Consider the following 57,671-nt stretch of genomic DNA (forward strand, 5'->3'; position numbering starts at 1 on the left):
CTGCCCCAATGTCGAGAACCACAGCGGTTGTCCCGGCGCCACCAGCTCGACGTCGGCCTCGGCGATCTCGGCGCGCACGGTCATCGTATCCATCTGCGCCAGCATCACGATGGTCGGGGTGGTCTGCATCGAGTTCAACGTCTGCCCGGCCTTGGTGACGATGGCCACGATGTAACCGTCGCTGGGCGAAACAATGCGGGTATAGCCCAGGTTGATCCGTGCGGTTTCGACCTGGGTCACGGCCTGGTCGATCTGCGCCTGCAGCGCGGCCACCTCTGAGCGTGCCGCATCGCGCGCCACGCGTGCGGCTTCGAAACCTTCCTGTGACACCAGGCGCGACGCCACCAGCTGCGACTGCCGCTGGTAAGCACGGCTGGCCTGCGCATAGCGGGCCTGGCTGGCGGCATGCTGGGCGCGCAGCGTGTTGGTGGCCGCCTCGGCACTGCGCAGCGCGATACGCTGCGGCTGCGAATCGACCTCGGCGATCAGGTCACCGGCCTGTACGCGCTGGCCCAGCACCACATGCAGGCGCTTGACCTGGCCGGACACCTGCGCACCCACCGCCACCAGCTCCTTGGGATGGACCCGGCCGACCGCCTGTACGGTCTTCTCCAGATCCGCCACCCTTGCCGGTGCGGTGATCAGCGCGGCATCATCGCCGCCGGCAAACGCCCACCATCCAGCGCCGGCGGCCAATGTGGCCACCGTAGCGGCAATGATCCAGGTCCTGCGGTTGCTCATCGAAACGCCCGGCTGCGTGCAGTCGCCCAGTGCGACCGCCGAAACCGCAGTCTGGAAGCCGCCGATGGACGTTTCTTGGAGCCACTGTGGAGATTGCATGGAGGCGCGGCAGCCGTTCAGGCACCAGCCCCGCGCCTGAATGCTGCGGCCTGCGTCCACGCAATCTCGACACAATCTCGACCGAGTCTCCATCAACGGTCGCTAGCCTCGTCGGCCTCGCCGACTGCCCGCCTGCCGTGTCCCTTTCCCATCCAGACCTGCCACCCATCGATGTGCGCCGTGCCTACCTGGCGTGGTGTGCGCCTTCGCCGTGGTTGATCGCCGTCGTGTTGGCATCGACCACCAGCTGGATGCTGGCCGCGCCGGATCCGTTACCCCCGCTGCTGGCGGGCTTCGGGGCGGCCGCCCTGGTGGGGTTCCGCAGCGATGGGCCCGGTGGCACTGGCCGTTCCGGCGCACTCGCGTCGCTGGCGCTGATTGGTCTGGCGGTCTGGGCGGCAACGCACCCGGTCGCCGACGCCACCCTGCATCTGCTGCTCGCCCTAGCCACTCTCGTGGTCGTCGCCCTGCTGGCACTGCGCCTGCGCGCCATCCTGGGCATGGCCTTGCGGCTGCAGGTCCGGGTAGATGCCACTCCCATGGCATCGCGCTGGAGCAAGCTGCCGGCGGCGGTGTCCACCCTGATGCTGCAGCAGCTGCGCGGCGCAGGTGCAGTGGAACCGAGTCTGCGGCGCACGCTGGTGCTGGCCACCCTGGCCTGGGCTGCCAACGAAGAGGCGCAGGACATGCAGTGCCGACGATGACCCTGCCCCAGATCCCGCCCTTGCCCACCCTTGCCCACCCTTGCCCCGAACCCGCATCACGCAATGAACGATCTCCGTACCCGACAGGCACCCTTGGTGCTGATTGCCGAAGATGAGGGCGAAATCGCCGACATCCTCAGTGCCTACCTGGCCCGTTCCGGCCTGCGCAGCGCCCGCGCCGCAGACGGTGAGGCGGCACTCGCCAGCCACCGCCAACTGCGTCCGGACCTGGTGCTGCTGGATGTGCAGATGCCAAAACTGGATGGCTGGCAGGTGCTGAGCGAACTGCGACGGATCGGCAACACCCCGGTCATCATGCTCACTGCGCTCGACCAGGACGTGGACAAGCTGACCGGCCTGCGCGTGGGCGCCGACGACTACGTGGCCAAGCCGTTCAATCCGGCCGAGATCGTCGCCCGCATCCAGGCCGTGCTGCGCCGGAGTTCCCGGCCCCTGGTCGAAGCGCCCAACGGGTTGATCCGCCAAGGGCCCTTCGAGATCGACCTGCGCAGCCACGAGGTGACCGTGCGCCATGGCGAGCAGGTGCACGAGCTGAACTTCACCCTCACCGAGTTCCGGCTGCTGGTGCATATGGCACGCGCGCCACGGCAGGTGCATGCGCGGGCCGATCTCCTGCATGCCTGCCTGCCCGAGGGCGACGCGCAGGAACGCACCGTCGACAGCCATGTCAGCAAACTGCGGCGCAAGCTGGAGGATGTCGGCGTGATCGGCATTCCCGCCACCATCCGCGGCGTCGGCTACCGCTTCCTGGACTGAATGATGAACCCCAAAGGCAAGAGCATCGGACGCCAGATCACGCTGTCCATCACGGTGGCCTCGCTGTGTTCGACGGTGCTGTCGATCAGCGGCTTCTACCTGTTCTATTACCTCATGGAGGTGTTCTATCCGCGCTGGTACGACGAGCCGGAAACGATCATGCCGTCCGGGCTGGAATGGCTGTGGATCGGATTGACCGCCACCGTGGTCGTCATCTTCGCCACGCTGGTCGCCTCGCGCCTGACCCGGCGCATCATCACGCCGTTGAACTCGGTGGCCGAAAGCCTGCGCCGGGTCGCCAGTGGCGATCTGGAAGCGCGTGCACGCGGTGGTGATACCACGATGGCCGAAGCGGCCACGCTGGTCAGCGATTTCAACTCCATGGCAGAACGGCTGAGCCGGATGTCCGAGAACCGGGTGTTCTGGAACGCGGCGATCGCGCATGAACTGCGCACGCCGATGACCATCCTGCGCGGCCGCCTGCAGGGCATCGCCGAAGGCGTGTTCGAGCCGGGGCCTGAGCAGTTCAACAGCATGCTCACCCAGCTGGAAGGCCTGACCCGCATCATCGAGGACCTGCGCGTGGTCAGTCTGGCCGAGAGTGGCCACCTGGATCTGCGCCTGCAGCGCAGCGATGTCAGTGTGCAGGTGGCCGCGGTGGTTGAAGCGATGTCCGAGGCACTGACCGAGAGTGGTTTCTCGGTGACATTGGACGCACGACCTTCGCTGGCCGACTGCGATCCTGCACGCATCCGCCAGGCAGTACTGGCACTGTTGGAGAATGCACGACGCCATGCCATTCCCTGCCCGCTGCGGGTGTACGTGACGCTGGCAGAAGGCCATTGCACCGTCACGGTGGAAGATGGCGGCCCCGGTGTGCCGGACGACCTTCGCGACAGCATCTTCGAAGCCTTCCAGCGCACGGATGTCTCGCGTTCGCGGCAGAGTGGTGGCTCCGGGCTTGGCCTGGCCGTGGTGCGTGCGATTGCCGTGGCCCATCACGGAACAGCGCTATGCCGGGCCACCGAACGTGGTGGCAGTGCCTTCGAAATCCGCTGGCCGGTGCATGCCTGCCGTTGAGGCGGTAGACACTGCCCTGGTAGCGGCCCACCTTGGTGGACATTCGCATCGCTGAACGGCGCCGGTTTCTCCACGCAATCTCCATCGTCCCTCCATACCCACTCCAAAGGGCCGCCGATACTGGGCGTGACCAGGGAGGCGACAGGTATCCGGCCCCCTGCCCTGCCTCCACCTCGCCCAGGCACCCCCATGCCCCCCCCACATGATCCGGCGGCCGCCGCCGGCAGCATCGGCCAGCAGAACGCGGCCGCCACTCTCAAGGCCATCCTGCGAACCTATCCGTGGCAGCTCACCGGCACCTTTTCGCTGGTGGCGCTGGAAAATGCGCTGCTGCTGGCCTATCCGCTGCTTGCCGGCTTCGCGGTGGACGCGATCATCCGAGGCAACATCGGCCATGCCATTTCCTACGCCGGCGTGGTGCTGCTGTTCTGGCTGGTCGGTGCTGCCCGCCGTGCGGTCGATACCCGTACCTTCACCCGCATCTATGCCGACCTGGCGGTGAACGTGGTGCAGGCGCAGCGCAGGCTGGGCCACGCCACCTCCACCTCGGCCGCACGCGTTGTGCTGGCCCGTGAGTTCGTCGACTTCTTCGAAAAGCACGTACCGATCATCGCCACCGCGCTGGTATCAATGTTTGGTGCGGCAGCGATGCTGCTGGCGATCGAACCGCTGGTGGGCGCTGCAAGCCTGGTCGCACTGCTGGGTGCATTGTTGCTGCTGCCGTCGTTCGCACGCCGCAACGAGCAGCTGCATGGGCGACTGAACAACCGGCTGGAGCATGAGATCCGCCTGGTCGACCGGGTCAGTCCCTCGGTGCTGCGTCGCCACTACACCACGCTGTCGCGGCTGCGCATCCTGCTCTCGGACCGAGAAGCTGGGGCCTTCGTGGTGGTGGGTGCGGCGGCGGCGGTGTTGTTCGCGCTGACCATCGGACGACTCGCCACCACCGACGGTGTGACGCCGGGTCATGTGTACGCGGTGATGACCTATCTGTGGACGTTCGTCGGCAGCCTGGACGATGCACCGTCGATGGTGGATCAGCTGGCGCGGTTGAAGGACATCGGCCGGCGAGTCAGCCCGGGCATGGAAGATGCGGAGCGCAAGGATGCCGCTTGACCGGTAGATGCCCACCTTGGTGGGCACCGACACATCGCGGCGCCAACCAAGGTTGGCGACTACGTTGCCGTGCGCCCGCACATCGTCAATGCTCCGATGATCAACGCTTCCATGCTGCGGTCGAACTCGGCCTCCTGCGCCTTCCGATCCAGCGGGCATCGCGTGGTATCCACCACCGCATGGCGTGAGTACACGGTGTCGGCCAACGCCACGGCGTGATAGGCCACGGTCGACAGCAGCCACGCCGCCTGCTCGAGCGGCAGATCATGCACGCGGCTGAATTCGGCATGGTGGCGCTGGATGCGCGCCAGCATCTCCGGTGTCTTCGCGCCGTGGCTGACCAGGAACGGCGCCAGCCCCGGATTCCCGTCCACCAGCGTCCGCAGTGAACGTTGGAACGCACGCAGATCCTCCTCGATGCTGCGCCGGCCAGCGGCATCCAGTGCCGGTGCCTGCCAACGCTCGAAGATCGCCTCGGCCACCAGCTCGCGCAGTGCCGCCAGATTCGCCACATGCTTGTACAGCGCGATGTGGCTGACCCCCAGCGCCGCCGCCACGCCCACGAAGCTCAGCCCCGGCAGCGTCATGGCAATGCCGGCGTCGGCGATGCGCTCGCGGGTGATGGTGGGCGGTCGCCCACGGGCAGCGGTCTTTTTCGGTGCAGCCATGCGGTAACGGTTCCTGCGCGGTGCGCGGGCAAGGGCTGTCATGGTGGTCCGCAGCGACGCCGCGGTCAACGCGTCGCAGCGGTCCGTGGACAGGCCCCGGTTGCGGCACGATCAATTTAGTTTACTATGATGTAACTAATTAGCATTTGCAGTGTCCAGGATCGTTGTCGATGTCCGCGTCCCCCACTTCAATCACCCCGGCCGGGCCGCTGCGCGGCGCCGACCATGATCGCGGCCAGCAGGCGCTGCAGGTCCAGGTGGTCGCGGTTGCACAGCCGTGCGCCAGCCTGCTGCGCCTCGTGGTCCAGCTGCCGGAACATCCAGAACTCGCGCCCTGGCAGCGTGCCAACACCGCCGTGCGCATCCAGCTCGGCGCCACGTTCGGCGATGTGTCACGGATCTACACCGTGCGCAGCCTCGATCCCAACACCCGCCAGTTCACCCTGGACGTAGTGCTGCACGAGGCGCCGGGGCCGATGCTGGCCTGGGTACGTGCGCTGCGCCCCGGTGATGCCTTCGATCTGACCGGACCGCGCCCCAATCTGCAGGTACCGCAGCGCGAGGGCACCTGCGCCCTGCTGTTCGCCGACCCAAGCGCCATCCCTGCCCTGTTTGCATTGCTGCAGCAGTGGCCGGCCGACCTGCGCGCAGAGGCCTGGATCGCCTCGGATGATGCATTCCCGGTAGACGAACTGCCCGCCATTGAAGGTGTCCGCGTGCTCCGCCTCGCCACCGGTGACGTGCCGTTGCTGCAGCAGGCGCGCCAACTGCGGCCGGAACCCGGCAGCACGGTCTGGGCGGCCGGCGAGCGCGAGGAAATGCGTGCCCTGCGCCGCCACTTCATCGAAACGGTCGGCCTGCCACGCAGCGACGTTGCCGTGGCCGGCTACTGGAAACGTGGCGAGACCACCACCGAGACCGACCAGCGTCGCCGCCGCAACTACGAGCGCGTGCTGGCACGCGGCGGTGGCCTGCAGGACCTCGACGACCTCGCCGACGATATCTGATCCACCCCGCAGTATCCGCGCCCCGCGCTTCGTTCCACCCAGCCACAGATCGCCCACGCACCTCGCGTGCAGCACTGCCACAGCGGCAGTGCCGTGCCCTCTGCCAGCCATTCCACAGCCCGCGTCGTCCTGCCCCCGCAGGTCACAGACGGCGCCGTGCTGGCCGATCGCACGACCCACCACACGAGAACCGCCATGTCCCTCCCCCTGCGAACCCTGCCCCTCCCACGCCGCTCGGCGCTGTCTCTGGCCGCCCGTGCGGCGTTGCTGCCCACCCTGCTGATCGCCACCGCCGCACACGCCAACGATGCACCCGATGGCGCCCGCCAGTTGCCCACCGTGAACGTGCGCGCCGACAAGACCGCACCCACCGATACCTACGCCGGCGGCCAGGTCACGCGCGGCAGCGGCGTCGGCCTGCTCGGCGAGCTCGACTTCATGGACACGCCGTTCAACACCACCCGCTACACCGCCGAATTCATCGACAACATCCAGGCGCCGGACCTGGTGCGGGTCATCGCACTGACCGACCCCAGCGTCTACAACAGTGGCTCCAGTGGTGGCATCACCGACTACTTCAACATCCGCGGTTTCGGTGTCGCCTCGTCGGATATCGGCTTTGGTGGCCTGTACGGGCTGATCCCCTACTACCGCGTCACTCCCGAACTGGCCGAGAGCATCGAAGTGCTGAAGGGCCCGTCCGCGCTGCTCAACGGCATGCCGCCCGGTGGCTCGGTGGGCGGTGCGGTTAACGTGGTACCCAAGCGTGCAGGCGACACGCCGCTGACCCGCTTCACCGCCAGCTACGGCAGCGACGCGCAGTGGGGCGGTCACCTGGATGTCGGCCGCCGCTTCGGCGCGGACAAGCAGTTCGGCGTACGCCTCAATGCCGTGCATCGCGACGGCGACACCGCCACCGACCACCAGCAGCACAAGACGCAGCTCGCATCGCTCGGCCTGGACTGGCGTGGTGAGCGCTCGCAGGTGTCGCTGGACCTGTTCAGCAGCCGCGACCATGTGGATGGCCTCAACCGTGGCGTCTCGCTGGCGCCCGGCCTGGCCGTGCCCCGCCCGCCGAAAGCCAGCACCCTGTTTGCACCGGACTGGACCTTCAGCACCGTCAAGGACCAGGCCGCCGCACTGCGCTGGTCGTTCGACATCAATGACTACCTGCAGGCGCATGCCAGCTACGGCCACGGCCATACCGATTTCGACTCCATCGCCAGTGCCACCACGCTGATCACCAACACCGCCGGCGACTTCCGCAACAACTTCGCCCACCAACGCTTCATCTACAGCAAGGACACCGCCGAAGCCGGATTGTCGGCGCGTTTCCGCACCGGCGCGGTCGATCACACGCTGGCCATCAGTGCAGCCTGGTACCAGCACGACCAGAAGTTCGGCTTCAAGCGCAACCTGCTGGCCCGCGATTGGGTAACCAATATCTACAACCCGCAGTGGGGCCCTGCCATCGACCGCAGCTTCAGTGATGCGTCGCTGCCGAAGACCGCGGAAGTGCGCACCACCAGCTTCGGCATCGCCGATACGCTGTCCTTCATCGATGATCGTGTGCAGCTGACCCTGGGCATCCGTCACCAGACCGTGCTCAGCGATACCTTCGATGGCGGCACAGGCAAGCGCACCGCACGCTACGACGCCAGCGCCAACACCCCGGCCGGTGCACTGCTGTTCAAGGCCAGCGACCGCCTGTCACTGTATGCCAATTACATCGAAGGCCTGAGCCAGGGCAGCACCGCCCCGGCAACCGCCGCCAACGCGGGCGACGTGTTCCCGCCGTTCAAGACCCGTCAGCGCGAGGTCGGTGCCAAGCTCGACTTCGGCCGCTTGGCCAGCGCATTGAGCGTGTACGAGATCGAAAAGCCCAGCTCCTACACCGACCCGGCGACCAACGTGTTCTCGTTCGGCGGCCAGCAGCGCAACCGGGGCGTGGAATGGACTGTGTTCGGCCAGGCCACCGAACAGCTGCGCGTGCTCGGTGGCATCGGCTGGCTGCAGCCGAAGCTGACCCGTACCCAGGGCGGTATCAACGAAGGCCGGTTGGCGACGGCCACACCGCAATGGCAGGGCAAGCTGGGCGTCGAATGGGACGTGCCGACCGTTGCCGGCCTCACCCTCACCGGCAACGCGGTCAGCCTGTCCAAGGGCTACATCACTGCTGACAACAGCCAGGGGGTGGCGGGCCGCACCGTGTTCGATCTCGGTGCCCGCTATGCGACGCAAGCGGCCGGCCATCCGCTGGTACTGCGTGCCACCGTGCAGAACGTGACCAACAAGGCGTACTGGGCGGGCAGCCTCGGCTCGGGGCTGGGTACGCCACGCACCGCCCTGCTGTCGGCCACCATCGATTTCTGATCCTCGTTTCAAGGGCGCCACGCCATTGCGCGTGGTGCCCTGGAGAAGTGCTTTGACCGTTTCCCGTACCGCCTCCGTGCTGACCTGGCTGCCCCTGGTCTCACGCATCATCGCCGCGTTGTTCGGCGGCTATGTGCTGGCCGCACTGTGCAGCATCGCGGCACTGGCGCTGCCCATTGATGGTCGCCAGGCCGTGTTCACCGGCATGCTGGCCAGCTTCCTGCTGTACGCCGGCGCCGTGGTCTGGGTGTTCGCGGTGCGCTCGGCGTGGCGTGCGTGGCTGGGCCTGATCGTCGCCGCGTTGCCCTTGTGGTTGATCGCACAGACGGTCGGCAACGGAGGCGCTGCATGAGCAAGGTCGATCGCACTCCGAAGCCACGCGGCATCCGCCAGACCATGTCCGACCTGCATATCTGGGTGGGGCTGCTGGCCGGCTGGATCCTGTACGCGATGTTCCTCACCGGCACCGCCAGCTACTTCCGCGACGAGCTCTCGCGCTACACCCGCCCGGAAATCGCCACACCGTCCGTGTTGCCGGACGCCGCTGTGGTCGCGCAGCGTACCGTCACGGCGATCATGGCCGACACGCCTGCGGCCAGCCAGATCAACCTGAGCCTGCCGAGCACGCGCATGCCGTGGGTGTCGGCGATGTGGGCCAGCCCGGGCGGGCGTGGCCGGCATGGCTTCGACTCGGGCCTGTTCGACGCCAGCACCGGTGCACCGCTGCAGGCACGTGACACCGGCGGCGGCGACTTCTTCTATGCCTTCCACTTCAACCTGCACTACATGCCGGCGATGTGGGGCCGCTGGATCGTCGGCCTGTGCGCGATGTTCATGCTGGTCGCCATCGTCAGCGGCGTGATCACCCACAAGAAGATCTTCGCCGACTTCTTCACTTTCCGCTGGGGCAAGGGCCAGCGCTCTTGGCTGGATGGACACGCGGCGCTGTCGGTACTCGGCCTGCCGTTCCACTTCATGATCACCTGGAGCGGCCTGGTGATGCTGGCGGTACTGTACATGCCGTGGGGCCTGGCCAAGCTGCCGGACAAGCGCCAGCAGGCCGAGGTCGTCAGCGAGATGCGCCTGTTCCTGCCACCGCAGAAGGCCGCCGGCCACCCTGCTCCGCTCACCAACGTCGGTGCACTGGTGCAGCAGGCCGAGCAGCGCTGGGGAGCCGGCGCGGTGGGCAGCGTGCAGGTGCAGAATCCCGGCGACGAGAACGCACGCGTGGCCGTGGTGCGTGCGCAGTCCAGCCGTGTTTCGACCACCCCGAACTATCTGCTGTTCGACGGCAGCGGTGGGCAGCTGCTGCAGATCAAGGAACACTCGGGCGTTGCGGCCGATACCCAGGGCGTGCTGTATGGCCTGCACCTGGGCCGCTTCGCCGATGCCGCCCTGCGCTGGCTGTACTTCATCGTCAGCCTGGCCGGCACGGCCATGGTCGGCACCGGGCTGGTGCTATGGACGGTCAAGCGCCGCGCGCAGCTGCCCAATCCGCAGCGCCCCTACTTCGGCTTCCGCCTGGTCGAGCGTCTCAACATCGCCACCGTCGCCGGCCTGTCGGTGGCGATGACCGCCTACCTGTGGGCGAATCGCCTGCTGCCCGTTGCCATGGACGCGCGCGCGGCGTGGGAGGTGCATGTGTTCTTCCTGGCCTGGGCGGCCATGTTCGTGCACGCCACGATGCGCACACCCAAGCGTGCATGGATCGAACAGTTCCTGCTGGCGGCGTTGCTGCTGGCGCTGCTGCCGGTGCTGACTGCGGTGACCACGCTGCATCCGCTGTGGCGCACGCTGGCCGCGGGCGACTGGGCATTCGCTGGCACCGACCTGACCCTGCTGGCATTGGCCGCCCTGCACACGCTGCTGGCCTGGCGCACCTGGCGGCATGCGCCGAAGGTGAAGCGTGCACGGCCGTCTGCCGCGTCACGCACTGCGGCACCGGAGGCCAGCGCATGATCCACGTCATTCTGTTCGTGTTGTCGCTGGCCGCGTTCGCCTGCCTGGCACTGGCGATGGAACGCCATCAGCGGGACGTGATGCATCGTGTGCTGAGCGCGCAGGCAACCCAGCAGCTGCGCGCGATGGGCTGGGCACTGCTGGTGTTCAGTACCGTGTTTGCCATGCGCGGGTTGGGCGTGGGTTCTGGTCTGGCCGCGCTGTCCGGTCACACCAGCGTTGCCGCGGGCGTGGTGGTGTTGGCGATGGTGGTGCATGGGCGGTGGAATCGGTAGATGCCCGCCTTGGTGGGCACCCATACACCACGGCGCCAACCAAGGTTGGCGACTACCGGGCCTGAGCGGCGTTGCTTTGGTAGCTGCCCACCTTGGTGGGCACCGGGAGCGATAGGCACCCATGCGCCGCTCGGCGCTACAGGAACTCCGCCATGCGCTGCAGTTCGTCTTCAAGCGCGCCACGAAACACCTTGTCGCGAGCCAGTGACTTGCCGGCATAGCCCACGCTGGACGCCAGTTCACCGTCGCGCACGCTGAGATTGGCCCAGCCCACCACCTGGTCGTGCCACAACACCGGCAACGCGTAGTAGCCGTATTGGCGCTTCGGTGCAGGCGTGTAGGCCTCGAACTTGTAGACCCAGCCCCACAGCAGCTCGAAGCGGCGGCGGTCCCACACCACCGGGTCGAACGGCGCCAGCAGGCGCACCTGTTCGTCCGGCGCATGCCGGCGCGAGCGCGGGTTCTCGTCGATCGGCCAGTACCAGGTGGTGCCCTCCAGCGTGCAGCTGGCCAACTGCTGCTTGGCCAACACCAACGCCTGCCGGGTCTGTTCGGCCAGATGCGGTGCGCCGTAGCCCAGTAGGCGCACCAGATAAGTCAGGCTGCCCGACGGCAGCGGCGCGTACTTGCGCACCACCAGATCGATCAGGGCGGCGGCGCGTTCAATCTGTGCCTGCTCGCTGGCATCAGCTTCCGCGTGGTCGGCTACGGCATAGATGCGGGTGCCGCTGTCGCGCCGCTGCACGCGCAGCAGGCCACGGTAGTGCATGCCATCCAGCAGGTGCGTGCTGGCATTGCTGGTACCGCCCCAGTAGTTGGTCACCCGACCATGCGCGAACGCCTGGTCGACCTCGCGCGGATGCACGCTGCCACGTTCGCGCACGAAGGCCAGCACGTCCGCCGCGCGGCGCTGCGTTTCGGCATCCCATGCGCGCCTGGAAACGCGCGGATGCATCAGCGCCAGATGCTCGCGCGGCAGGAAGCCGTAGTTCACCAGGCAATCTTCTTCCACCGGCAGGCGCGCATAACGCCGCTCAAGATCGCCTGCACGGTAGTCCTTCACGCGGTGGCGCAGGGTCAGGTCCTGCGCGCGTGCCGGTGCGCGGATCGGGTCGGCCTGCACGAAGCCCAGGCGCCGGATCGCGGTCAGCAGCGTAGTCGGTTTGAACAGCGTACGCGCCACCGCATGGCGGCGCAGATCATCGAGGGTGGGTGTGGCAGGCATGGCCGCATTGTAGATCCACGCCATGCGTGGATGGGGCCGTGGCAAAACGTGTAACGGCATCCACGCATGGCGTGGTTCTACCGAAGTTCCAACACCTCCAGCGAACCGATCACCAGCGCACGCATGCCCTGCTTGAACTCGGTGATCACCTGGCCCTCTTCGTCGTCGGCAATCCCGTAGACCGTGTCCGCACCGGCAATGCAGTAGAACGCGATCGTGGCCAGCAGCCAGCGTGCCTTGTCCAGCGGCAGGCCGAACACCTCGGCCACATGCGCCTGGTGCGAGGCGATCTTGTCCAGCATCGGTGCAGTCGCCACCGAACGGCGCAGCAGGTACGGCGGCAGCCCGGGGTGCGCTCTCACCACCTCGCACAGCGAATCCACGAACCCCAGCAGGTAAGCCTGCAGCCCACCCGGCGCATCGGCCGAGGCGCGTGGAATCTGCCAGCGCTGGAACACCGTGTCGGCCACCAGCCGCTTCAAGGCCTCCAGGTTGGCCACGCGCTTGTAGAGCGCGGCCTGGGTCACCGCCAGTTCGGCGGCCACGTTGGCCATGGTCAGGTTCGGCAGGCCCAGTTTGATACCGATGTCGGCCAGGCGATCGGGGGTGATGGTGGGCGGACGGCCACGGGCCGACGCCGGGGTTTCAGGGTGCATGTTCATACCGTAGCGAGGGTGCCAGCAAAGGGACCCTCTTGTCCGCTTCATATGGTTTAGTTTAATTTACTCAACTAATTCGGAATGCGTGTGGTTCGCAACCCCGCCGCCGTCCGCGATCGAGCCCATGGCTCACTTCCCGCCAGGTCCCCACCCAGCCGACAACCCTGCGCTGCGCCCTCCCCCGTGCTTGCCGTCGGCAGCGCGCCAGGCGCGTTCGCACCTGCCATTTACAGGAACCTGGCATGACCGTGTACCACCTTCCCTCTCCGCTGCAGCCCGCAGCGGCCGACATGATCCGCGTGCAGATGCATCCGCCGATGGCCCGGCGCTACCGCGTGTCGGCCCTGGCACTGGGGCTGCTGGCCTCGTTTGCAGCGCTGGCCGACTCCGCGCCGTCCACCCTGCCCTCGGTGCAGGTGCAGGAACAGCGTCGGGTGACCGGCGACTATGCCGGCGGCCAGGTGGCCTCGGGTGGCCGGGTCGGCCTGCTCGGCGACAAGGACTTCATGGATACGCCGTTCAGCACGGTCAGCTACACCGAAGCCTTCATCCGAGACCGCCAGGCCAAGGACCTCACCGACGTCATCGCCGCCACCGACCCCACGGTATTCAGCAACGGCGTGACCGGCGCCTGGAGCGAGAACTACGCCATCCGCGGCTTCGCCTCCAGCACCAGCGATACCACCTTCAACGGCCTCAGCGGCATGGCGCCGTACTACCGCACTTCGCCGGAAATGTTCGAGCGCATCGAGGTGCTGAAGGGCCCGTCCGCCCTGCTCAACGGCATGCCGCCGGGCGGCTCGGTCGGTGGCAGCGTCAACCTGGTGCCCAAGCGTGCGGGCGAGCAGCCGTTGCTGCGGGTCAGCGCCAACTTCGCCTCCGACGCGCAGTTCGGCACCCATGTGGATGTGGGCCGCCGCCTGGGTGCCGACAAGCAGTTCGGCATCCGTTTCAACGGTGCCTACCGTGATGGCGACGGTGCGGTCGGCAAGCAGCGCAAGAAGGTGCAGCTGGGTTCGCTGGCACTGGACTGGCGTGGCGAGCGTGCGCGGCTGTCGGCCGATCTGTACAGCGCCGACGACCGCGTGGACGGGCCGGCCCGTGGCGTCGGCCTGGCACCGGGCGTGGCGATTCCGCGGCCACCGCGTGGCGACACGCTGATCAACCCGGACTGGGCCTACGTGGACAGCCAGGACAAGGGCGCGATGCTGCGCGGCGAGCTGGACATCAACGAACACCTGTTGGCCTACCTGGCCTATGGCACCAGCAAGACCGACTACCGTTACAACGGCTCGATCAGCGCGCAGATCCTCAACCCGGCCGGTGACTTCACCACGGTGATGGGCCAGCTGGCGTTCGACATCAAAAGGCAGTCCGGTGATGCTGGACTGCGCGGCAGCTTTCGTACCGGCAGCGTGAGCCATCAGTGGGCCGCCAACGTGACCCACTACCAGCACACGCAGAACGACTACGGCCGCCGCAGCGTGCCGGGCTGGGACTGGACCACCAACCTCTACAACCCGGTGTGGGGCCCTGCGGCACCGTTCGTGGCACCGCACATCTCGCATACCGAGCTGAAGCTGGACAGCCTCGGCTTCGCCGACACCCTGTCCTTCGCCGATGACCGCGTGCAGTTGACGCTGGGCGTGCGCCGCCAGCAGGTAGTCAGCGAGACCTTCAACGTGGCCAGCGGTGCGCGCACCTCGCGCTATGACGAGAGCGCCACCACCCCGGCGGCCGCCCTGCTGGTGAAGGCCACCGATCAGCTTTCGGTCTACACCAACTACATCGAAGGCCTAAGCCAGGGCGCCACCGCACCGATGACCGCCGCCAATGCCGGCGATGTGTTTGCACCGTTCCGCACCAAACAGAAGGAGCTGGGCCTGAAGCTGGACCTGGGCAGCTTCGCGCATACCTTCAGCGTGTACGAGATCAAGCGCCCGAGCAGCTACACCGACCCGGTCACGAATATCTTCTCGTTCGGTGGCGAACAACGGAATCGTGGCGTGGAATGGGGCTTCTTCGGCTCGCCACTGGACGGCGTGCGCCTGCTGGGTGGCGTGGCCTACGTGCAGCCGAAGCTGACCCGCACCGCCGGTGGCGTGAATGAAGGCCGCATTGCTACCGCCGTTGCGCAGCGCCAGGCGAAGCTGGGCGTGGAATGGGATGTGCCTACTCTGGAGGGCTTGACCCTGACCGGCAATGCCACTGCGATGTCGAAGCAGTACATCAGCGCAGACAACCGCCTGTCGGTGCCGGGGCGCACCTTGTTTGATGTGGGTGCGCGTTACAGCACCACGATGGCCGGACGACCGCTTGCCCTGCGCGCCAGCGTGAACAACGTGACCAACAAGGCGTATTGGGGCATGCCGTTGTTGTCGAGCCTGGCGCTGGGCGCACCGAGGACGGTGCTGTTGTCGGCCACGATGGATTTCTGAGGCGGGCGGCACGCACGCACCACCTGTAGAGTCGAGCGTGGCTCGACCCTACAGAATGCCTGGCACCTCACTCTGTAGAGCCGAGCACGGCTCGGCTCTACAGGGACCCAGGCATCTGAAGGGTCAATCTCCGCTCAACAAGGGCTCACCACTTGTCGGAGAATCGAGCGACGGATTTGGCTCTTGAGTTCATGTTATCGAGCACAGTCTCCTGCCCTGGATTGAAGGCCCAGCGGCCATCCGGCAGCATCCGGTGCGGTGTCGGGTAGAAGGGGAGCTGATCTCCGGAGCCGATAACCGGCACAGGCTTTGAAACACTGTTGTCCGGAAGTCCCAATGCGAAGCCTGCCCGACGACTGAACGCAGACGTGGGGCACGTGAGCGCCGTGGCGATGACGAAGGACTTCTCGGTGTACGAATAGTCGGCCCAGTCGCAGACCTCGGATTTTGTCCAGCGGTTGCTTCCGCCGTAGTAAATGCCGTCAGCGCGGTGTTGCTTGAGCAGCGCCTGCAGGTTCCGATCGCGCGCAAGATCGGCAGGCACGTCCTTGAGGTCCACGCCGGGGTAGGTGAAGCCCTCGATGGGGTTGCCAACCAGCCTGTACCGGAACGTGGCACCCGAGTTCTCCAGTGCCTCGTTGGCCCGCCGGATGTTCTCGCGCATGAGCACCAGTGCATCCCACCTGTACAGAAACTCCCCGGCGCTCCTGTCAAGCACCCACAACAGGTCGATGGTGGTGGTTTCGCGCTCCCAAAGGCCGCGGTCGTTCACGCGGAATGCGATCTTCTCGTTTTGGAGTACGGGAACATTGAGGTTGTCGGCGATGATGTTCATCGTCATTACAGGATGACCCACCGCAATGACACGGAGCCCTTGCCGCGGCTTGGGAAGGATGACGTTGGGCGTGATCGGGGCGGAGACCGGAGCGTTCACTTCGATCACGTCATAGCCCTCGTCCTTCAGCCGTACTTCCTTCTGATTGGTTGTGTCAACCGGGCGAATCGACTGGCGCAACAGATGCCAGCGGTTCTGTTCGGCCACGAAGACGAACTCGTACTCATCGCCGCGGCGCAGGGGGAGATGCTTGCTGGCCGGGTCGCCTTTGTTCACCTTGATCTCTGAGTCCCAGGTTGCGCTGGAGCGCAGAATGATCCGATCCCGGTCATGCGCAACGCTCGGCGGGGTTACGGGAGAAGCCCACTCGCCATCCTGGAGTTCCATGACAGTACGGGATGCAACACGGTGGTACCGGTCTTTCACCTTTTTCTCTCTGTAAGGTGCATGCACCCACATCCATCGACGTGCGAAGGGATCGAATTCGGCCCGGACGGCCTCCCCCGATGCAACATCCATGCGCTGGCCGGGGAATGGCGTATGTGTTCCCAGCACCTTGGTCGCCGAAGTTGCATTGTTCTCGATGGTGATCGTGTCGAATGCCTTGCCAACAGAGGGCAGGATCAACTCACCAGCATGCTTGCCATTCCGCAGGTCGATGATGGAAATCAGCTGGCTATTGCGTGGAATCTGCCATCGTGATGTGTTTGGTGGGCTTTGCGACGAGCTATCCCAGGTATACACGGACTGGCCGCTCTTGCGCGAAAGAAAGGAGATGGCACGACCAGCAGCCAGCTTGAGTGGTTTGCCGGGGACGCCGCTGATTGAATCATGAATTTCCAGCGTCTTTTCACTGGAAGCTGCATTGTTGATGATGTCCAGCGGCCCGAATGCATGCGGAAGACGTATCTTGTCCATCCAGTTCCTGTCATTGACAGAGAACTCTGTGAGCATGCAACCAACGCCTGGCGGCGTGGAGGTATTGGGCAGCTGCTCCTTGAAGCCGATTGTTTCCGGCGTCCAATAGGTGGTTCTGCAGTTCGAACCCGCCGCGAGTACAGGCGTGATTGCCAGGCACAGAGCCAAGCCAAGCGTGGTGCGTGAGCGATTCATGTAAGCCTTCTGGATGGTTGAAGAAGTACGGCCTAGAGAGCCAATACAGCCTCGCTGCAGGCAGGCGCTTCTTCCATAGGACTGCTATGAAAAGCTACGTGGTTGAACTGCCACTGATGCGGCTACACTGATTGTGCCTGCCGTCCTGTAGAGCCGAACCATGCCCGGCTGCCGTTCGCGCGATGATGGAATGAGCCGAGCATGGCTCGACTCCACAAACGGCGATGCCAGAGCATCCACGCGTGGCGTGGATCTACTGAACGTCGGCCTACGCTTTCATTCCGGATGCAGGCGATAGATGGCCTGGTTGGTCAGCGCCAACGCGGCCAGCTTCAACCCTTCCATCACCCGGTCGCCCACGTAGTGCTCGGGGCCACCATTCTGCCGGGCGCGTTCGGCCGCCAGCAGGATCTCCTGCACCACGCGCAGGCCGGCCAACGCACCATCGGCATCGGCCAGCGCCAGGCAGCGGCCCGGCAGTTGATGGCGTTCGGGCCAGGGTTGCCCGTCGGCCGCCGCTCCCAGGCCAATCTGGTGCAGCAAGGCGATCAGGCTGTTGGGATCGGGCGTCTCCGCTGTGCCCTCATCGGTATTGGCCGGGGTGTACTGGGCGCGCAGAGGGGGAATATCGGTTGCGTTCATGGCAGGTCTCCGTGCAAGGCTACGGCACCGCCCTTAACAAAGGCGGCGGACGGTACGTGTGTGGAAACCGGTGACTAGTGCTATTGGCCGGCGGATGCGCTTGCGCGCACCCCACGTACCGCCCGCCATGGAACGCGAACGGATTGCCAGCCGGCGCCACACAAGGCGGCGCCGGCTGGCAAGTGTTACCAGCACATAGTCAACGGGCTTCCACACCCGGCCACCCTTTTTCGGTGGCACCCCATCATGGGCACAACTGCGCGGCAGACATCAAGCGCCGCAGCGGCACAGACGGAGACATCATGTAACGGGCGGCATTGTCGCATACTGCCGAAGCGGCGAATACGCCTTGTTTTCAGCGCTCAACCCGCCTCCGCCTCGCGGCTATGCGGGTCACCCGACCTTCGCTGTGGCGCCCCGACCGGACGCCACAGCGCGCCAGCGGCGACAGGCCTCAGAACTGGTACTGCAGGCCCAGGTTGATCGCGCTGACCTTCAGCTCACCCTTGCTCGGACCGGCGCGGTAGTCACTCTTGCCCAGATTGTCCAGATCCAGGCGCAGGGCCATGGCGTCGTTGAACCAATAGCGGGCGCCCACGCCCACACCCACGTTGATCTCGTTCGTCTTCACCCAGTACGGCTTGACGCTGCCCTCGCGCCAGTGGCTGCGCTCATTGCCAACATAGAGCTTGCCGACCAGTTCGAAGCGGTCGCCCAGCGGCACGATGCCCACCACCGCGCCGCGCATGCCGTAGCTGCTCACCTCGCCGAGCTCGAGCAGATCCGCCTTGCCCAGCGTTGAATGCGCTTCAACCTCCACGGCCAGGTGCCGGTTCCAGCGATAGCCTGCGCCGGCATGAAGGCTGGACACCGTGTCGTTCTGCTTGACGGATTTCTCTTTGGTGGACAGCTCGCCTTCGATACCGGTGGCACCGATGCCGCCAAAGGCGTAGAAGCCTTCGTGGTCTGCGGCCTGGGCGGCGATGGGAGCGGTAGCGAGTGCCAGTGCGGCGAGGAGGGGAGCAACTGTCTTCTTGTTGAACATGCGGCCTGTTTCCAGTGTTGGTGGAAGGCTCAGCCTCCTCCGCAACCAACGCCAGCGGTATAGGATAACGACGAATTTTCAGCCTGAATTCACGCACCTTTCACCTGGATTCAGGCTCAGCGTCGAACGACGTTCGACGCTACGGGCGCTTAATAACAGGATTTTCCTGGTGCAGAATGCCGTCATCATCCACCCAGCTGTAGCGCACCGCTGTCAGTGGCCCGGTGTACCCAGCCGGATAGGCCAGGGTCTTCGTCTCTCCCGGCGCGAGATAGAAGCTGTCAAGTGGACGCTCGCCTGCTGCAGATACCAGCGTCATCTCCGCAACATTGAAGTAGTGCCGGGAATCGTTGTGTAGCGTCAGTGCATCCTGCGTCTGGTTGAAGCGGACCTTGGCCGCGGGGTTCTCTGGCGCGCCCAAGCCAGCAGGCCGATAGAACACCTTCATACGGAAACGAATCGCCAGCTGCACGGTGTTCTCTCCCGTGGTGGTTTCGCGCGGGGGCACGTCCATTACATTCAGCCAATAAAGGTGCTCAAGATCTCCTTTCGGTGCTCGCTCCGGGAGGCCGCGCACGCGCAGAACCTGCGATTGCCCCGCATCCAGCCGGAACAAGGGCTTGTCGAGAACGAATGGCGCCCGGGAGGCTTCGGCCTTCTGCTCAATGCCGCCATCGGCGACCCATGCCTGGATCAGCGAGGCACGTTGTCCTTCATTTTTCAGAACAACTGCTACTTCCGGTTGCCCTGCCGGATAGATCACACGCGTCCCCTGCACGGAGACTTCCGCCTTTGCTGCCACACCAAACAGCAGCGGCAGCGCAGCAATCAGGCAGCGCAAGGTTGTACTCATGGCCATGCTCGCTCCGCGCGTTTCGCTTTGCTTCAAGGGAAAGTGAGGCTGAACACCAGGCCCGCATTGGCATCACCTGGCGTGATGGTGGGCAGGGTCTGCTGGTAACGCACGCCGAATGCCTTGGTCAGCACCTCCGTGCTGGAGGAGCCACGCCCGAACTCCTTCGTGTCGTAGAACCGCATGGGCGAGCCGTCGCCATCAAGGAACTGATAGGCCACGCCTACTACACCACCACTGGCTTCTGCCAAGCCCTGTTCGCTGTTGATCACCGCGGTGGTTGGTACGGCCTGATAGTTCACCTGCCCAACACCCGCCTCGCAATCCAGCACCAGCTCGTAGCGGCGCTCGCCCGCATGCGAACCCTCGCCTTTGAACCTCGATACAGGAATAGACCCCATCGGTACATCCTGGCCCCGCATCCTGCAGCTGGGACGATCGCGGATTGTCAGAACACCCGAGCCAATCCATAGATTTTCGTCAGTGAAAAGCCCACCGGAACGATCGTACAAACGGGATTGCATGATCATCCTTGCCAAAGTGGTCCTGCTGCCACTGGGCAGATCACCCGTGCGGATATACTTGACCATGATGCGGGTGCCGACATCCCCGGCAGGGGTGTCACCCTCGCTGAGCAAGACCTCGTCGTAGCCCAGGGCAGAAGGCCTGCCCTGTCCACCGCGCGACGATTCGACCAGGAACACAAAGCCCACGCCTTCCACACCGGTGGGGTACACCACATAGGAAGCACCGCTTTCGTGGTAACGCTCGATGTTGAAGCCACCATGGCTTTCCACCCTATGGCTGATGACATCACTGGACGAACAATGGAACTCCGCAGTGGGGGCGCCGCCATTTGCCACCAGCCACGGTGTAAGAGCGCCATTCAATGGCACATCCCTGCCGCTGAATTCGACATTCGCTGGCGCGGAGAAGCGAGGGTTGACGCCTCCGCCGCTGCAGGCTGCATGCGCCAACAACGGGCAGCATAGGAAGGCGCACGCTGCCGCCAACAGCCGACGACGGGTACGAGGCACCAAGGACACCCAGGCTGCGAGGCGCAAGGACGACCGGAAGAGTTCAGGCATGACGAGCACCTGCGCCAGCAATGCGCGAATGTTCCACACCGTACAGGACACAGGCAAGGGCTCCGCGCGGGGAAACCAATGGCGGGTCATCGCGGCGATGGCCTTGGCGGCGCCCAAGGCACGTCCCACGGTATTTGGCGTACACATACGGTACTGCCCCACAGGCAAAAGAAGAGGCTGACAGGATCGGCAACAGGCAGGTGAGCATATATAGGACATGTACCAAACGCGGACGCCCTCACAATATCTTCACCTGGAGCAGTCCCTCCCGCAGGCCATTGGCAGTGCTCCTGTGCGTCGCTTACTCTCCACCACAGGCGCCATGCGGCCCGGAGGCCCACACCATGAAAAGGACCGTCTTCATCTGGCGATACGTCGCACTGCTGTGCCTGTTGGCACCCGCGGGGGCGGTGGAGGCGGCCTGCTCGGCCGGGCCGCAAAAATGGATGGCGGCGCTGGCAGGCTATTACGATTCCTACGAGGCAGGCGATGTTGTAGTCGACTGGATGACAGCGCCGGTCGCGTACTACGTGGATTGCGATCCCATTTCAAGCGCACAGATGATGCTTCGCTCCGCAACCGGGTTTGCCGGGTTCCACCAGGGGCGCACCACGTTCCGGACGGACCATGAAGGTATTGGCATTCAGATGGAGTACCGCTATGTGCAATCCATCAACGGCGCGGGCCAGCCGGTCTACTCCGAATGGCAGGAGCCAGGAACAGCAGGCACCCCCATCACAGCGCATGCGCACTACGTGAAAGGCACCCCCACGGCACCCATCATTGTTGAAGTGGACTACCGGTTCATCGCGCTGCGTGAGTTCTCCGGGGAAACCATTGCCATGGGCGATCTGGAACCCTTGGTGGCGTCGGACCGCAGCTACGGTTTTTCGCTGGAGCAACTGTCGGTAGAGGGCCCCCAACGAAGGCTGCGCGAGATAGCCAGCTGTAGCTTCAGCGCAAGGCCGCCCACCTCGCTGCGCCTGCCAGACACCCACACCTCCCTCCTGAAGAATACGGGTGACATGGGAGAGCCGGCCGATTTTTCCTTCAGCTGGAGCTGTCGCGCCGGCAATCAGGGCCATAGCGGCAGGGGCGATTTCCGTTTCAGGTCGGCCGACGCCATCACTGACTCAGCTGGACACCTGGCTACCAGCGGCGACGCCAAAGGCGTGGACATGCTGGTGACCTTGGAGCGCTCCGACGGAACCCAGGAGCCCATCGTTTTTGAGACATGGTACGCAAACCACTTGAGCCCGGGTACGGGCGGCCTACCCAGCAGCGGCAGCCAGGCCATGCAGGTGCGCTTCATCCGCAACGCCAGCCCCCTGGTGCCGGGAACAGCCAGCAGCACCCTGACCATCGAAGCCATTCCCTTCTAGGCGCAGACCCATGTTGAATCGCACGCTGTTGACGCTGCTTCTGGCCTCGCTGTCCCTGCCGGCTAGTGCAGATCTGCAGGTCAATGCTACTCGCGTGGTTCATGAGCAAGGCAGCACCGCAGCAACCAGCATCCGGGTGCGCAACATCGGCAGCGACCCATCGCTCATTCAGGCGTGGGTGGACCAAGGCAACGGGGAGTTGCCACTGGAGGCTCTGCGAACCCCCTACTTTGTGACGCCCCCACTGTTCCGGCTGGATGCAGGCAAAACCCGTGACATTCAGATCCGCGAAGCGGAGACCCGCACCTTGCCCACTGATCGAGAATCACTGCTGTGGCTGAACATCGCCGATGTCCCTGCCCGCACAACTGGCGCCAACGCGCCGACGCTCGAATTTGCGATGCGCTGGCGGCTGAAAGTCTTTCATCGCCCTGCGGGGCTGACTGGCAGCCCCGAGGAAGCACCTGCGGCACTGCGGTGGAGCGTCAGGACCGATGCTACTGGCCAGATCGCGTTGCATGTGACGAACCCCACGCCCTATTTCGTCAGCTTGGCGGACCTCAAGCTGGGAGCCCTGGCCCTCTCCATTGAAGCAGATCGCGCCCAGGTCCCCCCGTTCGGCGAATGGTCACGAACATTGCCAGAGAAACCCAGCGTCCCTGCAAATGCGCTCGACGTGAAGATGACATGGGTCGACGACAGGGGGATCGAGCACAGCGCTCAGCGCCCGCTTGATCTGTCTCACTGATTCCGGCTCAAGCCGCTCCGTTTGCTGGCGACCGTACGCGCTCGACTACCGACCGGAAACGCTTGCCTGGCCGTTACGCGCCCTTCCAGCATCATCAACCCACCTGAAGTTCAACTGCACGCCCTCGGTATCGCCGTGCAATGGCAATGACCACTCAGAGAAGGGCGCAATCAATGCGTTGCTTGGCTCAAGCAGCAGCTGTCGTCCGTCTAGATCGAGCCGTGCCAGACTAACGTGAAAGGGCGTTGGGTTTCGAGCAATCAAGCGAGACGTCTCACCGCTACTCTCGATCTGCCAGTCCACCACGGATGCGGCCGTGTCAACCGAGCCCTTCAGGTTTTTCGGACGATGAAAGACCTTGATCCGCCAGTTTACGGCGTACTCAAGCTTCGGCGCCGTGTCCTGTCGAACCCCGGCAGGAACATCAAGGATATTGAGCCAGAACACAGACTCGCGATCTTGAGGCAAGGACTGGCCGGAGATTGCACGAATCATGATGTCGCGATTCCGGCCAGGTGACAGCTTGAACATCGGCGGGACAACCACATACGGAACTTTCAACTGCTCCGGACGCGCGGCCCCGTCTCCCACGTCGATCCATGCCTGCACCAGGGAGTCACGGACACCGTCGTTCCACACCCGCACGGAAACCGGTGAGTCGCCAGCCTGCACCACACGGCTGTGCTCCACGCCCAGATCGGCCTGTGCCAAGGGGCAAACTGCCAGAAGGCCAGCAACCATGATGTATATGAATCTGCGCATTGATTGCCCTCACCATGGCTCGATGTAGATCAGCAGCGAACCATTCGCCTCGCCGGCAACCAGAGGATCCGCATTGCGCCTATAGCGCACGTCGAGGTACTCGGTGCCTTCCTCTGCCTCGTACTTAATCCATCGGGGTCTTTCGCCAGGCGTGCTGAACACAACAGGCACCATCGTTCCACCATCACGACGCCTCACCTGCAGGTCCACTCCCGTTGCGCCTCCAGTGACACTCATCAAGCCTTGTTCTGCATTCACCAGTGTGGTGCCGGCTTCGTATTTAATCCCCATTGCTTCCTCTTCACCCTGGTTTCCGTAGTCGCATTGGAAGCTCCAGCTGAATTCGGCCGCTCGCCCAACGTCGCCTTCATCCTTCAGGGATGAAACATGCGTAAACGGAAGCTCGACCTTTCGCCCGTCAACCGCCCCTGTGAACGCACAACTGCGCTGTATGGGCGCATCCAGCCGGAACCCTGTAAAGACCCGCTGGTTGAGCGCATTTCCGTAGGTCAGGTCCGTTACATCGGCAACCTGCACCCTTCCGACCCGCTGATCCCCGCTGAAGGCCCTAAGTGCCACAAAGCGCGCGCGGTAATTCAGGCCAACATACTCAGTGATGGGGTGAGTCCCTACGAAACTTCTGGTGACATGGGTCGCGGCGGTCGTGCTCAGATCGTACCAAGCCGACCAAGACGGGCCGCCACCTTCCCCTCTTCCCCTATTGTACTGATACTGGAACTGAACACCGACGTTGGCGTTGTCGGTAGCAAAAACCGGCATTTCATCGACGGTACCGACCGGCACAGACGTTGCGACAATGGATAGCGAGACCCATACGTTCGGGGCACAACCCTCAAGATAGTTTCCCTGAGCGCCATTGGACCAATCTGTAATCACAGCGCCCACGGAAAAGCCATCCTGGTACACCAGGTTCCGGCTCTCGATAAGCTCATTGGGGTCCGCAGTGCACGCCATTGCTCCAGCGAAGGGCAGCAACCCACCAACGACAAAGGCCAGTTTCATCATCGTGGCTCGGCCCGCCCCACCAAGATGGGTAGAGATCATTGTGATCGATTGCATGCTCTTCATAGCGCTACCTGCTTCAGTTCGGGGCGCCAGGCGCCATCTCGCTTTCGGAATGTTCATTGCGCTCAGCAACGTTGGCACGCAGGCAACTGCTGATGTACAGCTGGTCACTGGCCGCAGCACCAAGGTCATAGCTGATGGTGCAGCTCTGCGCCGGATTCGCACCCGGATTCACCCGCAGTTGCCCCTTGTCATTGATACCGCGCACCCACAGGCGGCTACCCTGCCCGACCACACCGACCACCTGGCCGGCCTCGTCATAGACGTCCAGGCCGAATGGCAGCGGCTGGCCCTGGTTGTCCAGCGCCTCGATCAACGCAGTGCGGCCGCTGGCGGTCGGGATGACCGCCTTGACCACCGCACCGGCGGTGGGCACCGCCGTTACCGAGCCACTCTTCAGTTCGACATCCATCGGCAGACCGGTGGGATCGACCGCGATTTCATTCATGCGATAGGCGCTGAGGTACGGCACCACCGCATAGCCACGCTTATTGGTCTTGACGCCGCGATAGCTGCCGACACCTGCACCCGGGCCATCCGGAACGTGGACCAGGCCCACCGTGTCGCCCAGGCGCTGCGAGAATGTGACGCCGTCGCCGTGCAGCACCACGCCACCGGATGCAGACAGACCCAGCTGCTGGCTGGTGTCGCTGCGGCTCCACGACGCGTTGAGGTTCGCAACCGGTGCGGCATAGGCGACGTTCGCGCCAATGTTGGTGCTGCCGGGTGCCTGGCCGTAGGACAGGTTGTAACTGCCCTGCATGCCATCGCCGAAGCTGCCATTGACACCGGCGCGGTAGCTACCGCCGTTGCGGTCACTGCTGGCGCTGGCACTCAGGCGCGGTGCGGCTGGCGCACGGCCCAGCGGCACGCTGACGCTCAGATAGGCACCCGTGCTCTGCTTCTGGCTTCCACGGTTGAACAGCGACGATTCCAGCGTGCGGCGGGCACTGATGCTGTACGAAGCACGGCCCAGCTGGCCGTTGTAGCCCAGCGAGAAGTTGGTGGTGCGGCGGTTCTCGCTCCAGTAGTCAGTGGTGCTGCCGTTGAGGTACAGCGAGCCCTTCGGCAGGCGCTGGTTGACGGTCAGGTCGATCCGGCTGCGCTGGCGCGTCACACTGGAGCCTGAGTTACCGTTGGCCAGATCGTGGCGCAGGCGCGCCGCATCGCTGAAGGACAGATAGCCCTCCGTCGAGTAGCGGTAGGCCGCCAAGGTGAAGCTGGTGGCCGTATTGAAGCTGCGGCTGTACGCCAGGCGATAGGACTGGCCCTGCATGCGCTTGCCGAAGCCCTCCATCGGCGACGGCAGCCGCGTATCAGAGAAGGTCACGTCGCCAGAGAAGGCACCGAGACGGGTATTCAGCGCGCCGCCAAGAATGATCGCGTTGTAGCCATCGGCAACGGTCGCGCCACCAAACGCGGTGAAGCCACTGCCCACGCCACGGCGCAGGGTCGCCTCAACGAACGCGGGCGCGTCGATCGCATCATTGCGCAGCTGACCGACCGTCAAGCTGGTGCGCTGCTGGCCCTGACGCAGCAACTGCGGCACCGAGGCAAACGGCACGACAAAGGTCTCCACACGACCGTCTGCTTCGGTGACCTCAACCTCAAGATCGCCGCTGCCCGCCGTATTGCGCAGGTCGTCGATCTCAAACGGTCCCGGTGCCACCGTGGTTTCGAACACCACACGGCCTGCCTGACGGATGGTTACCCGCGCATTGGTCTGAGCCAGGCCGCGAACCATCGGCGCATAGCTGCCAAACACTTCCGGCAGCATGCGCGGATCGGTGCGTAGATTGATGCCGGTATAGCTGACCGAATCGAACAGGTCGCCCGCAGTGGATGATTCCCCTACCGTCAGCTGGGCATTCAGCGCACGGATTTCGCGCTCGGCAAAGCTACGGCTTGCGCTGTAGTTGCGATTGCCGTTGCTGTCCTGCGAAAAGTAGCCGCTGTGGCGGAAGCGCCAGGCACCCAGATTCAGCCCGGCATCGATGGTCGCGCCGGTGTGGCTACTCTGGCGGCCGCCGCTCTCGAAGCGATTGTGGTTGACGCTGTAGTTGATGAGCGCCGCATTGATGCCCGTATCCCAGCGGTCCGGAGCCACCCAGCCGCTACGGTTCGAGCGCAGATAGGCCTGCGGAATGGAGACTTGCAGCTGCTGCTCACCGCTGTCCAGGTACACGCTGGCCGACGGGATGAAGCGCGAGATCGCCTCGCATGTTGCCTGCTCCGGCAACGGCAGCAGATCGCGGCCTTCATCCTTCTGGCGGTAGGCGTCCAGCTTGGTCTCGTCCAGCGACATCAGCGCAAACAACGCCGGATCCAGGCACAGAGTTACCTCACCATCTTCACCTGCACGTGCCTCAACATCGTGACGGCCCACCAGCACGTCATTGACCACGATGTCGGCACTGTAGGTGCCGGGCAGCGGGCCATCATTCTGGAAGCGGCTCAGGTCCAGGCCAGCACCTGCTCCATGCAGGAAGTCTGCATTGAACTCCAGCGCAGGGGCCGCCATCGCACCGACCGGCAGCAGTGCAGCAAGCACGGCCGCAGCGAGGCGGTGGTGACGCAGCATCGATGTCGAAGATGGACGGTTCATGAGAAATTTCCAGTTCAAGGGCACAAGAGGGCTCGGAGCCCGCGAGGCAGGCCCATGCCGCTGAAACGCGGTGGGAATTCAGACGACGATCAGGGCTGGGAGAGCGGCAGACTGATGCTGCGCACACCGCCCATATCGTTGATATATTCGAACGTGATGCTCTGACCGAGCGATTGGCGTTGTGCATGGCTCAGCCGATAGCGGGCCGAACCCATTGGCGGAACTGCGCCCGTGCCAACATCGACCTTTCCACTTGTAACGTCGACACTGTTTACGTTGACGAAGAACGGCGAACCGTTGGTGGCCTGCAGCTCCCACTCCTGGCCGTCCTTGACAACGCTCCATTGCAGTTGAGCGGGCGCTTGGCTGGCTCCGTCAGCACGAAGGGCCTTGGGCCGGTAGAGAAGCTTCATCTTCTTGTTGAGGACGAGATGGAGCATCTGCTGGGTACCACCATCGCCACGTGCAGCTGCGGGCACCTCTCGGACGTTGAACCAGAACAGGCTTTCACGATCCTGCGGAAGCTGTACCCCCGCAGGCATGATACGAATGACCTGGCTCCTGCCCCCATCGATACGGAACAGTGGCGGCCGAATGACAAACGGCACAGTGGAGGATTTCGGCTCAGAGCCAGACGCCTCCTCGGAAATCCACGTCTGCACCAATGACGGGTTGTTTGACTCGTTCGTGACGCGGACAGTGGCTTCACGCTTGTTCTCAGCGAAGATGATGCGTGTGCTGTCGAGGTAGATACGGGCTTCCGCGGTCGACACACCGCTCGACGCGAGCAGCGCAAGCGATGCAGTAGCAGCGAATGAGATAGTGCGCAACATGGTTGGACTCCGGCAGGCGTGTGGCGGCGCTGCGCCGGGGCCAATGACGGCCCCGACGCTACAGTTGGGATCAGCGCAGGGTCAGTTCGACGCCGACGCTGCCTACGAAGTCACCAGCGACCACATCCACGGCGGGGTTCGGGCGGAGGTAGCGTGCCTGCATTACGTACTGGTACACGCCCGCGGTGGCCCGCGTTTCATCGATCGTGTCAACGCCGAGGGTCAGCACCTCATCCTTATGGATCAGCTCCACCGCAACGTTGGTGGCAGCGCCACTGGCGGCGGTGTTGCCAATCTTGCCGTCGACCGAACCCGACGGATCCACGAACTTCACCTCCATGGTGCCGGCAGGGCACGTGTTAGCCGTACTGCCAACTTCCAAAGTGAACGGAGTTGTACGGGACGACTCTGTGCCCGACTCGACGGTGGCCTTAGTGACAGTCGCCAGCCTCAGCGGACCGCTGGCCACGCCAGCGAAGCCCACCGAACAGGATGTGGCATTGATGGCGCCGCTGAAGCTGATGGTGGCGTCGGCCGCATTGGCCGACGCAACAGCGCCCAGCGACAGCGCGGCGGACAGAGCAATTGCAAGCTTGTTCATGTTGATTAATTCCTGTTTAGGGTTGGTTGTTTGCGTTCAAGCCGCGCGTTGATGGGCTTGAGCGAAGGGCATTCCCTTCGAGAGGAAATGCTACGGATGCCGCTATCCGGCAGGCATAGGACAACGACTAAAAGCGTCAGCCCTTGCCGGATCGCAGCTCCCGGTTCAGAACGCCCAGCGGGCGCCCAGGTGGAACTCGCTGGAGGCCAGGTCCAGGCGCATCTTTTCGTCCTGCAGGCCGCGTGCGTTACCAAAGGTGTTCCAGCCGCTTTCGGTACTGCCCATGTCGACGTAGCGGTAGCCCAGGTCGATATGCACACCGTTGGAAACGACGGCAGAAACACCTACCCCGGCCGACCACGCCGGGCCAGTACGCGTGGTACTGCCATAGCGACGGCCCTCGTTGCCCTGCCAGCCGGCAGATTTCAGCTGTGCAAGACCGGCACCCGCGCTGCCGTAGATCGACCACGCCTCGTTGATGGCGAGGTCGCGATAGACATTGAGCATCAGCCGCTGCGAGGTAACGTCATGGTTGTTGAAGCTGGTGGCGAATGTGCTCGATCCGCTGGTGTAGGTGTCACTGCGGCGCAGGGTGTACTCGCCCTCGGTGCGCCAGCCGTTGCCATGCGCGTATCCCAGGCCCACGGCACCGGTGACGAAGCGCTGGTGTTCGTCGCCTGCCACAAAGCGGCCAATGCCCGGGCGGGCGCTGGCATCCATGTTGCGGGCACGGTGATCGGCATCAACGATGCGAACAGTGGCGTAGTAACCTTCGTTGGTGTTGGCGTGGGCCAGCTGCGGCAGGCAGCAGGCGACCGTCGCCGCCAGGAGCAGTGCGTTTGCGTTCATTGGGTGTCTCTTGCTGTGGAGTGAAACGGATCACCGGGCGGGCCATGACCTCGGCTCGCCCGGACGCGGGATCCACGCGAATTACTTCTCGTACTGGCGCACCCAGCTGCGCTGCGTGGCGTCATAGCGCAGCGTCACCGGCGTGGCGCCCAGCGCCTTGGCGCCAGCACCTTCAACCTTGAAGAAATTCGAGTTCGACGGATCGGTCAGCTGGTAGATGTCACCGTCAATGGCATCGGCCGGCATGCGCATGGTCACCGGAGTAGTCACATCCTCAGCGGGGCTGCCGGTAACCAGGTCGGTCCAGCGCTGCGAAGGCTTCGGCAACTGGTACTCGGTCGGCTTGATGTGGTCGCGACCATGGCGGGCATGCCACTTGCCGTCGCCGCTGTTGAACACGAAGGCGCAGGCCTGGGTGGCCGGGCACGCGAAAGCCCGACCACCTGCGATCTCATTGCCGCTGATTGCAACGGCATGGGCACTGTCATTGGCCACGGCCAGCACGGCCCCCTTCGGTGCAGCGGCCGGCAACAGCATCGATACCGGGCCGAGCTGGCTGCCGACATAGACCTGGGTGACGGCATGCTCCGACTGCGGCACAGCAATGTCACCACGCGCGATCACGCGGCGGGCGCTCAGGCCGTCCCAGATATCCCAACGCTTGTAGTTCTTGCTCCAGCGCAGCTCGACATTGGCATAGGTATCGATCGGCAGGTAGACCAGATCGGCGAAGGCCGTCTTGGCTGCGTCCAGGCGACTGCTGCCGTGGGCCAGCGAGCTGAGCACGACAAAGTCGGCACCCTGCGGGTTCGCCGGCAGCTGCATCTGGTTGACCCAATCGCTGGAAGCCAGCTCGAAGTACAGCTTGCTGTAGCCCGACGGCATGACGCCGCTCCCGCCGTTCTTGCTCGGGGTCAGGTAGGCCTCGGTGGCCGATGCAGCAGCCGGGGCCAGGCACGCCAGCAGGGCGGCCAGCAGGGTATTGCGATGCGACTTCGTCATCAGATCTGCTCTCTCTTGAATGGAATTACCCGGAGCGCACCCGCACTCGCGCGCGTGCGCCCCGGCCCCATCAGGCTGATGGAGATCCGCCGTTCAAGCTGTCTGACTCGTCCTATTTTTCACCAGATCTTCACTAACAAACTCTGATTCACTGGGGATACGTGCGGCCAGGATTTCTGGCCGCACGCCAGGCAAGGCTTTTTACCTGGGCTGATGCATCCAGATGCGGCGGCCCGCATCGAAGTAGAACGTGTTCACGCCACTACTGACCGGCACCACCTCGCCCAGATCGGTGTTGTCGGCAAGGATGTAGGCAAAGTGATCCCCCGAAGGATTCTTCACCTGATAGACATCGCCATCCACGCCGGAGGCCGGCAGGCGCAACATGCCCGGGGTCTGCAGGTCGTCGGCAGGGCTGCCCACCATGACCGTGGTCCAGCGGTTTGTGGGTGCTGGCAGGTCGACCTGCGATGCGCTGATCTCAACAACGCCACTGCGCGGATGCCACTGGCCCGTGGGGAAGTCGAACACATAGGCACAGGCCTGCGCCGCAGCACAGACCATGACCGAGGAACCGCTGCGGACCAGAATGTCATTGCTCTGCCGGCTGGTGACCGCCAACTGTGCACCCTGCGGAGCAGCATCGGGCAGATTGATGGCGGTGAACTTCCAGCCGCTGTCGTGCACCTGCGTTACCGGAGCCCCGGATGGCGGAATGCTCAGCTCCGGCATGCCCCACTGCGGCTGCACGAATTGAGCCGAATGCCCACCCAGCACAAGCCAGCTGTTCACGCTCGGATCCCAGAACAGCCACAGCGAAGTTCCCCGGCCAACCGGCAGGTACACCAGATCCTTGAAGCTGGTGCCTGATGTATCCAGGCGCGCCATGCGATTCGATTCGGAGGTCAACAGAACCTCGTCGCCCGACCGCGGATTCGCTGGCAACGTGATCTCTTCGGCCCAATCGCCTTCTTTCAGATTGAAGTACAACGTGCCGTAGCCAGACGGCATGGCACCACTTCCACCATTGCTGTTCGGCGAGAGGTGAACTTCGGCGGCAGTTGCGGCCAGCGGAGACAGGCCGGCCAGCAAGGCAGCCACCAGGGAAAGGTGACGCAGGTTGTTCATCGTGACAGCTCCATTGAAGGGAATGCCGGCCGCCAGAGAGGACGAGGACTCTGTGCTGTAGCCGACCCAGCCAAGGTGACCGGATTCCTTCCCTGATGCTGTCTGACTCGTTCTAGTTTTCGCCGTCAGGCCTTGCGTCGTTCCTGCTGCCAGTGCGGCTCCAGTTCATCGCCACATGCGCAGCTCCGGCCATAGGCCGCAATCCAATCGCTGCGCATCTGCTTGCGCTGGCTGGGAGATGCATACAGGTACTCGTTGAGAAGTTCCATGTAGCGCTTCTGTCCATGCGGCGTCAGCTGGGCAAAACTCCACATCAGCGATGCAATGCGTGCGTCAAGTAGAGGGGGCATGGCGGCTCCGCGCGTGTCGGCAATCGATGCCTCCACCCTATCGCCCTGATCCTGAGTTTCCATCGGACAATGTCCGGTTGCGGCGGCGTCATCCATCGTCGCTGCCCTCGGGCTGGCCGCGCGCCACCTGCGAGGCCGAAACCAGGCCCTGATCCAGGGCATAGTCGAAGATCTCGCTGGTGCGCTTGAGCCCCAGCTTGCGCATGGCCGAGTGCTTCTGCGTGCTGACCGTCTGCCGGCTGCGCTTGAGCTGCTCAGCAATCTCTTTCTGGGTCATTCCATGCGCAATCATGCGCAGCACTTCCACTTCACGCTTGGTCAGGGAAACGTCGTACAGCTGCTCAAGCTGTTGCACGATGCTGGCAGACAGGAAACCACGCTGGTATCTCGCCGACTGGATCGCCAAGGCAAGGTCGGCCGCGGGGTCGAGCTTGCCGACAATGCAGTTCACCCCCGCCCGCCCGATGCTGGCCAGCACCTGCACCCCCGAAATACTGGTGAGCACCACCAGTGGCAATTTCGGGAAGCGCCGGCGAAGAAATCCAATCATGGCAACGCCGTCGCCATACTCGCCCCCTGGCATCGAGAAGTCGGTTACGACCACATCCACCGAATGCTTGCTCAATGCCTCGACCAATGCCGTAGAATTTCCAGCTGTGGCCACAATTTCCATCCCCGGCTCCTGGGCCAGGGACTCACGCACTCCGGCGAGGATGACGGGATGGTCATCGGCGATGACAATGCGGATATTCATGACATGATGTCCTTGCGGTTCTTTACTGTGTTGTCCCTGCCGGCTGCCGGCACTGGGTTCCTTCCCGCTTCCATCGGATACTCGCCTTGATGAACTCGTTGGCCATTCGCGTTGCCCTTGCCGACGATCACCCGGTGATCCGCCTGGGCGTGCGGAGTGCGCTTGATGAGGCGCCTGCCATCCAGTGCATCGGCGCAGCGGCCGACTCCACCGAACTGGTCGCCCTGCTTGAGCGCGAACCCTGCGATGTCCTGGTGACCGACTACGCGATGCCCGGCGGTGCGTTTGGCGATGGGCTGGAGCTGCTGGGTTATCTCGCACTGCACTACCCTTCCCTGCGCATCGTGGTGATGACCGGCCTGGACCAGCCCGGCCTGATCCACAAGCTCGATGCCAGCGGCGCCGCCGGCATTGTCAGCAAGTCGGATGATCTTTCGCAGGTGCAGGCAGCGGTGATGGCGGTCTATGCGCATCGCCGCTATCACTCGCCGGCGGTGGCGGAACTGCTGCGCCGCAAGGAGCAGCGCCGGGTGACCGCGCTTTCGCCGAAGGAAGTGGAAGTGGTCCGGTTGTTCCTGGAAGGCCTGAGCATCACCGAGATCGCCGCACGCCTGGACCGCAAGAAGCAGACCGTCAGCACGCAGAAGGTCAACGCGATGCGCAAGCTGGGCATCGAGCGCGATGCGGAGCTGTTCTCGTTCGCGGCCGATCTTGGCCTCAAGGTGCCCGATCCGCAGCGCTGATCGGGCGCGTGGTGCATTCGTCACGATTCCTGCTCCAGTTCGCGCCGGTAGTCATCCAGGCATGCCTGCAGCGCCGCGTGCAGGGCATCGAGCTGCGATGCCGGAACGTCCATCCCTTCGCGCAACACCTGCTCCACCTCGCCGCAACGCTCGCCCAACGCGTGCTCGCCCAGCATCTGCAGCACGCCCTTGAACGCGTGCACGCGATCCAGCAGCCGCTGCATGTCGTTCCCGACACGTGCTTCGGCCATCGCCTGTAGATCCTTGTCGCCGGTCTCCACGAACAGGCGGCGGATGGCGGCGGATGGCCGGCTTACGCTGGCGGTTGCGATGGCCCCAGCGGCCGGGCGCCGACTGGTTCTGTTCAATCCAGCCTCAAGGCGTTCGAGATTCAAGGGCTTCAGCAGCAGATCATCGATGCCCGCCGCGAGGCAGCGCTCACGCTCGCTGGCCAGTGCGGTGGCGGTGATCGCCAGGATCGGCAGCGACTGCCCGCGCTGGCGCAGCTCACGCGCCAGGGCGTAGCCATCCATCACCGGCATGTTGATGTCGGTCAGCACTGCCAGATAGGTGTCATTGCGCCATAACGCCAATGCGGCGGCACCGTCTTCTGCAGCCTCCACCGCGAAACCCAGTTCTTCCAGCTGCTGCTGGATCAACTCACGGTTCACCGCATTGTCTTCCACCAGCAATACGCGCCCACGTGATTGCGCGGCGGCCCGCTCGGCTTGAGCGCTGGGCGCTGGACCTTGCTGCGGCGCGCCAATGGCCGCCAGCAACGCTTCACTCGCGTAGCAGGTCACTTCGGTACGATCACCGCGCAATTCCGGCGTCAACGGGCCTTGTGCATGCGCGAATACGGTGCGCTGATGGGCAGCCGCCAACTGCCGCTCCTCGTCATGGCCCCATGGGCGGTGATCGCCTGCGATCAGCAGCACCTCGCCGCTGGCATCGGCTTGCGGTGCATCCAACAGCAGGGCTTGCGCGCCCCATTCCGCCATCAGACGCCCAACCTCATTTCGCCACTCAGGCGTGGATGACAGCACAGTGATGCGCTGGCCCGCCAAGGGCTGCGCTGCAGGCAGCGCTGCAGGCTGCAGGCGTACCGGCAGCAGCAGGGTGAAACTGCTGCCCACGCCTTCGGTACTCTCCACCGCCACCTGGCCACCCATCGCCTGCGCCAGTTGTTGGCACAAGGCCAGGCCCAGCCCACTGCCGCCGTACCGGCGCGAGACGCTGGCATCGGCCTGCTGGAACGGCTGGAACAGCTGTCCTGCCTGCTGCAGGCTCATGCCGATGCCGGAATCGATCACCTGCATGCGTAGCTGGGTGCCCATGCCATCCACATCCTGCACTTCGGCACGCAGGATGATGCGACCCGATTCGGTGAACTTGACCGCGTTGCTGACCAGGTTGTTGAGGATCTGGCGGATGCGATGTGCATCGCCAATGCAGTCCTGGCCCAGCGGCGCCTCCACGGCGAAGAACAGGCGCACGCCTTTGCGCAGCGCATCGGGAGCGTAGAGCAGTGCCACGCTTTCGATAAGAGGGCGCAGCGCAAAGGGAGCGGGCTCCACATCCAGCTGCCCGGCTTCGATCTTGGAAAAATCCAGCACATCACTGATGATCCGCATCAACGCATCGGCAGAGAATCGGATGCGATCCAGCCGCTCGCGCTGGCCGGGCTGCAGCGGCGAACGGGCCAGCAGCTCGAGGTGGCCCAGCACACCATTGAGCGGCGTGCGAATCTCATGGCTCATCGTCGCGACGAACGCGGACTTGGCACGCGTTGCAGCCTCTGCGGCCTGGCGTGCGGCCTCGGCATCCTCGCGGGCACGGCGCAGCGTGTCTTCCAGCTCCACCTGGGCGGTCACATCGCGCAGGGCACAGACCCAGACCGCTTGGTCGTGATACGTGGCCAGTGCCATGCTGATCTGCAGCTGCGTGTCGCAACCCTCGTCGTCGGGCGACCACTGCAGCTCCAGCGCTTCGTCGCCATGGCTGCTGCGCCCCAGCTCGGCCAGCCTCACGTACAGCGGTGCGATCGCATCGCTGCCTTCCTCGGCGCCCTCGCCGACCAGGGCTCGTGCGGTCTCGTTCTGCAACAGCGGCATGCCACTGTCGCGCGCCAGCAGTGCCAGCCCAATCGGTGCGGTGCCGATGATGGCCCGGCTCAGCGCTTCGCTCTCGTAGACCCGCGAGGCATCGGCCAATGCCGGCTTGAATACACGGCGGTCGATGCGCAGCAGCAGCCACCACAGCAGGCCGATGATCAGCAGCGCGCTGAGGCTGCGTGCCAGCAGGTAGGGCCCCTGCGCCGCCCAGATATCGGACCAGTCGTAGACATGGCTGAGCGTCCAGTCCACGCCCGGCAGGCTGCAACTGATGATGAAGCGACCCTGCGCGTACTGCCGCGAAGGCTTGGTGCCCATGCGAGCCGGCAAGGCCTGCAGCAGCAGGCCCTGCTCCTGGCTGCTCAGCCCGCCGCTGCTGAGCACCACCTCGTGCTTGGACGACAGCACCAGATAGCGCCCCTCTTCACGCGCTTCCAGCCGGGACTTGATGTTGTCGACCGACTCGAAGACGACGCGCCGGAAGTACGGCGTGGTGCCCTCGGCCATCGTGACCACACCCACCAGCGACGACTGCCCATTGAGCGGGTTGGTTGCAAAGCGCGACAGCAGCCTGCCCTCACGAGACGCGGCACGGATGGGGCCAGGACGCGGCGGCACTTTGCGCACCTCCGGCTCATCACGCAGCAGGCGGGCAAAGGCCTGCTGGCGGGTGGCCACGCCCAGGGTCTGCAGCAGCTGAGCCTCGTCGCGGACGTTGGACACGGCCAGCAGTCGCCCCTGTGGCTCATAGGCGAACATCGCCACCGGGCCGGGCACGTCCTGCGAGGTAATCGAATCGGCGGTATAGGCCGAGTAGATGTCGATCATGCCGAGGTAGGCCTTCAGCTCCCCGGGCGGCAAGGGATTGTCGCGGGCACCCAGCACCAGCCATGGCACGGCAGTGCGCCCTTCAGCGCGGACCACCACCTCCTCGCCCTGGGCATGGAAGCGCTCGGCCAGCGGCGCACCGACCGCCTGCAGGGCCGGCCGCTGGTCACGCCACAGCACGTCGTTGCCATTGACCGAGGTGGCATAGGCCCGGTCACGCTGGTAGAGGAAATAGTCCAGCGCGGCACGTGCTTCAAGGAAGGACTGGCGTTCGCGGGCGTGGAACTCTTCCACATCGGCAATGGAGCTGACAATGGCCGTCAGCAGCACCAGCACCGTGATCAGCGCACCGCCTCCCAGCAGCAGGCGGCGACGCAGCCGGCGCAGGTCGTCCAGGCGCGCGGCGACGGCCCTGCCGTCCGTTCCCTGCACTGCTTCGGTGCCTGCCATGACCGTGATCCTGAGGTGGGTACCCATGCAATTTATCCGATTGCGTCAATAGCTGGCATATCTGGCCCAGCCGAAGCCAGCGCCTGCAGCACTGCCTGGGACAAGGCCTCGCTGGCATAGCAGGACACCGTCCAGCCACCCTGTTCTGGCTGTGGGCGCAGCGGCCCCTCGCGGGAGACCTGGACCCACGGCTGGCCACTCTGCCGTACCCAGCGGACGTCTTCGCCAGGCGCCTCGAACAGGACCCACGCGCCCCCGCACGCGCCCTCCACCGCCGGGCCACGTACCAGCTGCACCTGTGCCCCCCACTTCTGCAGCCGCCGTTCCAGCTCCCCGTGCCACGGGCCAGGCGCAGCCAGCAGATTGATCCGCTGCCCGGCCAGTGGCAGCGGCACCGGGATGGCGATCGAGGTCAACAGCGGCACCTCGAAGACGAAACGGCTGCCAACGCCGGCGGTGCTTTCCACCCATATGCGCCCCCCCATGCGTTCGCACAGCTGCTGGCACAGCGCCAGACCCAGGCCGGAGCCGCCGAAGCGCGCAACGATGCTGGGCGCGGCCTGCACAAACGGCTGGAACAACCACTGGCACTCGACAGCGCTCAGGCCAATGCCGGAATCAGTGGCTTCAAGGCGCAGGTAGCAGCCCTCATCACCGCGCTGGCAGGACACCCGCAGCTGCACCCGGCCCGAGGCGGTGAACTTCAGCGCATTGCTGGCCAGGTTGCGCAGCACCCGCTCGATGGCCGCCATCGGCGCCACGGCTGCGGCCGGCACATCGGCATCCACCACGCAATCCAGTTGAAGGCCCTTCGCCTGTGCTACCGGGGCGTACAGCACGGCAACACGCTCCAGCAGCGCCGAAGGGGCGAACCGTTCGGGGGTGAGCGTCCACTGCCCGGACTCGATGCGCGACAGATCCAGAACATCGGTGATGATGTCCATCAATGAATCGGCAGACTGGCGCAGGCGCAGCACACGCTCGGCAGGCTCGGCCTGCAACGGGCTGCGTGCGAGCAGCTCCAGGTGGCCAATGATGCCGTGCAGCGGCGTGCGGATTTCGTGGCTCATCGCCGCCACGAAGTTGGATTTTGCGCGGCTGCAGGCTTCTGCTTCCGCAGTCCGCTTCTGCTCCGCCACGAGCTCACGCATATCGTGGCTGATGTCCTCCACCATCAGCAGCACACCGCCCGGCCAGGCATCACCACCTGAATGCATATGCGTACGATGGAACAGGCGCTGCTTTGGATCGCCTGCCAGTGCGATGTCGCCCTCCACCTTCACCGCACCATGGCGGGTATCGGCCTGCATCATCGCCTCGCGCAGCTGTGGCATCAGTCGCGCACCGGCAGCACGATCCATGCGCTGCAAGGAACCATTCCAGTCCTGTACGTGGCCGGTGCTGGCTTCCAGCAGTGCCACGCCAACGGGCACGTGATCGAGCAGCAGGCGCAGACGGCGGTCACGGGCATAGATGGCTTTCACCTGCCGGAACGCCGGCGTGTACATGCGCCGATGCAGCCACAGCAACAGGAACCAGAGCAGTGCCAGTGCCACCAGCACACAGGCAATGCCGCTGAGCAGCATCGGTGCGATGCCGCGCAGGATATCCCGCCAGCAGTAGGTCTCCACCAGCGTCCAGGGCGTACCGGCCACGGCCAGGGCCAGGGTGAATCGGCCGTTGTGGAAGCGCGCACGCGTGGCGTCGCCCAGCAGCACCCAATCGGTGTCGGCGGACGTACGCATGGCCGTGGCATCGGCGCCGTCCGAGGCCAGCACGCGCAGGCCGTCGCGGTCCAGCAATGCGATGTGGCCTTTGCTGTTATGGCGCAGCAGTGCCTGCAGGCGTGCCATCGGCTCGTAGGCCACGAAGGTGGCGATGGGCGTCGCCCCCGCACTGGCCTGGAACACCGACACCAGCGAGGGCTCGCCGGTGATCGGGTGGCGACCGAACGTCCGCCGCGGGCTGTCGCTGCGCTCCACGCTTTCCAGCAGCGGCACCTGGTCGTGGCCGGAGGCCGGTGCCAGCAGCTGCGCCGGCGCACGCAGGTGTTCGAATACATCGCTACGTGAATTCGCCGCGAGCGCGGTGATCAGGCTGCGCTCGGTCAAACCCTTGTCCAGCGACAGGTACTGCCCGCTGGGATCGAAGAAATAGGATGCACCGGCGGGCTCGGCATCGTCTGCGGTTCCGCTCAGGCGCTGGATGAGCGACACCGCCGTGGTCAGCTGCAGATAACGCTGCAGCTCCTGCGGGCGCCACTGCGCTGTCTCCAGGCCCAGCGCCATCTGCGGCCGGCTGCTTGCATCGGCGGCCACCACCAGCCGCTGGCCGCCCTGCAGGTAGGCGTTGCGCATGGCTTCGGCGCTGGCGTCACCCAGCTGGACGTCGCGATCCCAGGCGTACTCGGCCATGTTGGCCAACCGCGCGTAGGCGGCGTCCTGGCGTGCCAGCTGGAACTGCAGCGCCGTGTGCGCACGGCGGAATTCGGCAATGCGACGCGCCTCGTAGCCGTTGACCTGGACCACGATGAGGGTGATCAGCACGCTCAGCGAGAGCAGGCTCAGCACCGCCCCACACGCCAGCATCAGCCGTCGCGGATACCGCCGCAGCGCCTGCAGCTCGCCCGCACCAGCAGGCGCCGGCCCGGCAGCGGAGTGCAGGCGGCGCAGCGAATCGGCAATGGAAGGGGCGGCGGACGGCATGGCATCGGGCGGCGTCGAGCGCTCGGCGTGAAGAACATGGGAGCGCCAGCATGCGTGGCGGTCGCCGCCGTCGATGTAGGACAAAGTCCAAAAAGATGGCCATGCGTGACGCATTTGCCCGTATAGACAGTTCTGTCCACATTTCGAACTTGTCCGGTTTCCGGGCTGCTCAAGGCTGGCGAGGCTGGGCGCTCCCCGTTGACGAGGACATCACGATGACAGCATCAAGAGGCCGCGAGCGCCTGTGGGCACTCCGTCTGATGGCCCGGCAAGCCTGCCACCGTGCAAGCCTGCGGCTCGGCGCGGTCCTGCTGCCACTGCTGCCGGCACCTGCGCGGGTCTCTCTAACCGAGGGTGCGGCCTCCGCACTCGGGCCACTACTGCAGGCAGAACGCCATGGCCGCGCCTTCGACACCCTGCAGCGGTTGGGCCACGCGCCCTCGGCTGCGGCGGAACTGAGCGCCCGTTTCCTGGCCGGGCGGTGGTTGCGTCAGGCCCATTTCCAACGCCTGCAGTCCCTGCCCTTCAGCGCCCTGCAACACGTACTGCGTGGCATGGCCTGGCAGGACCCGGGTGCGCTGTGGGCGGCGGCGGCTGGGCGGCGCCGTGTTGTCTGCCTGCTGCCCACTGGCGATGTCGAGCTGGCGCTGGCCGCCGTGCTCGATCGTCCGGGCGCGCCCGCGCACTACTTCGTCAACACCCATCACCGCGACGATTCGCCCGAACTGCGCACACTACTGGCGCTGAAGCGCCAAGGGCATCGCCTGGAGATCGGCCGTGCGCAGCAGCGGGGCGAGGCCTGGCGGCAGCTGCGCCGCGGAGCGACGGTGGTGGCCCTGCTGGACCCCTGCCCGTGGCGGGAAACCGGCGTGACCAGAGAACCTGCACCGCTGCGCCTGGCCCGTTTGGCAAACGTACCGGTGCTGGTACTGGGTCACCGGCGCGATGGCAGCGAGGCCGGCACCCTGTCCGTGCTGGGTGAGTTCAGTGCCGAGTCGCTGGCCGAGGGCGCAACTGCGCTGTATGCCGCCGCCCACGCGTTCCTGGCGGCGGCACCGCATGACTGGCATGACCTGGACCGCTAGGCAGAACGCAGAGGCCGCAGCAGGCAGCCGCCGGCTGCGGCCGATGGCATCATGCGATGACCAGTGCCACGTTGATGTTGTTGCGGGTGGCATGCGAATACGGGCAGACGACATGCGCCTTGCGCACCAGCTCCTCGGCCTGCGCGGTGGGCACGCCCGGCAGCGAGATGGTCAGTGCCACATCGATGGCGAAGCCGGTGCTGACCGCACCGATACCGACGCGGCCGGTGACCGCGGCATCGTCTGCGATGGCGATGTTGTCCTGCCCGGCGACATACTTCAGGGCGCCGAGGAAGCAGGCCGAATAGCCAGCGGCAAACAGCTGCTCCGGGTTGGTGCCGGTGCCGCCGGTGCCACCGAGTTCGGCCGGGGTGGACAGGGCGATGTCCAGGGTCTTGTCGGACGAAGTGGCGCGGCCTTCACGGCCGCCGACAGCCGTAGCCTGGGCCGAGTACAGGATCGATTCGATGCTCATGGGTTGCTCCGGTCGGTTGACTGAGTGGAGTGGCGGTACGTTCCGCCACCCAACCATCCTCCCGGGCGATGAGCGCCGCTTCCATCGGACAGCGACGATAGCGCGGCCCCGCTGCGGCCATCACCCTTGACCGCGCAGCTGTACGTACAACGCCAGTAGCGCCAGGTGCCCGATGTAATAGCCATAGAACGTCCAGCGCCACCTCGGCAGCCGCCAACGCACGCGCGCCACCGCCAGCACCACGGGAATGGTCAGCAGCGCCCAACCATTGTGGTTGGCCCAGCACACTGCAGCAAACCCGATCAGCAGCAGCCACCACGCACCATGGCGGAACGCCAGCCACCCGAGCAGCACGAAGCCGACGCCCGCCCATTGGTAGTCCACCAGCATCGGCGCCATGCCCGCCGCCAGCAGCAACAGCAGCGGCCGATTGTTCGCCAGCGCATGCACCGCCGCTGCCGCCAAGGCGAAGGTGAGCAGGATGTTGAGCGGCAGCCAGGAACCGAAGGCCAGTGCATGCAACGGCTGCGCGATCACGCCCCATGCGGCCAGGCGACGGATCGACTTGCGCAGGTCCGCGCCCGGCTGGGCGAGGTTGCAGGCCATCACCAGCGCGAACAGCGGGAACGCGATGCGGCCCAGTTCGCTTACGACCGGCAGGTAGCCGCCGTAGACCACTTTTGCCACGTGGTCGCCGGTCATGGTCAGCAGCGCGATCCACTTCAGCAGCTCGCGTGCGCCACTGCTGAGGCTGGGATCGGGCGTGGACATCCCTGTCGTGGTCGATTGCATCGCGGCAGCTTATGCGCATCGGCCAGCCCATTTCCAGCACCGCGAAAGCATGTGCCACTGCAGGCATCGGGCTGCGGCGCTATGCTGGCCGCCCCTGTTTGTGAGCGCCCCCATGCGTACCCTTTACCCCGCCATCGAGCCCTACCGCGAGTTCACCCTGAAGGTGAGCGATCTGCACACGCTGCACATCGAAGAGTGCGGCACGCCCGAGGGCATCCCGGTGGTGTACCTGCATGGCGGCCCCGGCGCCGGTATCTCGCCCACCCATCGCCGCTTCTTCGACCCGGCGCGTTACCGCATCGTGTTGATCGACCAGCGCGGCAGCGGCCGCTCCACGCCGTTCGGCGAACTGCGCGACAACACCACGCAGGACCTGGTGGCCGACATCGAGAAGGTGCGCGAGCACCTGGGTATCGAGCGCTGGCTGGTCTATGGCGGCTCCTGGGGCTCAACCCTGTCGCTGGCCTACGCGCAGGCACATCCCGAACGCGCCACCGGCCTGATCGTGCGCGGCGTTTTCCTCGGTCGTGAGGTCGAGAACCGCTGGTTCGCCGAGGCCAACGGCGGTGCGCGCTGGATTTTCCCAGAGCGCTGGGACCGCTATGAGGCCTACATCCCGGAGGCCGAGCGTGGCGACATGATCGCAGCCTACTGGGCGCGCATGGACGGCCCGGATGAGGCGACCCGCATCGAAGCTGCGCAGGCCTGGCTGGGCTGGGAAGACAATGCGGCGACCCTGCAGCACGATGTGGATGCTGTTTCCACGGATGACCCGCTGGACACGCTCGCCAAGGCCCGCATCGAAGCGCACTACTTCCGCAACGGTATCTTCCTGGAGCCAGACCAGCTGCTGCGCGACATCGACCGCATCCGCCACCTGCCCGGCGTGATCGTGCAGGGCCGCTACGACATCATCTGCCCGCCGCGCAGCGCCTGGGACCTGGCCAAGGCCTGGCCGGAAGCCAGGCTGGAGATGGTGACCTCCGGCCACAGTGCGAATGAGCCGGCGACAGTGGACGCGCTGGTGCGGGCCACGGATGCGTTTGCGGAAGGGTTCTGAAACATGAGGTAGTGCCGGCCGCTGGCCGGCATACCGTCGCTAGTGGACAGGGCGGCCTCTCCGCCGCCCTGCTCCGCCATTCCTTACCAGGCCACCCTGATGCCGACCTGCCCAATGATGTTCCGATAGTTCTGGTCGGCGCGCTGCAGGCTTACTCCACCCCAGGCACCTACGCGTTCCCCCAGCTCCAGTTCGGCGCCGCCCTGCACTTCAACGCGATCGCGCGGCATGCCGACCGCAAGGGTCTGACCGTTGAAATCCAGCGCATTGGTCGCTGGGCCGCGCAACCAGTTCACGCCCAGATAGGGCTGCACGCGGTTGCCCAGTGCCATCGAGTGACCGAACACGCGCGCACCGATGCGCCCAGCCACCCCCCCCGCCTTGGCATTGCCCACCGTCGTCCCGTTTCGTTCCACATGCTGCCCTGCGTGGAACCGGCTGTAGATGAGCTGCACCTGCGGCTGTACGAACAGCGTCGCCGATGCCCCTCGCCAGACCGGAGCAATGTAGCCGCCCTCCAAGGCACCGATGATCGCCCGCGAATCATAGGACTCGCGATGCAGCCCCATACCCTGCACGCGGTTCTTGAACCGCCCATGCTGCAGGCTGCCATCTGCGTAGAAGCCCTGATCCCCTCCCGCGTCCTGCTGCCACGTGCCGTACACGCCGATCGCACTGCCACGTACCTGTCCCTTCGCGCTGTATCCGGTCCGCTCCGATACAACGGTGCTGTTGGCATTACCAACGCCGAGCATCACGCCGTAGATCGCATTGCCAGCGCGCAGCAGGTCGCTGCCGACCTGCAGCACCGACGATCCACCGTCCACCAACAACTGACCCCCCAATGCATCAAAGTCGGCCTGCTGGCTGTCAAGCCGTGCCCAGACCGTGCGGTCGTCCTCGGCCCGCATGCCGCCACGGCGCTCGGCCAGGCGGTGAACGAACATGTTCAGCGCGGCCTGCTGGTTGGCAAGATACGCGCCCGCTTCCGATCGCAGCAGCGGCCCTGGGCGGCCAATCGGGTCGCCCGGTGTCCAGGGCCCGGTCGGGTCATTGGGGTCCTGCGGGTCGCCGGGCGCGCCTGGAATCCCGGGGCCGCCAGGATTCCCCGGGGCTGTCGGTTCGCCCGGATCCATCGGATCGACCGGGCACCCCGGTACCGTGGGATCAGACTCACACGGGTCCACAGGAGGCGCAGGAATCTCCGAACGAAGGTACCAGTTGCCTTCTCCGCCCGGCACGCCGCCTTTGTGCAGGAAGTACTCATACAGGCCGGCAACCACACGCCCATTCAACGTGAAATCCGCAAGGGATGCTCCATCGATCTGGAACAACGGGATGCCGGTGATGGTCTCCGCACCCAACCCGCCGATATTGTCCACCGAGACCCTGCCATCGCCAAACGCATCACCCTGCACGTGAATGCGACCGATCCGTGAGTCGTCGCCGTCGAGCGCGCCTGAAAAATGGAAGACAGCGTTGCTGGCGTGCAGATCGCTGGTCACGCTGAGTACCGTGTTCTCCGCATGCGCAGGGGTCATGAGAGCAACAAGACCGTCCCTTACCTGCAGTTCGCCCACTGCTGACCCGCGGCCCATCACCCACCAGCTGTCCGTCAGCGACACACTTTCAAGCAGCGTGGAGGCGCCGGTCCACACCGAATTGCCGGTGAGCGATACGTGAACTTTCGCTGTCGAAACCCGCCCGGCCTCAAGGTCCTCACGGGTATGCACAATGTCGCCTTCCAGATAGGAACCTGCCAGATCAAGAGCAAATCGCCCGGACACGGCAGCATCGAGCGAGACGGCGATGTTGTTCAACCCGGCAATGCGAGAACCTCTGGCCAATGCAAGGCGGGAATCAGCGCCACCACGTACACGCACTCCCCCGCGCCCAGCCAACGAGCTTTCAATGAGGGCGCCGTCAAGCGCGAGGCTTCCCGCGTCGTCGACCACAGCCCCCCAGGCGTCCAAACCGTTGGCAATGACCTGGCTGTTCCACAGATTGACCTTCCCTACCCCTTCGATCACCAGCCCGTGCGCCTGCTCGCCAGCAGTTTCGATGCGGGTACCGTCATTGACGTTGACCAGGCTGGAGACCACCTTCATGCCAATCGCGTGATCCCCCCCGGTGGTGATCAGGACGCGTTCCACCGTACCCGATCCAACCCCCTGTTTGAGGATTCCGTGCGCGGCCTCACCCAGGGTTTTGATGGTGCTGTCCCGTATCAGCATCTGGCCATGCTCTACTTCCATCCCAGCAGAACCATCTCCCTCGGTCTGGATGTCCAGGTAGCTGGCCTCGGTAAGCGTGCCGTCATTGATATGGATGCCTGCAGCGTTGAGACCCGTGGTGCGCACGGACATGCGCTTGCCTTCCGCCCCAAGCATCGAGACGTGACTCATTCCCTCCAGGAACACGCCTGCCGCGCCATCGCCCGACGTCGATAGTTCGAGCTCCCCTGTTGCGATGATCTGACCACGATTGCGCGCATGGAAGGCGTGCTCATTGTCCAGGGTCGTTTCGTATGCCGTGGCGGTTGGCGTTTCCACGGTGCCATCGGCGATCAGCTGGCCCGCGATGGCCGGACCTGCTGCGAAGAGCGCGCTGGCCACGGAAATGGCCAACAAGGTGCGATGCGGAGATGTGGACATTCGTCTGATGGTTGATGAGGTAGCCCGCATCGTCGTCGCGACTGCGGCATGCTTCCATCAGACCGGTTCGAAACATGAAGGTGATGGCTGATGCGCGGGTGCGTGCCATGGCCGCGTTCGCCGACCAGTGGGCTGACCGGCATTGAATCGCCAGCGGATACATCCTGCGGCTGACGCATAGGAATCGCTTCAAACCTGTAGGACAAGTCCGACTTTTGCAACTTCTTGTATTTCGGGGTTGTGATGAAGCCGTGAGAATTCCCGCTTGCCATCCCCCTCCGGGCTCGCCATGCATCGTCTTCTGTCCTTGATTCTGTCGGTCATCCTGTGTGGTAGCGCGCACGCATCCACCCCGCAGATCAACGTCGGCGTACTGTTCGACTACCTGCAACCCACGCGCAGCAATCTGCTCAAGCGCATCCGCAACACCGGTGACGCCACGGCCTACGTACGGGTTGAAGTTACCCAGATGCACTTCGATGCGGAGGGCAAGGCCAGCGAAACACCAGTGGATACCGCCGCGCTGGTCCGTAATGCACCGGACACGCAAGGCGTCATCGCCAGTCCCAGCCGCCTGATCATCGCAGGCAATGGGCAGCAGGCCACACGCCTGGTGTATCGCGGTGCGCGTGACCAGGAGCGCTACTACCGGCTGCGCTTCATCCCGGTGGCGCCGACAGCCGAGGAATTCTCGCTCAGCGAAGACCAGGCCCGGGAGGCAGTGGAGCTCACCTCTGCCATCCGCGTATTCACCGGTTACGGCACGATCTTCTTCGTCGCGCCGGAGAACCCGCACTACGACACGCTCATTGAGCAACAGCAGGTGCGCAATCGCGGCAACGCCACCGTGGTGCTGGACAACCTGCGCCAGTGCGAGCGCGACCGTCCTGATACCTGCACGCCGGGAATCATCGCCCATGTGCGTCCCGGCAACAGCTATGCGCTGCAGGCCGCCGAGCACCAGTTCCTGCGTTTCGAGCTTCGCGAGGGCGACAGCCAACGCAGCATCGACTCGCGCCGCTAGGCAACGGCCCTATCCATGGATCTATCCCGAACGGGCCTGCCGGGCGCCCGCTGGGATTGCTTTGCCCTTGCCTGGCACCTTGATTTCCACCCTTGAACCTGGAGTGCATCCATGTCCCTGAAGACCACCTTACTGGCAGCGGCCACCGCCCTGCTGATCACCCCGGCCGTTGCCCTGGCCGCCACCGAGACCAAGTCGATCACCATCAATGTCACCGCCGACGTGCCGAACAGCGCCGGCCTGCAGGTGTCCACCCCGGACGGCTGGGAAGGCCTGCCGCAGAACCTGCCGTGGGATACGGCCCACCAGACCCTGAGCGAACTGACGGGCCGCGTCATCAATGTCAAGTCGCCGGCTGCGGTCAGTGCCTATCTGACGGCGCCGGCGCAGATGGCATCGGCGGCGCATGTGGTGAATCTCGACGTGAAGATCGACAACGTCGTTGTGCCGGCCACCTCGGCGGCGAAGATCGAAGTGGCCAACGCCGCACAGGCCGCAGCGGGCAAGTCGCTGGCGTTTGCCATCTCTCCGACCGTGCCGGCCGATGGTTATAAGCAGGGCAGCTACGGCGGCCAGTTCCACATGATCTTCGAAAGCGACATTCCGTAAGCCGCGTTCTGCCTGTGGCGCCACGCGCGCCGCAGGCAGGCCGGAATCGCCTCCATGCGCTCCTTACGATCTCCTACCCGCCTGCCGCTGGCGCAGTTGGCCGCCGCTATCGGTGCCGCTGTCTTTGCTGCATCCAGCCAGGCAGCCGGTCTCACCCTGGATGACCTGCCCAGCCTGCTGGAGCAGCGCGAGCGTATGCCCGCCGAGTTCCGCGCGCACCTGTTCGGCAATCCGCTCACCGTGCGCGTGGAGCTGGACGGACGCTACCTGGGTGATGCCGAGGTGCTGCTGCACGAAGACAATCGCGTGCAACTGGTCGGCTTCGGTGAAAGCCACGACAGCCCCTGGCCGCAGACCGAACGCACGCGCTGGGCCGAGGCACTGGCCGAGCCGATGGCGCTGGGAGTGTGCAGCAAGCAGTGCCGCGGCCTGGCCGCGCTGCACTACAGCCTGTCAAGCTCATTGCTCAGCCTGCTGACCCCAGGCGGAGCGCACAAGGAAGAGCGCCACGTCGCGTTGCCCGATGCGGGCAGCCATGGCCTGATCGTGCGCAACAGCCTGGCCATGCATGGCGGCCAGGATCAGCAGGCGACGGCGCGCTACAGCGCCGAACTGCGCGGCAGTGTCGGCCGTTGGAGCACGGTCGGCAGCTACCAGTACTACGCCCAGCCGGGCAGTCGCGAGCACTATCTCAGCGCGCTATATGCACAGCGCGAACTGGGCGATCACTTCGTGCGTGCCGGCTACTTCCTGCCCACCTTCGAGGGCATCATCCGCCAGCCGCGTGCACCCGGCACGCAGAACGATACCGCGCTGGGCTTCATGCTCGGCTCGTCGGACGTGCTGCTGGCTGACACCCGCAGCCCCAGTGTGTACCCGGTCTATGTCACTGCCAGCCGCGAGGGCGTGGTGGAGATCCTGCGTGACGGCAACCTGCTGTCCACGCAGGCGGTCACGCCCGGCATCCAGGAGATCGACACGCGGCGGCTGCCGGGTGGCATCTACGATGTGGAACTGCGCGTCATCGAAGACGGCCGCGAAGCCTCGCGCGAAACCGCATCAATCCACAAACCCAGCCGCTGGAGGGACCCCTCCCGGCGTTGGCGCTACAGCGTGTTTGCCGGCCAGCAGCGTGGCCTGCTCGACAGTGGCAGCCCAAGCCAGGGGGGCAAGGTCGCGGCCGGCGCGGTGGTCAATTACCTGCTGCACCCACGTGCCGTGGCCGGTGCCACGGTGCAGCAGATCGGTACGCGCCACGCGGCAGGCCTGTCGATGGACTGGCAGGCCAGTGACAGCTTCAGCACCTACACCAATATCTATACATCCAGTGATGCCGGGCGCGGCATTGACCTGCAGGGCCTGTACCGGTATCGCGCAGGTTCGGTGGTGGCCAACCACGCCCGCAGCTGGGCCGAGCAACGTCACCGCGTGCTGCCAGGCAACGGTTCGGCGCCGCGCTGGGAAACCCGCGGCGGCTGGCAGGACACCACTGCCGTCTCGATTACCCATCGTTTCAGCCACCGCGACAACGCCAGCCTGCGGTTGGCGCGCAGCACGGGCTTTACCAAGGGCACTGGCATTGATGTGTCTTACGGTCGTCGCGAGACCCTGTTCGGCAAGCATGATGTGAACTGGCGTGTTTCCGCCTACGACCGCCCCGGCAGCCGTTTCACCCACTACCGAAGGCAACGCGGCATCGACCTGACCGTCAGCGTGTCGCTGGGCAGCGAGCGCCGCAGCTACAGCGGCAGCCTGGGCAGTCGTACTGGCGAGGCCGGGCAGCGCGATACGTATGTCAGCGCGGCAGCGACGCAACGCGTGGATGGCAAGCTGCTGCAGAGTGTGAATGGCATGATCAGTGCCGAGCGAAGCGGCGTCGGCGGCGGCGTGGGTGCCTACCTGCAGGGTTCACTGTTGGAGGGTGACGTGCAGCTGTACCGCAGCACGGCTTCGAGGCACGTCAGTGGCACTGCCAATCTGGACAGTACGCTGGTGGTGGGTGGCGGCCATGCTGCGGTCATCGGCCAAGGCCGCAGCGGCAGCGTGGATACCGGCATCATCGTCGAGGTGCGCAGTGACTACCCTGGAGTAGCGCTGCGCGCAGACGACAGCCAGGGCGGCGGCGTACAGCTGAAGCCGGGACGCAACTTCGTACCCGTAACGGCCTATCGGGCAGGGCACGTGCAGTTCGATTTCCAGGGCCGGCACGCACCGGCTGTCACCCTGCAGCCGTCCGCCGTCAGCTACCACCTCAACAAAGGGGGCGTGATGCACGCCACCGTTGATGTGCTGCGCACCTTCACCGTGATGGGCCAGGTGCTCGATGCCGACGGCAATGGCGTGCGCGGTGTTCAGGTGATCAATCACGCTGGCCGCAGTGTCAGTCAGGAAGAAGGGTTCTTTACCCTGGAACTGAGCGCTCGTGCGCCAGTGGTCGAGCTGCGCTATCCGAACAGGATCAGCTGCACGCTGACGATGGAAGAGGGACGCTATGTCCGGGAAGGAGATGTAATGATGGTGGGCGGCGTGAGTTGCGCGCATCCCATCGCATCCAGGCTGAAAAATAGTGAGGAGCGCCGATGATTCGTGGTCTGTACCTGTTGCTGGCAGCTCTCTGGATATCGCCGGCGCCTGCCGCGGCCCAGGTCATTGAAACCACCGTTACCGGTGAATTTCGACCGAACGCCGCCAATCCCGGAAACACCGCATTTGTGAACACCACGCCTCGAGGCGCGTTCTGCAACTGGCGACCAACAGAGTGCGACAAGGCGGGAGCTTACATCTTCGACATCGGGGCCGGAGAGTTCTGGCAGAAGACCGGTGATGGCGATAACGAGTCCGCGCGCGACACCACCTACGTTCGATTTCCGGCCCCGCGTGCGTTCATGCTTCGAGATGAGATGACGGGGGAGACTGCACAGGCGCGCGTCAGCTTTGTTGCCATCTCGCTGCGGCTGAACTTCAAGAATGGGGCGGATCCGTGGTACTACGGTGTCACTGGTGGTTGTGCCGCAATACGTGGCGCAGGTGGTGTGGGATGGTCGTTTGGCGGATGGGGCGTGCGTGATCCCTCCAATCCCCGGGAATGCTTCAGCACGCAGCGCCGCAACGGACGAACCTACTCCTATCAGAACGTGGGGATTGGCATCCAGGTCGAACTGCCGGATGCGATTACCCTGAAGAACGGCCGCTACGTTGCACAGCAGGACTGGACTACGGGCGGCGCAGAGGCCGACATCGACCTCGGGGACAACATCACAGGGGTCAAGATGATCCGCATGAACTTTGTGTTTGAGGTTGCCCACGACCTTGAAGTGCTGTTCCCTTCTGAGGCGCCACGGGTGACCCTGGTGCCGGAAGGGGGCTGGCGTGCCTGGGTCGAACATGGCATCCGTCCGCCCAGCATGTCGCAGGAGCTGCCGTTCTACCTCACGTCGTCCATGGATTTCAGCCTCAAGCTGCGCTGTGAGCACGAACTGGACAATCAATGTGGGATCCGTAATGCGCGCAGTAACGATGTCGTTCCCGTTGCGGTGGATGTCACCATTCCGGGTATGCGCAACCGGGGCGATGGCATGCCAGTACAGGGAATGCGTCTTCCGCCGGGTGACGTGCGCGCGCCTCGCCTTACGCCTGATGCATACATGGTCCAGCGTCGCTCAACGCTTCGATTCATCGCCGAAAAAGACGCGGTGGACGAGATGCTGAAGTCACCCGGCTCGCATTGGGAAGGCAACATGACGGTGGTGTTTGACACCAATCCGTGACAACGCACCCTGCGCGGGACCTGCGCGGGCCTGGTGCCCTCCTTACCGGTGGGTTCCGGCGCCCTGCTGTCGCCTGCCTGACAATTTCGTCAGCTGGCGCAGCGGCAGGCGGCCCGTGAACGGCGCCCCACCCGCCCGCAGGATCACCTGCATTCTTCGCACCTCCCTTACAGACCGCTGCCGATGATCCGGCCATGGGCGCCACGGTGGCGAACCCAATCCTCTACAGGAGCACGCCATGACCGGTTTCCGCTACCTTCCCGCCGCCCTCGTCGTTGTCGCCGGCCTGCTGCTGGGGGCCTGCTCCAAGCCGCAGGAGGCCAGCAAGGCCACTGCCGCCGAGGACGTGACCGAAGTGAAGCTGATTCCGTCCTACGAGTCGCTGGACAAGGACAAGGACGGCATCGTCACCCTGGCCGAAGTGGATGCCGTGGCACCCGACTGGGCCGAGCGCCTGCACGCCTGCGATACCGATCGCGACAAGAAACTGAGCCCAGGCGAGTACGACGTGTGCAAGCAGACCAGCACCGCGCATTGATCCCGTGATGCGCCATCGATTGGCGCGACGCATGCCCGGCTATACCAAGGTATAGCCAGGCTAACCCACGGGCCTCTAGGCCTGCCCCATTCAGGGGCGGACAATAGCGCCATTGGCCAGGGCAACCCTGGCTGGCCCCCTCCCCTCATGGAGACGCAGATGGACCCTGACCCTGCCGGGCGCACCGCGCCCCGGATGCCCGCTTGTTGCCTGTTCCTGGCGCCTGCCCGCCGGTCCCTGCCTGCCTGAGTGACGGGGGATCGCCAGGTGCCGCCTGCCTGGAGATCGCCCCCATGTCCTACAAGATCCTCTACATCACCCTGCGCCGCCTGATCGGCGAGCGCGATGTTGCCGCGCTGCGCAGCCAGCTGCTGCAGCATGGCCCGATCACGTTTGCCCGTTCGCTGTCGCTCGGCTCGCCACGCGTAGTGGCCGACGCGCTGTCGCTGCTGCCGATCAGCGAGCGCATCAATGTGCTGCGCCACCTGCCCTACCCGCTGCGCGATGCGATGAAGCCGCTGTGCATCGGTGGCAGCCAGCGCCTGCACATGCAGCCGTGGTCGCCCGCGGTGCTGGCGATGCGCCACGCCTGACCTGTTCCATCCGTTCCGTTCGTGTTCCGGCCGCGGCCGGCTCTGACATTCGAGGAGAGTCCCGTGAGCCTGCTCAACGCCTGGTTCAACGCCTTCCTGCGCAGCCGTCGCGCAGGCAACCTGTTCCGCCGCCGTGCGATGCCCGAGGCCGGGTTCGGCCGGGGTAGCGCCGAAGCAGCGCCGTTCGCCCTCACCACCGGCTTGGTCACCCTCGCCCAGCAGGAGGAAGCCGAACTGCTGACCACACTGGAGTCGCATGCCGATGGCCTCAGCCCGCATGAGGCCGAGGAGCGGCTGGCTACGCTCGGCCCCAACGAGGTGGATCACGAAAAGCCGCTGCCGTGGTGGCGCCACCTGTGGCAGTGCTACCGCAATCCGTTCAACCTGCTGCTGACCGTACTGGCGGCGGTGTCCTGGCTGACCGAGGACATCAAGGCCACGATCGTGATCGGCGCGATGGTGCTGCTGTCCACGCTGATCCGCTTCGTGCAGGAAGGCCGCTCCAACCGTGCCGCCGAGCGGCTGAAGGCACTGGTCGGCAACACCGCACGCGTGCTGCGCCGCAATCCGGGTACCGAGGCCGCCGATGTGGCCGACCAGTACTTCGGTGCGCACCTGCACAGCCGTCGCCCGGCCCGCCTGCTGGACCTGCCGATCCGCGAGCTGGTGCCCGGTGACCACATCGTGCTGTCGGCCGGCGACATGATTCCGGCCGATTGCCGCGTGCTGACCGCCAAGGATCTGTTCGTGGCACAGGCGGCGATGACCGGCGAGTCGCTGCCGGTGGAGAAGTTCGCGCACCCGGGCGACGGCCTGGCCGGCCTGCTGGAGCAGCACAACCTGCTGTTCATGGGCACCAACGTGGTGTCCGGCACTGCGACCGCCGTAGTGCTGGCCACCGGCAACCGCACCTACTTCGGCACCCTGGCCCAGCGCAGCACTGCCACCGACCGCGCGCCCACCGCGTTCCAGGCCGGCGTCAACAGCGTCAGCTGGCTGCTGATCCGCTTCGCGCTGGTGATGGTGCCGTTCGTGCTGCTGATCAACGGCTGGACCAAGGGCGACTGGACCGAGGCGTTCCTGTTCGCGCTGTCGGTGGCGGTGGGCCTGACCCCGGAAATGCTGCCGATGATCGTCACCTCCACCCTGGCCAAGGGTGCGGTGCTGCTGTCGCGACGCAAGGTGATCGTCAAGCGCCTGGATGCGATCCAGAACTTCGGTGCGATGGAAGTGCTGTGCACCGACAAGACCGGCACCCTCACCCAGGACAAGATCGCGCTGGAACGGCACACCGACGTGTTCGGCCACGATTCGGAGGACGTGCTGAAGTTTGCCTACCTCAACAGCCATTTCCAGACTGGGCTGATCAACCTGCTCGACCGTGCGGTGCTGGAGCACGTGGAGCTGCAGAGCTCACTGCGGCTGTCGCAGGACTACCACATGGTGGATGAGATTCCGTTCGACTTCGAGCGCCGCCGTATGTCGGTGGTGGTGTCCGAACGCGAGGACCACCATGAGCTGATCTGCAAGGGTGCGGTTGAGGAGATGCTGGCGGTATGCAGCACCGTGCGCGAGAACGGCGAGGACAAGCCGTTGGATGAGCAGCGGCTGGCGCGCGTGCGGCAGACCACGGAAGAACTGAACGAACAGGGCCTGCGCGTGGTGGCAGTGGCGATGAAGGAAACCGCCGCCAGCCAGACCGTGTATTCGCAGGCTGACGAGTGCGGCCTGACCCTGGTCGGCTACGTGGCCTTCCTCGACCCGCCGAAGGAATCGGCTGCGCAGGCGCTGCAGGCGCTGGCCGCGCATGGCGTGGAAGTGAAGGTCTTCACTGGCGACAACGAGCTGGTGACCGCCCGCGTCTGTGCCCAGGTCGGGCTGGACGCGGACACCATCCTGACCGGCCCGCAGATCGAGCGCATGGATGACGGTGCGCTGTCACGGGCGCTGCACCACCACCGCGTGTTCGCCCGCCTGACCCCGCTACACAAGGAGCGCCTCGTACGCGAGCTACGCGCACAGGGCAAGGTGGTCGGTTTCCTCGGCGATGGCATCAACGATGCACCGGCGCTGCGTGCGGCGGACATCGGCATCAGCGTGGACAGCGCGGTGGACATCGCCAAGGAGGCGGCCGACATCATCCTGCTGGAAAAGAACCTGATGGTGCTGGAGGAAGGCGTCATCCAGGGCCGGCGCACGTTCAACAACATGCTGAAGTACATCCGCATGACCGCCAGCTCCAACTTCGGCAACGTTTTCTCGGTACTGGTGGCGTCGGCCTTCCTGCCGTTCCTGCCGATGCTGCCACTGCAGCTGCTGGTACAGAACCTGCTGTACGACATCTCGCAGATCGCCATTCCGTTCGACAACGTGGACGAGGAGCTGGTGCGCAGGCCGCTGAAGTGGAACCCGGCGGACATCGGCCGCTTCATGGTGTTCTTCGGGCCGATCAGCTCGATCTTCGACCTGACCTGCTTTGCCTTGATGTGGTACATGTTCGATGCACGCACGCCGGCCGACCAGGGCCTGTTCCAGTCCGGCTGGTTCGTGGTGGGCCTGCTGACCCAGACCCTGATCGTGCATATGATCCGTACACCAAAGGTGCCGTTCCTGCAGAGCATCGCCGCGCCGCCGCTGCTGGTGATGACCGGCCTGATCATGGCCATTGGCGTGGCCCTGCCGATGAGCCCGCTGGCTGGTTACTTCAAGCTGCAGGCCCTGCCGACCGGCTACTGGCCGTTCCTGGTGGCGATCCTGTTCGGCTACGCGGTGCTGACGACCTTGCTGAAGAAGATCTACATCCGTCGTTACGGCTGGCAGTAAGCGCCCGCCGTCTGGTCCAGGGAGAAACACAATGGACATCAATCCGAACCTGCCGGCGTTCAACGCCGGCGCAACCCTGAGTTCGCTGATCAGCCTGTCGGTGGCGTTCGTGCTTGGCACCGTCATCGGCCTGGAGCGGCAGCTGCGCCAACGCACCGCCGGCCTGCGCACCAATACCCTGGTGGCGGTGGGAGCGGCAGTGTTCGTGGACCTGGCCGTGCGCTTCCACGACCTGTACGGCGGCCCGCCGTCGCCACTGCACGTGGTGGCCTATGTGATCTCCGGTGTCGGCTTCCTCGGTGCCGGCGCGATCATGAAGGACGGCGCACAGGTGTCTGGCCTCAATACCGCCGCCACCCTGTGGGGCTCGGCAGCGGTTGGCGCCTGTGCAGGTATCAAGCTGCTGCCGGAGGCGGTGCTGGCGGCCGTGTTCGTGCTGGCCGCCAACACCCTGCTGCGGCCGATGGTGAACCGCATCCAGCGGCAGCCGCTGCCGGAAGCATTCAGCGAGGCGACCTATGCGATCAACGTGGTCTGCCAGCGCGAGCAGCAGGCCGAGGTGCTGGATCAGCTGTTGCTGCTGCTGGAACAGGCCCACTACCCGGTACGCGCGGTGGACCAGCGCCCGTTCGGCGAGCGCGATGTGGAGATCGAAGCGGTGCTGTATGCCACCACAGTGGATGCCGGTGAACTGGATGCGGTGCTGGCCACGCTGGCGACCACGCCCGGGGTGTTGCAGGGGTTCTGGAACGCCAGCCTGGAGGAGTAGTGCCGGCCGCTGGCCGGCAACATCGTGCACCGCTTGGTAGGTGCCGACCTTGGTCGGCACAGAACCCTCAGATGCCACGACTGCTGCCAGAGCCTGCCGACCAAGGTCGGCATCTACCAACAGCCCGCATGCACCACATTGGCAGGTGCCGACCTGGGTCGGCACAGACCTGGGTAGTGCCGGCCGCTGGCCGGCAACCTCATGATCTCCGGGGATGTCCTGCAGCTGCCGGCCAGCGGCCGGCACTACCGGTCGGCATCCACCGATGGCGGCTTTGCTATCCTTTCCGCCCACGCCAGGGAGCCGTTCCGATGCCATCGCTGTCGCCCCGCCGCCCGCTGGTGCTGCTGGCCCTGATCGTCGTAATGGCGGCGATCTTCCTGATCGATACCGTCACCGACTACGCCGTGGCGGCGGCCTGCTTCTACGCAGCGGTCATCCTCGCCGCATCGCGCGTACTCGCCGCACGCGGGCTGATCAGCCTGGCCATCGCCTGCATCGCACTCACCGCCCTGAGCTTCTTCCTCACCCGCTTCGGCACCTACCGCATCGGCCTGGTCAACTCGGTGATCGGCATGCTGGTGATCGGCATCACCACCTACCTCGCGTTGAAGATGGAAGCGGCCAAGGCCGCAGTGCAGGAAGCACAGGGCCGCCTGCTGCGAGTGGCGCGCGCATCGACCGTGGGCGAGCTGACCACCTCCATCGCACATGAAGTGAACCAGCCGCTGGCGGCGATCGCCAGCAGCGCCGAAGCCTGCCAGCGCTGGCTGGCACAGGACCCACCGAACGTGGACAAGGCCCGCCAGACCGTGGCCCGCATCCTGGCCGATGCGCATCGCGCCGGTGACGTGATCGCCCGCATCCGCGGCCTGACCCAGGGTGCAGCGCCGGAACGACGCGCGTTCGACCTGAACCAGGCGGTGGAGGAAATGCTGGCGCTGTCGCGCAGCGAGCTGGACCAACACGGCGTGGCCGTGGCCCTGCTGCTCGATGCCGACCTGCCGCTGGTGCAGGCCGATCGCGTGCAGGTGCAGCAGGTGATCGGCAACCTGATCCTCAATGCGGTGGACGCGATGGAAGCGGTGCCGGCTGCTGATCGTCGCCTGTCGCTGCTGACCCGGCGTGACGGCCAGCGGGTCAGCCTCAGCGTGCGTGACCGCGGTGTCGGCCTGCCCGCCGATCATCCCGAGCGTGTGTTCGATGCGTTCTGGACCACCAAATCACACGGGCTGGGGCTGGGATTGAGCCTGAGCAGGTCGATGATCGAGGCCAACGAAGGCAGGATCCGAGCCGAGCGCCCCAGCGGCGGAGGTGCCTGCTTTGTGTTTGACCTGCCCGTTGCCACGGAACGCCGTCATGCGTAAGCCCGCTGCACCCGCCGCCGATCCAGCGCCCATCGTCTACGTGATCGACGACGATCCGTCGGTGCGCGCCGCGCTGGAAGACCTGCTCGCCTCGATGGGCCTGCAGGTACGGGCCTTCGCTTCCACCCAGGCGTTCCTCGAACACGAACTGGAAGATACACCGGCCTGCCTGGTGCTGGACGTGCGCATGCCCGGCCAGAGCGGGCTGGAGTTCCATCGAACGATGGGCAGCCACGGCCTGCAGCTGCCGGTGGTGTTCATCACCGGCCACGGCGATATCGCGATGGGCGTCAATGCGATCAAGGACGGTGCCATCGAGTTCCTGACCAAGCCGTTCCGTGACCAGGAACTGCTGGATGCGATCCACAAGGGCATTGAGATCGACCGCCAGCGCCGCCGTGACGGCGAGGCGCTGGACGCCCTGCAGCAGCGCTGGAACACCCTCAACGCCGGCGAGCGCGAGGTGGTCGACGGCGTG

The 57,671-nt window shown here is 65.1% G+C and carries 49 protein-coding genes (2 of these 49 only partly in view); 25 read left to right on the forward strand and 24 right to left on the reverse strand.

What is annotated here, in order from left to right; translation table 11 throughout:
• Positions 1 to 741, reverse strand: the 5' portion of a protein-coding gene (locus ACSYAO_RS11065) for an efflux RND transporter periplasmic adaptor subunit (RefSeq protein ID WP_049461169.1). It extends 441 nt beyond the left edge of the window; only the first 741 of its 1,182 coding nucleotides appear in the window; it begins with the start codon at positions 739 to 741; its stop codon lies beyond the left edge, outside the window.
• 236 nt (positions 742 to 977) lie between these two features.
• Here ACSYAO_RS11065 and ACSYAO_RS11070 point away from each other — a divergent pair, with 236 nt between their 5' ends.
• From ACSYAO_RS11070 to ACSYAO_RS11085, 4 genes are all read left to right on the forward strand, one after another.
• On the forward strand, positions 978 to 1,544 hold the full coding sequence (locus ACSYAO_RS11070) for a hypothetical protein (protein WP_223224626.1): 567 nt from the start codon (positions 978 to 980) through the stop codon (positions 1,542 to 1,544).
• 63 nt (positions 1,545 to 1,607) lie between these two features.
• A complete protein-coding gene (locus tag ACSYAO_RS11075; protein ID WP_050509761.1) occupies positions 1,608 to 2,321 on the forward strand; it encodes a response regulator in 714 nt (237 codons plus the stop codon).
• A gap of 3 nt (positions 2,322 to 2,324) precedes the next feature.
• A complete protein-coding gene (locus ACSYAO_RS11080; RefSeq protein WP_049461165.1) occupies positions 2,325 to 3,401 on the forward strand; it encodes an ATP-binding protein in 1,077 nt (358 codons plus the stop codon).
• Positions 3,402 to 3,590: 189 nt separating this feature from the next.
• Positions 3,591 to 4,517 (forward strand): ABC transporter six-transmembrane domain-containing protein, encoded by a 927-nt coding sequence (locus ACSYAO_RS11085; RefSeq protein WP_134951760.1) that lies wholly within the window; start codon positions 3,591 to 3,593, stop codon positions 4,515 to 4,517.
• Positions 4,518 to 4,576: 59 nt separating this feature from the next.
• Here ACSYAO_RS11085 and ACSYAO_RS11090 read toward each other — a convergent pair whose 3' ends face one another.
• On the reverse strand, positions 4,577 to 5,185 hold the full coding sequence (locus ACSYAO_RS11090; RefSeq protein ID WP_049461028.1) for a TetR/AcrR family transcriptional regulator: 609 nt from the start codon (positions 5,183 to 5,185) through the stop codon (positions 4,577 to 4,579).
• A 170-nt stretch (positions 5,186 to 5,355) separates the two neighbouring features.
• Between ACSYAO_RS11090 and ACSYAO_RS11095 the strand changes: the two genes are divergently transcribed.
• The 5 genes from ACSYAO_RS11095 (at position 5,356) to ACSYAO_RS11115 (ending at position 10,799) form a co-directional block, all read left to right on the forward strand.
• Complete coding sequence (locus ACSYAO_RS11095; protein WP_049461026.1) at positions 5,356 to 6,192, forward strand: siderophore-interacting protein; 837 nt, start codon at positions 5,356 to 5,358, stop codon at positions 6,190 to 6,192.
• A 195-nt stretch (positions 6,193 to 6,387) separates the two neighbouring features.
• Positions 6,388 to 8,565, forward strand: a complete 2,178-nt coding sequence (locus tag ACSYAO_RS11100) for a TonB-dependent receptor (protein WP_049461024.1) — start codon at positions 6,388 to 6,390, stop codon at positions 8,563 to 8,565.
• Between the two features lie 52 nt (positions 8,566 to 8,617).
• The gene (locus tag ACSYAO_RS11105; protein WP_049422199.1) at positions 8,618 to 8,917 is read left to right on the forward strand and encodes a DUF3649 domain-containing protein; all 300 of its coding nucleotides are present in this window, start codon (positions 8,618 to 8,620) and stop codon (positions 8,915 to 8,917) included.
• Positions 8,914 to 10,524 carry a PepSY-associated TM helix domain-containing protein gene (locus ACSYAO_RS11110; protein WP_049461022.1) on the forward strand — a complete coding sequence of 537 codons (1,611 nt, stop codon included), beginning with the start codon at positions 8,914 to 8,916 and terminating at the stop codon, positions 10,522 to 10,524. The genes ACSYAO_RS11105 and ACSYAO_RS11110 overlap by 4 nt, the downstream gene beginning before the upstream one ends.
• Positions 10,521 to 10,799: a DUF3325 domain-containing protein gene (locus tag ACSYAO_RS11115; RefSeq protein ID WP_049461020.1), complete on the forward strand. Its 279-nt coding sequence runs from the start codon at positions 10,521 to 10,523 to the stop codon at positions 10,797 to 10,799. The genes ACSYAO_RS11110 and ACSYAO_RS11115 overlap by 4 nt, the downstream gene beginning before the upstream one ends.
• A 136-nt stretch (positions 10,800 to 10,935) precedes the next feature.
• Here the strand turns inward: ACSYAO_RS11115 and ACSYAO_RS11120 are convergent, their stop codons facing one another.
• Together ACSYAO_RS11120 and ACSYAO_RS11125 are read right to left on the reverse strand one after the other, a co-directional pair.
• Complete coding sequence (locus ACSYAO_RS11120; protein WP_238380411.1) at positions 10,936 to 12,048, reverse strand: DNA glycosylase AlkZ-like family protein; 1,113 nt, start codon at positions 12,046 to 12,048, stop codon at positions 10,936 to 10,938.
• A gap of 53 nt (positions 12,049 to 12,101) precedes the next feature.
• Positions 12,102 to 12,686: a TetR/AcrR family transcriptional regulator gene (locus ACSYAO_RS11125; RefSeq protein ID WP_049461018.1), complete on the reverse strand. Its 585-nt coding sequence runs from the start codon at positions 12,684 to 12,686 to the stop codon at positions 12,102 to 12,104.
• 239 nt (positions 12,687 to 12,925) lie between these two features.
• Here ACSYAO_RS11125 and ACSYAO_RS11130 point away from each other — a divergent pair, with 239 nt between their 5' ends.
• Positions 12,926 to 15,121, forward strand: coding sequence for a TonB-dependent receptor (locus ACSYAO_RS11130; protein WP_049461016.1), 2,196 nt, complete (start codon positions 12,926 to 12,928; stop codon positions 15,119 to 15,121).
• Positions 15,122 to 15,266: 145 nt separating this feature from the next.
• On the opposite strand, the gene ACSYAO_RS11135 is transcribed toward ACSYAO_RS11130, so the two are convergent.
• The 5 genes from ACSYAO_RS11135 to ACSYAO_RS11155 form a co-directional block, all read right to left on the reverse strand.
• Positions 15,267 to 17,069, reverse strand: coding sequence for a hypothetical protein (locus ACSYAO_RS11135; protein ID WP_149908511.1), 1,803 nt, complete (start codon positions 17,067 to 17,069; stop codon positions 15,267 to 15,269).
• Positions 17,070 to 17,345: 276 nt separating this feature from the next.
• Complete coding sequence (locus ACSYAO_RS11140) at positions 17,346 to 17,711, reverse strand: hypothetical protein (RefSeq protein WP_049461010.1); 366 nt, start codon at positions 17,709 to 17,711, stop codon at positions 17,346 to 17,348.
• A 454-nt stretch (positions 17,712 to 18,165) separates the two neighbouring features.
• Positions 18,166 to 18,756 carry an outer membrane beta-barrel protein gene (locus tag ACSYAO_RS11145; RefSeq protein WP_049461008.1) on the reverse strand — a complete coding sequence of 197 codons (591 nt, stop codon included), beginning with the start codon at positions 18,754 to 18,756 and terminating at the stop codon, positions 18,166 to 18,168.
• Positions 18,757 to 18,895: 139 nt separating this feature from the next.
• Positions 18,896 to 19,609 carry a fimbrial biogenesis chaperone gene (locus ACSYAO_RS11150; protein ID WP_080356495.1) on the reverse strand — a complete coding sequence of 238 codons (714 nt, stop codon included), beginning with the start codon at positions 19,607 to 19,609 and terminating at the stop codon, positions 18,896 to 18,898.
• A 32-nt stretch (positions 19,610 to 19,641) separates the two neighbouring features.
• Complete coding sequence (locus ACSYAO_RS11155) at positions 19,642 to 20,814, reverse strand: fimbrial protein (protein ID WP_223224627.1); 1,173 nt, start codon at positions 20,812 to 20,814, stop codon at positions 19,642 to 19,644.
• Positions 20,815 to 21,041: 227 nt separating this feature from the next.
• On the opposite strand from ACSYAO_RS11155, the gene ACSYAO_RS11160 reads away from it, so the two are divergent.
• Together ACSYAO_RS11160 and ACSYAO_RS11165 are read left to right on the forward strand one after the other, a co-directional pair.
• Positions 21,042 to 22,079 (forward strand): fimbrial protein, encoded by a 1,038-nt coding sequence (locus ACSYAO_RS11160; RefSeq protein ID WP_049461005.1) that lies wholly within the window; start codon positions 21,042 to 21,044, stop codon positions 22,077 to 22,079.
• 10 nt (positions 22,080 to 22,089) lie between these two features.
• The gene (locus tag ACSYAO_RS11165; RefSeq protein WP_049461003.1) at positions 22,090 to 22,827 is read left to right on the forward strand and encodes a fimbrial biogenesis chaperone; all 738 of its coding nucleotides are present in this window, start codon (positions 22,090 to 22,092) and stop codon (positions 22,825 to 22,827) included.
• Between the two features lie 45 nt (positions 22,828 to 22,872).
• On the opposite strand, the gene ACSYAO_RS11170 is transcribed toward ACSYAO_RS11165, so the two are convergent.
• The 10 genes from ACSYAO_RS11170 to ACSYAO_RS11215 all read right to left on the reverse strand — a co-directional run bounded on the left by ACSYAO_RS11170 (position 22,873) and on the right by ACSYAO_RS11215 (position 32,797).
• Positions 22,873 to 23,568, reverse strand: a complete 696-nt coding sequence (locus tag ACSYAO_RS11170) for a fimbrial biogenesis chaperone (RefSeq protein ID WP_161802494.1) — start codon at positions 23,566 to 23,568, stop codon at positions 22,873 to 22,875.
• A gap of 30 nt (positions 23,569 to 23,598) precedes the next feature.
• Complete coding sequence (locus tag ACSYAO_RS11175) at positions 23,599 to 24,678, reverse strand: fimbrial protein (RefSeq protein ID WP_049460999.1); 1,080 nt, start codon at positions 24,676 to 24,678, stop codon at positions 23,599 to 23,601.
• Between the two features lie 13 nt (positions 24,679 to 24,691).
• Positions 24,692 to 27,280 carry a fimbria/pilus outer membrane usher protein gene (locus ACSYAO_RS11180; RefSeq protein WP_049460997.1) on the reverse strand — a complete coding sequence of 863 codons (2,589 nt, stop codon included), beginning with the start codon at positions 27,278 to 27,280 and terminating at the stop codon, positions 24,692 to 24,694.
• Between the two features lie 89 nt (positions 27,281 to 27,369).
• Positions 27,370 to 28,113, reverse strand: coding sequence for a fimbrial biogenesis chaperone (locus tag ACSYAO_RS11185; protein WP_049460995.1), 744 nt, complete (start codon positions 28,111 to 28,113; stop codon positions 27,370 to 27,372).
• A 70-nt stretch (positions 28,114 to 28,183) separates the two neighbouring features.
• Positions 28,184 to 28,714, reverse strand: coding sequence for a fimbrial protein (locus tag ACSYAO_RS11190; protein ID WP_049460994.1), 531 nt, complete (start codon positions 28,712 to 28,714; stop codon positions 28,184 to 28,186).
• A gap of 165 nt (positions 28,715 to 28,879) precedes the next feature.
• Complete coding sequence (locus ACSYAO_RS11195; RefSeq protein WP_049460992.1) at positions 28,880 to 29,563, reverse strand: outer membrane protein; 684 nt, start codon at positions 29,561 to 29,563, stop codon at positions 28,880 to 28,882.
• 81 nt (positions 29,564 to 29,644) lie between these two features.
• A complete protein-coding gene (locus tag ACSYAO_RS11200; RefSeq protein ID WP_049460990.1) occupies positions 29,645 to 30,565 on the reverse strand; it encodes a hypothetical protein in 921 nt (306 codons plus the stop codon).
• A 201-nt stretch (positions 30,566 to 30,766) separates the two neighbouring features.
• Positions 30,767 to 31,657, reverse strand: coding sequence for a hypothetical protein (locus ACSYAO_RS11205; RefSeq protein ID WP_134950867.1), 891 nt, complete (start codon positions 31,655 to 31,657; stop codon positions 30,767 to 30,769).
• Between the two features lie 161 nt (positions 31,658 to 31,818).
• Positions 31,819 to 32,139 carry a hypothetical protein gene (locus ACSYAO_RS11210; protein WP_149908512.1) on the reverse strand — a complete coding sequence of 107 codons (321 nt, stop codon included), beginning with the start codon at positions 32,137 to 32,139 and terminating at the stop codon, positions 31,819 to 31,821.
• Positions 32,132 to 32,797 carry a response regulator transcription factor gene (locus ACSYAO_RS11215; protein WP_049460983.1) on the reverse strand — a complete coding sequence of 222 codons (666 nt, stop codon included), beginning with the start codon at positions 32,795 to 32,797 and terminating at the stop codon, positions 32,132 to 32,134. The genes ACSYAO_RS11210 and ACSYAO_RS11215 overlap by 8 nt, the downstream gene beginning before the upstream one ends.
• Before the next feature lie 89 nt (positions 32,798 to 32,886).
• Here ACSYAO_RS11215 and ACSYAO_RS11220 point away from each other — a divergent pair, with 89 nt between their 5' ends.
• Complete coding sequence (locus ACSYAO_RS11220; protein WP_049460981.1) at positions 32,887 to 33,540, forward strand: response regulator transcription factor; 654 nt, start codon at positions 32,887 to 32,889, stop codon at positions 33,538 to 33,540.
• Positions 33,541 to 33,560: 20 nt separating this feature from the next.
• Here the strand turns inward: ACSYAO_RS11220 and ACSYAO_RS11225 are convergent, their stop codons facing one another.
• Together ACSYAO_RS11225 and ACSYAO_RS11230 are read right to left on the reverse strand one after the other, a co-directional pair.
• The gene (locus ACSYAO_RS11225) at positions 33,561 to 36,932 is read right to left on the reverse strand and encodes a response regulator (RefSeq protein ID WP_149908513.1); all 3,372 of its coding nucleotides are present in this window, start codon (positions 36,930 to 36,932) and stop codon (positions 33,561 to 33,563) included.
• Between the two features lie 32 nt (positions 36,933 to 36,964).
• On the reverse strand, positions 36,965 to 39,637 hold the full coding sequence (locus tag ACSYAO_RS11230) for an ATP-binding protein (protein ID WP_149908514.1): 2,673 nt from the start codon (positions 39,635 to 39,637) through the stop codon (positions 36,965 to 36,967).
• Positions 39,638 to 39,852: 215 nt separating this feature from the next.
• Here ACSYAO_RS11230 and ACSYAO_RS11235 point away from each other — a divergent pair, with 215 nt between their 5' ends.
• Complete coding sequence (locus ACSYAO_RS11235) at positions 39,853 to 40,722, forward strand: hypothetical protein (protein ID WP_049460977.1); 870 nt, start codon at positions 39,853 to 39,855, stop codon at positions 40,720 to 40,722.
• A 49-nt stretch (positions 40,723 to 40,771) separates the two neighbouring features.
• Here ACSYAO_RS11235 and ACSYAO_RS11240 read toward each other — a convergent pair whose 3' ends face one another.
• A complete protein-coding gene (locus ACSYAO_RS11240) occupies positions 40,772 to 41,197 on the reverse strand; it encodes an organic hydroperoxide resistance protein (RefSeq protein ID WP_032129483.1) in 426 nt (141 codons plus the stop codon).
• A gap of 120 nt (positions 41,198 to 41,317) precedes the next feature.
• Entirely contained in the window at positions 41,318 to 41,989 is a 672-nt protein-coding gene (locus ACSYAO_RS11245; protein WP_049460975.1) for a TraX family protein, read from the reverse strand.
• Positions 41,990 to 42,101: 112 nt separating this feature from the next.
• Between ACSYAO_RS11245 and pip the strand changes: the two genes are divergently transcribed.
• Positions 42,102 to 43,049 (forward strand): prolyl aminopeptidase, encoded by a 948-nt coding sequence (gene pip / locus ACSYAO_RS11250; protein WP_049460972.1) that lies wholly within the window; start codon positions 42,102 to 42,104, stop codon positions 43,047 to 43,049.
• An 83-nt stretch (positions 43,050 to 43,132) separates the two neighbouring features.
• Here the strand turns inward: pip and ACSYAO_RS11255 are convergent, their stop codons facing one another.
• The gene (locus ACSYAO_RS11255) at positions 43,133 to 45,679 is read right to left on the reverse strand and encodes an autotransporter family protein (protein ID WP_223224628.1); all 2,547 of its coding nucleotides are present in this window, start codon (positions 45,677 to 45,679) and stop codon (positions 43,133 to 43,135) included.
• Positions 45,680 to 45,992: 313 nt separating this feature from the next.
• Here ACSYAO_RS11255 and ACSYAO_RS11260 point away from each other — a divergent pair, with 313 nt between their 5' ends.
• From ACSYAO_RS11260 to ACSYAO_RS11305, 10 genes are all read left to right on the forward strand, one after another.
• Positions 45,993 to 46,727 (forward strand): CS1 fimbrial subunit B flags: Precursor, encoded by a 735-nt coding sequence (locus ACSYAO_RS11260; protein WP_049462630.1) that lies wholly within the window; start codon positions 45,993 to 45,995, stop codon positions 46,725 to 46,727.
• Positions 46,728 to 46,838: 111 nt separating this feature from the next.
• Entirely contained in the window at positions 46,839 to 47,336 is a 498-nt protein-coding gene (locus ACSYAO_RS11265; protein ID WP_149908516.1) for a CS1 type fimbrial major subunit, read from the forward strand.
• Between the two features lie 54 nt (positions 47,337 to 47,390).
• Positions 47,391 to 49,919: a TcfC E-set like domain-containing protein gene (locus ACSYAO_RS11270; RefSeq protein ID WP_149908517.1), complete on the forward strand. Its 2,529-nt coding sequence runs from the start codon at positions 47,391 to 47,393 to the stop codon at positions 49,917 to 49,919.
• Positions 49,916 to 51,103: a hypothetical protein gene (locus tag ACSYAO_RS11275; RefSeq protein WP_049462633.1), complete on the forward strand. Its 1,188-nt coding sequence runs from the start codon at positions 49,916 to 49,918 to the stop codon at positions 51,101 to 51,103. Before ACSYAO_RS11270 ends, ACSYAO_RS11275 begins: the two co-directional genes overlap by 4 nt.
• A gap of 238 nt (positions 51,104 to 51,341) precedes the next feature.
• Entirely contained in the window at positions 51,342 to 51,641 is a 300-nt protein-coding gene (locus ACSYAO_RS11280) for a hypothetical protein (protein ID WP_049462634.1), read from the forward strand.
• Positions 51,642 to 51,934: 293 nt separating this feature from the next.
• Positions 51,935 to 52,234, forward strand: a complete 300-nt coding sequence (locus ACSYAO_RS11285) for a hypothetical protein (protein ID WP_049462635.1) — start codon at positions 51,935 to 51,937, stop codon at positions 52,232 to 52,234.
• A 63-nt stretch (positions 52,235 to 52,297) separates the two neighbouring features.
• Positions 52,298 to 55,057, forward strand: a complete 2,760-nt coding sequence (mgtA, locus tag ACSYAO_RS11290) for a magnesium-translocating P-type ATPase (RefSeq protein ID WP_049462636.1) — start codon at positions 52,298 to 52,300, stop codon at positions 55,055 to 55,057.
• Between the two features lie 31 nt (positions 55,058 to 55,088).
• Positions 55,089 to 55,826, forward strand: coding sequence for an MgtC/SapB family protein (locus tag ACSYAO_RS11295; RefSeq protein WP_149908518.1), 738 nt, complete (start codon positions 55,089 to 55,091; stop codon positions 55,824 to 55,826).
• A gap of 311 nt (positions 55,827 to 56,137) precedes the next feature.
• Complete coding sequence (locus tag ACSYAO_RS11300; protein WP_149908519.1) at positions 56,138 to 57,193, forward strand: sensor histidine kinase; 1,056 nt, start codon at positions 56,138 to 56,140, stop codon at positions 57,191 to 57,193.
• Positions 57,186 to 57,671: the 5' portion of a response regulator transcription factor gene (locus tag ACSYAO_RS11305; protein WP_149908520.1), read on the forward strand. It continues 156 nt past the right edge of the window; the window shows 486 of its 642 coding nt (coding positions 1-486); its start codon is at positions 57,186 to 57,188; its stop codon lies off the right edge, out of view. The genes ACSYAO_RS11300 and ACSYAO_RS11305 overlap by 8 nt, the downstream gene beginning before the upstream one ends.

The organism is Stenotrophomonas sp. STK16_22 (assembly GCF_051984505.1).
In the GTDB taxonomy this organism is placed as follows: Bacteria; Pseudomonadota; Gammaproteobacteria; order Xanthomonadales; family Xanthomonadaceae; genus Stenotrophomonas; species Stenotrophomonas maltophilia_A.

Bases quoted from the DNA above. Each gene is read 5' to 3' on its own strand.
- ACSYAO_RS11090 (WP_049461028.1), bottom strand. From the start codon at position 5,185: ATGGCTGCACCGAAAAAGACCGCTGCCCGTGGGCGACCGCCCACCATC.
- ACSYAO_RS11265 (WP_149908516.1), top strand. From the start codon at position 46,839: ATGTCCCTGAAGACCACCTTACTGGCAGCGGCCACCGCCCTGCTGATC.
- ACSYAO_RS11160 (WP_049461005.1), top strand. From the start codon at position 21,042: ATGAAAAGGACCGTCTTCATCTGGCGATACGTCGCACTGCTGTGCCTG.
- ACSYAO_RS11295 (WP_149908518.1), top strand. From the start codon at position 55,089: ATGGACATCAATCCGAACCTGCCGGCGTTCAACGCCGGCGCAACCCTG.
- ACSYAO_RS11215 (WP_049460983.1), bottom strand. From the start codon at position 32,797: ATGAATATCCGCATTGTCATCGCCGATGACCATCCCGTCATCCTCGCC.
- ACSYAO_RS11300 (WP_149908519.1), top strand. From the start codon at position 56,138: ATGCCATCGCTGTCGCCCCGCCGCCCGCTGGTGCTGCTGGCCCTGATC.
- ACSYAO_RS11195 (WP_049460992.1), bottom strand. From the start codon at position 29,563: ATGAACGCAAACGCACTGCTCCTGGCGGCGACGGTCGCCTGCTGCCTG.
- ACSYAO_RS11075 (WP_050509761.1), top strand. From the start codon at position 1,608: ATGAACGATCTCCGTACCCGACAGGCACCCTTGGTGCTGATTGCCGAA.
- ACSYAO_RS11085 (WP_134951760.1), top strand. From the start codon at position 3,591: ATGCCCCCCCCACATGATCCGGCGGCCGCCGCCGGCAGCATCGGCCAG.
- ACSYAO_RS11275 (WP_049462633.1), top strand. From the start codon at position 49,916: ATGATTCGTGGTCTGTACCTGTTGCTGGCAGCTCTCTGGATATCGCCG.
- ACSYAO_RS11095 (WP_049461026.1), top strand. From the start codon at position 5,356: ATGTCCGCGTCCCCCACTTCAATCACCCCGGCCGGGCCGCTGCGCGGC.
- ACSYAO_RS11220 (WP_049460981.1), top strand. From the start codon at position 32,887: ATGAACTCGTTGGCCATTCGCGTTGCCCTTGCCGACGATCACCCGGTG.
- ACSYAO_RS11235 (WP_049460977.1), top strand. From the start codon at position 39,853: ATGACAGCATCAAGAGGCCGCGAGCGCCTGTGGGCACTCCGTCTGATG.
- ACSYAO_RS11140 (WP_049461010.1), bottom strand. From the start codon at position 17,711: ATGAACGCAACCGATATTCCCCCTCTGCGCGCCCAGTACACCCCGGCC.
- ACSYAO_RS11150 (WP_080356495.1), bottom strand. From the start codon at position 19,609: ATGAGTACAACCTTGCGCTGCCTGATTGCTGCGCTGCCGCTGCTGTTT.
- ACSYAO_RS11240 (WP_032129483.1), bottom strand. From the start codon at position 41,197: ATGAGCATCGAATCGATCCTGTACTCGGCCCAGGCTACGGCTGTCGGC.
- ACSYAO_RS11110 (WP_049461022.1), top strand. From the start codon at position 8,914: ATGAGCAAGGTCGATCGCACTCCGAAGCCACGCGGCATCCGCCAGACC.
- ACSYAO_RS11260 (WP_049462630.1), top strand. From the start codon at position 45,993: ATGCATCGTCTTCTGTCCTTGATTCTGTCGGTCATCCTGTGTGGTAGC.
- ACSYAO_RS11175 (WP_049460999.1), bottom strand. From the start codon at position 24,678: ATGAAGAGCATGCAATCGATCACAATGATCTCTACCCATCTTGGTGGG.
- ACSYAO_RS11210 (WP_149908512.1), bottom strand. From the start codon at position 32,139: ATGGATGACGCCGCCGCAACCGGACATTGTCCGATGGAAACTCAGGAT.
- ACSYAO_RS11285 (WP_049462635.1), top strand. From the start codon at position 51,935: ATGTCCTACAAGATCCTCTACATCACCCTGCGCCGCCTGATCGGCGAG.
- ACSYAO_RS11170 (WP_161802494.1), bottom strand. From the start codon at position 23,568: ATGGTTGCTGGCCTTCTGGCAGTTTGCCCCTTGGCACAGGCCGATCTG.
- ACSYAO_RS11145 (WP_049461008.1), bottom strand. From the start codon at position 18,756: ATGTTCAACAAGAAGACAGTTGCTCCCCTCCTCGCCGCACTGGCACTC.
- ACSYAO_RS11100 (WP_049461024.1), top strand. From the start codon at position 6,388: ATGTCCCTCCCCCTGCGAACCCTGCCCCTCCCACGCCGCTCGGCGCTG.
- ACSYAO_RS11185 (WP_049460995.1), bottom strand. From the start codon at position 28,113: ATGTTGCGCACTATCTCATTCGCTGCTACTGCATCGCTTGCGCTGCTC.
- ACSYAO_RS11130 (WP_049461016.1), top strand. From the start codon at position 12,926: ATGACCGTGTACCACCTTCCCTCTCCGCTGCAGCCCGCAGCGGCCGAC.
- ACSYAO_RS11200 (WP_049460990.1), bottom strand. From the start codon at position 30,565: ATGACGAAGTCGCATCGCAATACCCTGCTGGCCGCCCTGCTGGCGTGC.
- ACSYAO_RS11080 (WP_049461165.1), top strand. From the start codon at position 2,325: ATGAACCCCAAAGGCAAGAGCATCGGACGCCAGATCACGCTGTCCATC.
- ACSYAO_RS11125 (WP_049461018.1), bottom strand. From the start codon at position 12,686: ATGAACATGCACCCTGAAACCCCGGCGTCGGCCCGTGGCCGTCCGCCC.
- ACSYAO_RS11165 (WP_049461003.1), top strand. From the start codon at position 22,090: ATGTTGAATCGCACGCTGTTGACGCTGCTTCTGGCCTCGCTGTCCCTG.
- ACSYAO_RS11115 (WP_049461020.1), top strand. From the start codon at position 10,521: ATGATCCACGTCATTCTGTTCGTGTTGTCGCTGGCCGCGTTCGCCTGC.
- ACSYAO_RS11230 (WP_149908514.1), bottom strand. From the start codon at position 39,637: ATGCCGTCCGCCGCCCCTTCCATTGCCGATTCGCTGCGCCGCCTGCAC.
- ACSYAO_RS11280 (WP_049462634.1), top strand. From the start codon at position 51,342: ATGACCGGTTTCCGCTACCTTCCCGCCGCCCTCGTCGTTGTCGCCGGC.
- ACSYAO_RS11180 (WP_049460997.1), bottom strand. From the start codon at position 27,280: ATGAACCGTCCATCTTCGACATCGATGCTGCGTCACCACCGCCTCGCT.
- ACSYAO_RS11190 (WP_049460994.1), bottom strand. From the start codon at position 28,714: ATGAACAAGCTTGCAATTGCTCTGTCCGCCGCGCTGTCGCTGGGCGCT.
- pip (WP_049460972.1), top strand. From the start codon at position 42,102: ATGCGTACCCTTTACCCCGCCATCGAGCCCTACCGCGAGTTCACCCTG.
- ACSYAO_RS11270 (WP_149908517.1), top strand. From the start codon at position 47,391: ATGCGCTCCTTACGATCTCCTACCCGCCTGCCGCTGGCGCAGTTGGCC.
- ACSYAO_RS11120 (WP_238380411.1), bottom strand. From the start codon at position 12,048: ATGGCGTGGATCTACAATGCGGCCATGCCTGCCACACCCACCCTCGAT.
- ACSYAO_RS11245 (WP_049460975.1), bottom strand. From the start codon at position 41,989: ATGCAATCGACCACGACAGGGATGTCCACGCCCGATCCCAGCCTCAGC.
- ACSYAO_RS11225 (WP_149908513.1), bottom strand. From the start codon at position 36,932: ATGGCAGGCACCGAAGCAGTGCAGGGAACGGACGGCAGGGCCGTCGCC.
- ACSYAO_RS11135 (WP_149908511.1), bottom strand. From the start codon at position 17,069: ATGAATCGCTCACGCACCACGCTTGGCTTGGCTCTGTGCCTGGCAATC.